56 protein-coding genes and 1 CRISPR repeat array (1 of these 57 only partly in view) are annotated in these 57,671 nt (G+C 34.5%); of the genes, 15 read left to right on the forward strand and 41 right to left on the reverse strand.

Annotated elements, in window-relative coordinates:
• The 3 genes from thrS to PUH65_RS10780 form a co-directional block, all read left to right on the forward strand.
• Window positions 1–96, forward strand: partial view of a threonine--tRNA ligase gene (thrS, locus tag PUH65_RS10770; RefSeq protein ID WP_305520008.1) — the end only. 1,824 nt of this gene lie to the left of the window's left edge; only the last 96 of its 1,920 coding nucleotides appear in the window; its start codon lies beyond the left edge, outside the window; it ends in the stop codon at window positions 94–96.
• A 90-nt stretch (window positions 97–186) separates the two neighbouring features.
• Complete coding sequence (gene infC, locus PUH65_RS10775; protein WP_305520009.1) at window positions 187–693, forward strand: translation initiation factor IF-3; 507 nt, start codon at window positions 187–189, stop codon at window positions 691–693.
• 304 nt (window positions 694–997) lie between these two features.
• Window positions 998–1,522 (forward strand): hypothetical protein, encoded by a 525-nt coding sequence (locus tag PUH65_RS10780; RefSeq protein ID WP_305520010.1) that lies wholly within the window; start codon window positions 998–1,000, stop codon window positions 1,520–1,522.
• A gap of 211 nt (window positions 1,523–1,733) precedes the next feature.
• Here PUH65_RS10780 and PUH65_RS10785 read toward each other — a convergent pair whose 3' ends face one another.
• The gene (locus PUH65_RS10785) at window positions 1,734–2,915 is read right to left on the reverse strand and encodes an MFS transporter (RefSeq protein WP_305520011.1); all 1,182 of its coding nucleotides are present in this window, start codon (window positions 2,913–2,915) and stop codon (window positions 1,734–1,736) included.
• Between the two features lie 424 nt (window positions 2,916–3,339).
• On the opposite strand from PUH65_RS10785, the gene PUH65_RS10790 reads away from it, so the two are divergent.
• Window positions 3,340–4,518, forward strand: coding sequence for an MFS transporter (locus PUH65_RS10790; protein ID WP_305520012.1), 1,179 nt, complete (start codon window positions 3,340–3,342; stop codon window positions 4,516–4,518).
• Window positions 4,519–4,673: 155 nt separating this feature from the next.
• On the opposite strand, the gene PUH65_RS10795 is transcribed toward PUH65_RS10790, so the two are convergent.
• On the reverse strand, window positions 4,674–5,921 hold the full coding sequence (locus tag PUH65_RS10795; RefSeq protein ID WP_305520013.1) for an amidohydrolase family protein: 1,248 nt from the start codon (window positions 5,919–5,921) through the stop codon (window positions 4,674–4,676).
• A gap of 283 nt (window positions 5,922–6,204) precedes the next feature.
• The gene (locus PUH65_RS10800) at window positions 6,205–6,675 is read right to left on the reverse strand and encodes a GNAT family N-acetyltransferase (protein WP_370692039.1); all 471 of its coding nucleotides are present in this window, start codon (window positions 6,673–6,675) and stop codon (window positions 6,205–6,207) included.
• A gap of 446 nt (window positions 6,676–7,121) precedes the next feature.
• Between PUH65_RS10800 and rpmI the strand changes: the two genes are divergently transcribed.
• The 3 genes from rpmI (at window position 7,122) to PUH65_RS10815 (ending at window position 9,059) form a co-directional block, all read left to right on the forward strand.
• Window positions 7,122–7,319, forward strand: coding sequence for a 50S ribosomal protein L35 (rpmI, locus tag PUH65_RS10805; protein ID WP_034716458.1), 198 nt, complete (start codon window positions 7,122–7,124; stop codon window positions 7,317–7,319).
• 119 nt (window positions 7,320–7,438) lie between these two features.
• Window positions 7,439–7,783, forward strand: a complete 345-nt coding sequence (gene rplT / locus PUH65_RS10810; RefSeq protein WP_305520014.1) for a 50S ribosomal protein L20 — start codon at window positions 7,439–7,441, stop codon at window positions 7,781–7,783.
• 79 nt (window positions 7,784–7,862) lie between these two features.
• Window positions 7,863–9,059 (forward strand): M20/M25/M40 family metallo-hydrolase, encoded by a 1,197-nt coding sequence (locus PUH65_RS10815; RefSeq protein WP_305520015.1) that lies wholly within the window; start codon window positions 7,863–7,865, stop codon window positions 9,057–9,059.
• A 60-nt stretch (window positions 9,060–9,119) separates the two neighbouring features.
• On the opposite strand, the gene hisIE is transcribed toward PUH65_RS10815, so the two are convergent.
• The 13 genes from hisIE to PUH65_RS10880 all read right to left on the reverse strand — a co-directional run bounded on the left by hisIE (window position 9,120) and on the right by PUH65_RS10880 (window position 21,050).
• Complete coding sequence (hisIE, locus tag PUH65_RS10820) at window positions 9,120–9,710, reverse strand: bifunctional phosphoribosyl-AMP cyclohydrolase/phosphoribosyl-ATP diphosphatase HisIE (RefSeq protein ID WP_305520124.1); 591 nt, start codon at window positions 9,708–9,710, stop codon at window positions 9,120–9,122.
• A complete protein-coding gene (gene hisF / locus PUH65_RS10825; protein WP_305520016.1) occupies window positions 9,710–10,462 on the reverse strand; it encodes an imidazole glycerol phosphate synthase subunit HisF in 753 nt (250 codons plus the stop codon). Before hisF ends, hisIE begins: the two co-directional genes overlap by 1 nt.
• Before the next feature lies 1 nt (window position 10,463).
• Window positions 10,464–11,177 (reverse strand): 1-(5-phosphoribosyl)-5-[(5-phosphoribosylamino)methylideneamino]imidazole-4-carboxamide isomerase, encoded by a 714-nt coding sequence (gene hisA / locus PUH65_RS10830; protein WP_305520017.1) that lies wholly within the window; start codon window positions 11,175–11,177, stop codon window positions 10,464–10,466.
• Window positions 11,178–11,179: 2 nt separating this feature from the next.
• Window positions 11,180–11,758, reverse strand: coding sequence for an imidazole glycerol phosphate synthase subunit HisH (gene hisH / locus PUH65_RS10835; RefSeq protein WP_305520018.1), 579 nt, complete (start codon window positions 11,756–11,758; stop codon window positions 11,180–11,182).
• Window positions 11,755–12,849 (reverse strand): bifunctional histidinol-phosphatase/imidazoleglycerol-phosphate dehydratase HisB, encoded by a 1,095-nt coding sequence (gene hisB / locus PUH65_RS10840; RefSeq protein ID WP_305520019.1) that lies wholly within the window; start codon window positions 12,847–12,849, stop codon window positions 11,755–11,757. The genes hisH and hisB overlap by 4 nt, the downstream gene beginning before the upstream one ends.
• Window positions 12,846–13,877 carry a histidinol-phosphate transaminase gene (hisC, locus tag PUH65_RS10845; RefSeq protein WP_305520020.1) on the reverse strand — a complete coding sequence of 344 codons (1,032 nt, stop codon included), beginning with the start codon at window positions 13,875–13,877 and terminating at the stop codon, window positions 12,846–12,848. Before hisC ends, hisB begins: the two co-directional genes overlap by 4 nt.
• Window positions 13,867–15,162 carry a histidinol dehydrogenase gene (hisD, locus tag PUH65_RS10850; RefSeq protein ID WP_305520021.1) on the reverse strand — a complete coding sequence of 432 codons (1,296 nt, stop codon included), beginning with the start codon at window positions 15,160–15,162 and terminating at the stop codon, window positions 13,867–13,869. Before hisD ends, hisC begins: the two co-directional genes overlap by 11 nt.
• 11 nt (window positions 15,163–15,173) lie before the next feature.
• Window positions 15,174–16,031, reverse strand: a complete 858-nt coding sequence (gene hisG / locus PUH65_RS10855; protein WP_305520022.1) for an ATP phosphoribosyltransferase — start codon at window positions 16,029–16,031, stop codon at window positions 15,174–15,176.
• Between the two features lie 222 nt (window positions 16,032–16,253).
• Window positions 16,254–17,357, reverse strand: coding sequence for a glycosyltransferase family 1 protein (locus PUH65_RS10860; RefSeq protein WP_305520023.1), 1,104 nt, complete (start codon window positions 17,355–17,357; stop codon window positions 16,254–16,256).
• Window position 17,358: 1 nt separating this feature from the next.
• Window positions 17,359–18,288 carry a glycosyltransferase family 2 protein gene (locus PUH65_RS10865; RefSeq protein ID WP_305520024.1) on the reverse strand — a complete coding sequence of 310 codons (930 nt, stop codon included), beginning with the start codon at window positions 18,286–18,288 and terminating at the stop codon, window positions 17,359–17,361.
• 14 nt (window positions 18,289–18,302) lie between these two features.
• A complete protein-coding gene (locus tag PUH65_RS10870) occupies window positions 18,303–19,478 on the reverse strand; it encodes a glycosyltransferase family 87 protein (protein ID WP_305520125.1) in 1,176 nt (391 codons plus the stop codon).
• A 13-nt stretch (window positions 19,479–19,491) separates the two neighbouring features.
• The gene (locus PUH65_RS10875; protein WP_305520025.1) at window positions 19,492–20,301 is read right to left on the reverse strand and encodes a 2,3,4,5-tetrahydropyridine-2,6-dicarboxylate N-succinyltransferase; all 810 of its coding nucleotides are present in this window, start codon (window positions 20,299–20,301) and stop codon (window positions 19,492–19,494) included.
• Window positions 20,302–20,510: 209 nt separating this feature from the next.
• Window positions 20,511–21,050 carry a C40 family peptidase gene (locus PUH65_RS10880; RefSeq protein ID WP_305520026.1) on the reverse strand — a complete coding sequence of 180 codons (540 nt, stop codon included), beginning with the start codon at window positions 21,048–21,050 and terminating at the stop codon, window positions 20,511–20,513.
• A gap of 167 nt (window positions 21,051–21,217) precedes the next feature.
• Here PUH65_RS10880 and prmC point away from each other — a divergent pair, with 167 nt between their 5' ends.
• A complete protein-coding gene (gene prmC, locus PUH65_RS10885; RefSeq protein WP_305520027.1) occupies window positions 21,218–22,069 on the forward strand; it encodes a peptide chain release factor N(5)-glutamine methyltransferase in 852 nt (283 codons plus the stop codon).
• 348 nt (window positions 22,070–22,417) lie between these two features.
• On the opposite strand, the gene PUH65_RS10890 is transcribed toward prmC, so the two are convergent.
• The 15 genes from PUH65_RS10890 to PUH65_RS10960 all read right to left on the reverse strand — a co-directional run bounded on the left by PUH65_RS10890 (window position 22,418) and on the right by PUH65_RS10960 (window position 35,679).
• A complete protein-coding gene (locus tag PUH65_RS10890) occupies window positions 22,418–23,188 on the reverse strand; it encodes a tetratricopeptide repeat protein (protein WP_305520028.1) in 771 nt (256 codons plus the stop codon).
• Between the two features lie 124 nt (window positions 23,189–23,312).
• The gene (locus tag PUH65_RS10895) at window positions 23,313–24,227 is read right to left on the reverse strand and encodes a S9 family peptidase (protein ID WP_305520029.1); all 915 of its coding nucleotides are present in this window, start codon (window positions 24,225–24,227) and stop codon (window positions 23,313–23,315) included.
• 74 nt (window positions 24,228–24,301) lie between these two features.
• A complete protein-coding gene (locus tag PUH65_RS10900) occupies window positions 24,302–25,180 on the reverse strand; it encodes a hypothetical protein (RefSeq protein ID WP_305520030.1) in 879 nt (292 codons plus the stop codon).
• Between the two features lie 46 nt (window positions 25,181–25,226).
• Entirely contained in the window at window positions 25,227–26,054 is an 828-nt protein-coding gene (locus PUH65_RS10905; protein WP_305520031.1) for a GLPGLI family protein, read from the reverse strand.
• A 423-nt stretch (window positions 26,055–26,477) separates the two neighbouring features.
• A complete protein-coding gene (locus PUH65_RS10910) occupies window positions 26,478–27,134 on the reverse strand; it encodes a rhomboid family intramembrane serine protease (protein WP_305520032.1) in 657 nt (218 codons plus the stop codon).
• A gap of 42 nt (window positions 27,135–27,176) precedes the next feature.
• Entirely contained in the window at window positions 27,177–27,494 is a 318-nt protein-coding gene (locus PUH65_RS10915) for an ATP-dependent Clp protease adaptor ClpS (protein ID WP_305520033.1), read from the reverse strand.
• A gap of 33 nt (window positions 27,495–27,527) precedes the next feature.
• The gene (locus PUH65_RS10920) at window positions 27,528–28,886 is read right to left on the reverse strand and encodes a hemolysin family protein (protein WP_305520034.1); all 1,359 of its coding nucleotides are present in this window, start codon (window positions 28,884–28,886) and stop codon (window positions 27,528–27,530) included.
• Window positions 28,887–29,020: 134 nt separating this feature from the next.
• Window positions 29,021–29,899: a T9SS type A sorting domain-containing protein gene (locus PUH65_RS10925; protein WP_305520035.1), complete on the reverse strand. Its 879-nt coding sequence runs from the start codon at window positions 29,897–29,899 to the stop codon at window positions 29,021–29,023.
• Window positions 29,900–30,390: 491 nt separating this feature from the next.
• A complete protein-coding gene (gene atpG, locus PUH65_RS10930) occupies window positions 30,391–31,248 on the reverse strand; it encodes an ATP synthase F1 subunit gamma (RefSeq protein ID WP_305520036.1) in 858 nt (285 codons plus the stop codon).
• A 70-nt stretch (window positions 31,249–31,318) separates the two neighbouring features.
• Window positions 31,319–32,896 (reverse strand): F0F1 ATP synthase subunit alpha, encoded by a 1,578-nt coding sequence (gene atpA / locus PUH65_RS10935; RefSeq protein WP_305520037.1) that lies wholly within the window; start codon window positions 32,894–32,896, stop codon window positions 31,319–31,321.
• Between the two features lie 18 nt (window positions 32,897–32,914).
• Window positions 32,915–33,454 (reverse strand): ATP synthase F1 subunit delta, encoded by a 540-nt coding sequence (gene atpH, locus PUH65_RS10940; protein WP_305520038.1) that lies wholly within the window; start codon window positions 33,452–33,454, stop codon window positions 32,915–32,917.
• Between the two features lies 1 nt (window position 33,455).
• Window positions 33,456–33,944: a F0F1 ATP synthase subunit B gene (atpF, locus tag PUH65_RS10945; RefSeq protein ID WP_305520039.1), complete on the reverse strand. Its 489-nt coding sequence runs from the start codon at window positions 33,942–33,944 to the stop codon at window positions 33,456–33,458.
• 93 nt (window positions 33,945–34,037) lie between these two features.
• Window positions 34,038–34,259, reverse strand: a complete 222-nt coding sequence (locus PUH65_RS10950; protein ID WP_034716508.1) for an ATP synthase F0 subunit C — start codon at window positions 34,257–34,259, stop codon at window positions 34,038–34,040.
• Between the two features lie 38 nt (window positions 34,260–34,297).
• On the reverse strand, window positions 34,298–35,413 hold the full coding sequence (gene atpB, locus PUH65_RS10955) for a F0F1 ATP synthase subunit A (protein ID WP_305520040.1): 1,116 nt from the start codon (window positions 35,411–35,413) through the stop codon (window positions 34,298–34,300).
• 80 nt (window positions 35,414–35,493) lie between these two features.
• Window positions 35,494–35,679 (reverse strand): hypothetical protein, encoded by a 186-nt coding sequence (locus PUH65_RS10960; protein ID WP_305520041.1) that lies wholly within the window; start codon window positions 35,677–35,679, stop codon window positions 35,494–35,496.
• Window positions 35,680–36,024: 345 nt separating this feature from the next.
• On the opposite strand from PUH65_RS10960, the gene cas1 reads away from it, so the two are divergent.
• Complete coding sequence (gene cas1 / locus PUH65_RS10965; protein ID WP_305520042.1) at window positions 36,025–36,918, forward strand: type II CRISPR-associated endonuclease Cas1; 894 nt, start codon at window positions 36,025–36,027, stop codon at window positions 36,916–36,918.
• Window positions 36,909–37,238 carry a CRISPR-associated endonuclease Cas2 gene (gene cas2 / locus PUH65_RS10970; RefSeq protein ID WP_193813237.1) on the forward strand — a complete coding sequence of 110 codons (330 nt, stop codon included), beginning with the start codon at window positions 36,909–36,911 and terminating at the stop codon, window positions 37,236–37,238. The genes cas1 and cas2 overlap by 10 nt, the downstream gene beginning before the upstream one ends.
• A 106-nt stretch (window positions 37,239–37,344) precedes the next feature.
• A CRISPR array of direct repeats spans window positions 37,345–37,643; the repeat unit is 36 nt; unit sequence AATATCGTCTTTTCTAATCTTTAATCAAACCACAAC.
• 87 nt (window positions 37,644–37,730) lie between these two features.
• Here cas2 and PUH65_RS10975 read toward each other — a convergent pair.
• Genes PUH65_RS10975 through cas9 form a run of 3 tightly spaced genes read right to left on the reverse strand, consistent with a single transcriptional unit; the run spans window position 37,731 to window position 41,663 of the window.
• Window positions 37,731–38,003, reverse strand: a complete 273-nt coding sequence (locus tag PUH65_RS10975) for a type II toxin-antitoxin system RelE/ParE family toxin (protein ID WP_305520043.1) — start codon at window positions 38,001–38,003, stop codon at window positions 37,731–37,733.
• Window positions 37,996–38,241 (reverse strand): CopG family transcriptional regulator, encoded by a 246-nt coding sequence (locus PUH65_RS10980; protein ID WP_305520044.1) that lies wholly within the window; start codon window positions 38,239–38,241, stop codon window positions 37,996–37,998. Before PUH65_RS10980 ends, PUH65_RS10975 begins: the two co-directional genes overlap by 8 nt.
• 50 nt (window positions 38,242–38,291) lie before the next feature.
• Entirely contained in the window at window positions 38,292–41,663 is a 3,372-nt protein-coding gene (gene cas9 / locus PUH65_RS10985) for a type II CRISPR RNA-guided endonuclease Cas9 (RefSeq protein WP_305520045.1), read from the reverse strand.
• 1,063 nt (window positions 41,664–42,726) lie between these two features.
• On the opposite strand from cas9, the gene ffh reads away from it, so the two are divergent.
• The gene (ffh, locus tag PUH65_RS10990) at window positions 42,727–44,097 is read left to right on the forward strand and encodes a signal recognition particle protein (protein ID WP_305520046.1); all 1,371 of its coding nucleotides are present in this window, start codon (window positions 42,727–42,729) and stop codon (window positions 44,095–44,097) included.
• Between the two features lie 196 nt (window positions 44,098–44,293).
• Here the strand turns inward: ffh and PUH65_RS10995 are convergent, their stop codons facing one another.
• The 3 genes from PUH65_RS10995 to PUH65_RS11005 form a co-directional block, all read right to left on the reverse strand.
• Window positions 44,294–44,860 (reverse strand): hypothetical protein, encoded by a 567-nt coding sequence (locus PUH65_RS10995; RefSeq protein ID WP_305520047.1) that lies wholly within the window; start codon window positions 44,858–44,860, stop codon window positions 44,294–44,296.
• A gap of 518 nt (window positions 44,861–45,378) precedes the next feature.
• Complete coding sequence (locus tag PUH65_RS11000) at window positions 45,379–45,987, reverse strand: porin family protein (RefSeq protein ID WP_305520048.1); 609 nt, start codon at window positions 45,985–45,987, stop codon at window positions 45,379–45,381.
• A gap of 173 nt (window positions 45,988–46,160) precedes the next feature.
• Window positions 46,161–47,120 (reverse strand): PhoH family protein, encoded by a 960-nt coding sequence (locus PUH65_RS11005; RefSeq protein WP_305520049.1) that lies wholly within the window; start codon window positions 47,118–47,120, stop codon window positions 46,161–46,163.
• A 129-nt stretch (window positions 47,121–47,249) separates the two neighbouring features.
• Here PUH65_RS11005 and PUH65_RS11010 point away from each other — a divergent pair, with 129 nt between their 5' ends.
• Window positions 47,250–48,077: an S-adenosyl-l-methionine hydroxide adenosyltransferase family protein gene (locus PUH65_RS11010; RefSeq protein ID WP_305520050.1), complete on the forward strand. Its 828-nt coding sequence runs from the start codon at window positions 47,250–47,252 to the stop codon at window positions 48,075–48,077.
• 55 nt (window positions 48,078–48,132) lie between these two features.
• Here PUH65_RS11010 and PUH65_RS11015 read toward each other — a convergent pair whose 3' ends face one another.
• A complete protein-coding gene (locus PUH65_RS11015) occupies window positions 48,133–50,301 on the reverse strand; it encodes a M12 family metallo-peptidase (protein ID WP_305520051.1) in 2,169 nt (722 codons plus the stop codon).
• A 152-nt stretch (window positions 50,302–50,453) separates the two neighbouring features.
• On the opposite strand from PUH65_RS11015, the gene PUH65_RS11020 reads away from it, so the two are divergent.
• From PUH65_RS11020 to gldG, 3 genes are all read left to right on the forward strand, one after another.
• Entirely contained in the window at window positions 50,454–50,999 is a 546-nt protein-coding gene (locus PUH65_RS11020) for a CopD family protein (RefSeq protein WP_305520052.1), read from the forward strand.
• A gap of 74 nt (window positions 51,000–51,073) precedes the next feature.
• Window positions 51,074–51,802 carry an ABC transporter permease subunit gene (locus PUH65_RS11025; RefSeq protein ID WP_305520053.1) on the forward strand — a complete coding sequence of 243 codons (729 nt, stop codon included), beginning with the start codon at window positions 51,074–51,076 and terminating at the stop codon, window positions 51,800–51,802.
• Between the two features lie 24 nt (window positions 51,803–51,826).
• The gene (gldG, locus tag PUH65_RS11030; RefSeq protein ID WP_305520054.1) at window positions 51,827–53,482 is read left to right on the forward strand and encodes a gliding motility-associated ABC transporter substrate-binding protein GldG; all 1,656 of its coding nucleotides are present in this window, start codon (window positions 51,827–51,829) and stop codon (window positions 53,480–53,482) included.
• Between the two features lie 86 nt (window positions 53,483–53,568).
• On the opposite strand, the gene aspA is transcribed toward gldG, so the two are convergent.
• The 3 genes from aspA to PUH65_RS11045 form a co-directional block, all read right to left on the reverse strand.
• The gene (gene aspA / locus PUH65_RS11035; protein ID WP_305520055.1) at window positions 53,569–54,975 is read right to left on the reverse strand and encodes an aspartate ammonia-lyase; all 1,407 of its coding nucleotides are present in this window, start codon (window positions 54,973–54,975) and stop codon (window positions 53,569–53,571) included.
• 109 nt (window positions 54,976–55,084) lie between these two features.
• Complete coding sequence (locus PUH65_RS11040; protein WP_305520056.1) at window positions 55,085–56,245, reverse strand: porin; 1,161 nt, start codon at window positions 56,243–56,245, stop codon at window positions 55,085–55,087.
• A 20-nt stretch (window positions 56,246–56,265) separates the two neighbouring features.
• Window positions 56,266–57,597, reverse strand: coding sequence for an anaerobic C4-dicarboxylate transporter family protein (locus PUH65_RS11045; RefSeq protein ID WP_305520057.1), 1,332 nt, complete (start codon window positions 57,595–57,597; stop codon window positions 56,266–56,268).
• Between the last annotated feature and the right edge of the window lie 74 nt (window positions 57,598–57,671).

Here is a 57,671-nt window from a genome sequence, read left to right on the forward strand (position 1 = left end):
GGAACGGTTTCTGTCCGTAGAAGAGGCGAAGGTGACTTAGGCGCAATGAGCGTTGACGACTTCATCACTTACTTCAAAAAAGAAGCAACTATTTAGAAAATTAGATTTAAACAATTAAAATTAAATACCATAGCACAAAAATTTCATTACAGAGGTAGAGGTCCACAGAGACGTGTTCAAGAAGATTTGCACCAGATTAATCAAAAAATTCGGGCAAGAGAAGTACGTTTAGTAGGTGATAATGTGGAACCCGGCGTTTATTCGCTAGAAAAAGCTCTTGAAATAGCAAAAGATCAGGAATTAGATTTGGTGGTTATTTCAGATAAAGCAGAACCGTTTATTTCCAGAATTCTGGATTATAAAAAGTTTCTCTATGAGCAAAAGAAAAAGCAGAAAGAACTAAAAGCCAAGCAAGTAAAAGTAACGGTAAAAGAAATTCGATTCGGACCTCAGACAGATGAGCACGATTACGAATTCAAAAAGAAACATGCCGAAAAATTCTTAGAAGAAGGTTCAAAATTGAAAACCTACGTTTTCTTTAAGGGACGTTCGATTATCTTTAAAGATCAGGGAGAAATCCTTCTTCTTAAATTAGCACAGGAATTAGAGCACGTCGGAAAAGTTGATCAGTTACCTAAATTAGAAGGTAAGAGAATGATTATGATGATGAGCCCGAAAAAACCGGCCAAATAATTTGAATATTTGTTGAGGTGACGATTTAAAAATCACTTTGCCTTAATTTATAAAAATACTAAAGAGACTTTTTAGAAGTCTCTTTTTTTTTGCATTAAACTCTCCGCTATTTTAAAGAGGTGATTTTGTTTTTGACACAATCTCACTTCTATAATTTTTTTGAATGAAACTTCAATAGAATTTATGTTTTTTGCTGTTGTGTTAAAAAACTTATAAAGTTGAAGTTAACCATTCTTTTGTCATCACTTTTGATATTAAAATTAATTATTATTAAATCACAATTATTAATATTAAAAATTAAAATATGTCATACACCATCGTGGGAATGTTCCCAAAGAACGAAGATTTAAGTAAAGTATCAGAACAGTTAAACAATGCAGGTTTTCCAAAAGAAGATTATACTGTTTCGCGCTATTCTACTGCTGGAATTAATGAAAAAACGTCAGGTGATTCCAAATTGGAGGCACACGAAAAAACTTCAGGATTCTGGAACTGGCTTTTCGGAGATGATGAAGAAGAAAAAAACAAATACAGTTACGCCAGTAGCAAGAGTCATATTGTAACGGTTTACACTGATGATATGGAACGTGCAGAAAAAGCGAGAAAAATCATGAATGATAAAGGAGCGATTAATGTAAACGAATTCACCAAAGAAAGATATCCGGAACCTACTGCGAAACATAATGATTTAACTGAAGCGCAATACGCCAGAATTATCAGTAAAGCAAAAAACAATCTTTATTTTACCGATGGAACTCGGTTTTATGACACTGCAAGTGATGGAATGGAATCAGATATGGATTCGGAAGGACCAAGAAATACCTATTAAAAAAAATAATTATATCCAAATTCCATCATATTCAAATCTTTTTTTCAAAGTACGAAACTGGATGATGTACCTCAAAAATAGGCCAAATAAATTTTACGATCTTATGATGTGCGGATTTGGAGATTCATCGTTTTGGATTAAAAAATAAAAAAAGAGATTCTTTTGAAGTCTCTTTTTTTATTGATAATCATTCGGGAATTTTACACCAAAATCATAGCGCTAATGTATCGGTCTGAAAATGACCTTTTTCATGCAGATACCAATACCTCAAACTGAAAAGCAACCCAATAAATGTCATTCCCACTCCGACCAGTGCGGGATAATTGAAGGAATATCCATTTTCCAACGGAATTCCGCCTAAAAAAGCACCGAGCGCATTTGCACCGTTGAAGCCCGCCTGCATAAAAGCAGCTGCCATCATTTCACTATTCGGCGCGGCTTTCATCATCATAATATTAATCGGTGCCGCGACCGCCATCGACAGTCCGCCACATATAAACGTGAGGATCAAAGAAACAGTTTGATTTTCCGAGAGGAAAAATACGCCGACGAGCGAAATCATCATTAAAAACAATAAAAGAGAACACGTTTTCTCAGCTCCCAAACGATCCGATAAAAATCCACCAGCCAGGTTTCCGACGACCATACCCGCACCCGCAAGTACCATTACATAAGCCATGTAGGCGCTGTCTATTTTTGACACCTCTGTCATCAAAGGCGTAATATAACTAAACCACGTAAATAATCCGCCAAACCCGATCGCCGTAATCAGTAGTACCAACCAAGACTGTCTGTGTTTCAGAAATTTTAATTCTTCCAAAAAATGAGTTTCTCCTTTTCTTTCGATGTTCGGCAGCCAAAATTTTAGAGAAACTAACGTTACTATTCCAATAAATCCTACAATTACAAAATACCAGCGCCAGTTAAAAGTATGACCAATATACGTAACTAAGGGAACCATCGCGAGATTTGCGACGGTGAGTCCTGTAAACATCAGTGAAATATTAAAGGCTTCTTTTCCTTTCTTTGCCATTCTTGCTGCGACCACTGTTCCCACTCCGAAGAAAGCACCATGCGGCAAACCGGAAAGAAACCTGATTATCAACATGGTAGAATAATCCGGTGCGAGTGCCGAAAGTCCATTGAACAAAGTAAATATCACCATTAAAGCGATTAACACTTTTTTAGGTGGAAATTTTACGGCATATCCTATAATTAAAGGTGCGCCAATAACCACACCCAAAGCATATGCTGAAATTAAATGACCAGCCTGGGGAATGGTAATCGCTAAAGTTTTCGCGATGTCGGGCAATAAACCCATCACCGCAAACTCCGTGGTTCCGATACCTAAACCTCCAAGTGCCAGTGGGATAATTCTTTTATCTAAGTTCATTTTTCTATTATTGAAGGTGCAAAAATGAGAAAAATATTTCACGATCACCTCTATTTCTGTTATTTAAAAATGATTTATACCATCGACCGCATCTTTAAGGAATTCAAATACATGAGTCGCTAAAAAAGTTAGAACACTATTAAATTAAAAAGTAAAGCGAAATCTTATCAGATTTGATAAAGAAATTTATAGTGATATGACGGATTCCTCCAGTAATATAAATGAGGTTTTATTCCTGAGTACTTGCAATATTTCAAGAGTTGATTTATAATCAGCACACTCTCCCACTCTTTTAGTAAGCATCGAAAAGTACCAATGTGAATCGGTAGATTTCCCTTTTTACTTAAAATTTTATGCAACAGCATAAAACTGCTAATTCCGAATATTCCAAAAAAACCTTATATTAATCAGAAAAATAAAAACGATGGACAAACTAAATTTACCACCGAAATCTGAGAATTTCCCGTGGCTGATCATGTTACTGATGTCGTCGGTGACTTTTGTAGGAATACTTTCGGAGTTAATGCCTTCTGGCGTTCTGCCTCAAATGATGGATGATTTAAAAATAACGGAAGGGCAAACCGGCAACCTCGTCGGATATTACGCAATTGCCTCCGCAATTTTTGCCATTCCCCTTATTTCTATGACGATGAAGTTCAACCGTAAAATGCTTTTGCTGATTTTACTCAGCGGTTTTTCGATCTCGAATATTGTGGCGGGATTGCTGCATGATTATTCCCTGATTATTATTTTAAGAGTAATCGGTGGAATATGTGCCGGCGTAATGTGGCCTATGATTGCTGCGTACGGGATGCGACTCGTAAAAGAGAACCATCACGGGAAAGCCATCGCTGTAATTATGGCGGGAAATACTTTAGGAATCAGCGTCGGTATGCCAGTCATGACTTTCATCGGAAATGAATACGGCTGGCGAACAGAATTCATTGGACTCGGTGTAGTCATTTTAGGAATCGCACTGATCAGTTTCTTCACTTTACCCTCAACTCCTGGAGAAAAACTGACTAAAGGTTCCTCGCCTTTTGCACTTCTCAAAATTCCTGAAGTTCTAATCGTACTGTTGCTAACTTTGTTGGCCGTAATCGCTCATTACGGCGTGTATGTTTACATTACAGGCCTTGTAGATGAAATTCAACTTGCGGGAGGAATAGAAAGTGCTTTGCTTCTTTTCGGCACCGGCTCTCTGATTTCAGTACTGCTCGCCATCAAATATACCGACCAACATTTAAGACTGCTGACGGTCGCGATGTTCGGTTTGCTGATTATTTCGATGGGATTGTTTTTGATGTTCGGAAGTATTACGGGAATCGGTCATGTCGCTTTCTTTTTATGGGGACTTTCCTTTGGCCCGTTGGTCACTTTATTACAGGCTGCCGTAAGCAGACAGGTAGAAAGTGCAAAAGATGTCGCGACTTCCGTGCAGTCGTCGGTATTTAATTTATCGATTATGATCGCCACTTCACTGGGAGGAATCTTACTTGCCCAGTTTTCACCGATGAGTTTAATTTATTTAGCCATAGGTTTATCGGTACCAGGCTTGGTCATCTCTTTCTTGTCTAAAAAAAGTCTGGGTTCTGCCTTGTAATTTTATTCGACTCAAAATAAAAAAGACTGCTATCTATTTGATAACAGTCTTTTTTGGTTTAAGTTTTTGTCGATGTAAGAATCGCTAGATTTAGATTTCCTTTGAAGAAATAATGTTATTCTTGTGCTTTCCTGAACTGCAACAAGTATTCTTTATTAAAGATCTAAAGCAATGTTGAATTCCTGTTCTTTTTTGCGAAAAAGGAAGTCGCCGTTTCGGACGGAAGCAAGCACCTCTACTCTTTTTCGAATGGCTTCATATACCGAAGTTTCATTAAGAACAATAAAGTTCGCAGGTTTACCAACATCTAAACCATAATGATTCTGAATGTTTAAACACGTTGCACCGTTATAAGTAATCAAATCAAAATTACTTGCTATTTCACTCGGCGACATGATCTGCGCTAAATGAATTCCATTGTCTAGGATATTCATCATATTTCCGTTTCCCATCGGATACCAAGGATCGTTGATGGAATCCTGGGCGAAAGCCACATTAATTCCTTCTTCAATAAATTCCTTTACTCGCGTTAGACCGCGGCGTTTCGGATAGGTATCCTGACGTCCCTGAAGATAGGCATTCTCGGTTGGACAGGAAATAAAGTTCATCTTACTTTTCTTGAAAAGATCCATCATTCGGAAGGCATAGGAATTATCTGCTGAACCAAAGGAACAGGTATGACTCGCGGTTGTTCTGGTTCCATAATCTTCCATCAGCACCAACGCATTGAGCAGTTCTACGAAACGTGAGTTGGGATCATCGGTTTCATCACAGTGAACGTCGATCTGTTTGTCATATTTTAAAGCCAAGTCTACAATGTCATGAATGGATTTTTCGCCAAATTCCCGGGCCGGCTCATAATGCGGAATTCCACCCACGACATCAGCGCCCATTTTTAGGGCTTCTTCTACTAAATCCCGTCCGCCTTTGTAGGTATACATTCCCTGCTGAGGAAAAGCAACGATCTGAATATCGACGGTATCTTTCAGATCCTGTTTCATTTCGAGCATCGCTTTAAGCGCAGTGAAATTTGGATCGGTAACATCAATATGTGTTCGGATGTGCTGAACTCCCTGAGAAACCTCGTCCTTAATTCCTTTCATTGCGAGTTTTTTCACACTTTCTACGGTCAGCGTTTCTTTAAATTTTGGCCAAAGTTCAATCGCTTCGAAGAGCGTTCCTGAACCCGCGCCTTCCTGACCCAGTTCAGATAAGGTATATACATAATCCAAATGCAGATGTGGATCTACATAAGGCGGCAAAACCAGTTTACCTTTCAAATCGATTTCCTCTTCACAAGATGGAAGGTGAGTTCCGATGTGCGTAATTTTTCCATTTTCTACGATAATCTCTGTAGCATCGGGATTGCGATAAATTTTCGCATTAAAAAATTTCTTTTTCATAATAAATTATTTTAATGTTTCAGATGAATCTCTTTTTTGATCTGTCTATTAAATTACCTGGAAGTTTTAAAAAAAAATCGACCAAGTCAAAAGTTTGATATTCAGATTATAAACATCAATAATATAGTGAAAAGAAATATTAATTCCAAATTTATCTATTTGTGAAAGTAGGTTTTGCGTGGCGGAAAAGAATAAAGCACAAAGACATCTAAAAAAGATTTTTGAAATGTATTTCTAAATATAAGAGGATTTATAGTTGTGGCAGTTTTTAATTCAATTGAAATTAAAGAAGATGCTTTTCCATTTTAATATTGGCTCTGTCATAAAGTCCTTCGTCCATTTTTGTTTCGTTAAAACCATATTTGCGGTAAAGATCAATAGCAGACTGCAATTGGGTGTTGGAATATAAAATTAAAGTTTTAATTTGTTTTTTTTTCGCGACCTGCAGACAGTGTTCGAGCAAAAGTGTTCCGATTTTATGGCCTTGTGCTTTTTCGGAGACGGCCATTTTTCCCAGTTCAAATAGGTTTTCGTCTTTCTTTAATAATGAAGCGGTTCCCACGATTTCGCCATTGAGTTTTGCATAAAAAATAAAACCACCTTTATCTATGATTTCTTCTTTTGGATGTGAAAGCGACTGAAGATCGGTTGGTTCCACTTTAAAATATTTTTCGAGCCATTCGTAATTGAGGATTTTGATGGCTTCTTTCAAGTCGTCTGAATAATCTATTATTTCAATTTTATTTGATGTCATAATTTTTGGATTCTGAATTTAATTAGTTTCTACGAATTACTACTTGCAAACGTTCCAACAAAAATAATTTAAAAATGTTGAAAGTTTAAATTCTAAAAATGAGGACTATGGTAGAATAATCTGATTTAATAATAAATCTTGATAGTTGACGTTGCTTCTGCGTGAGGGATAGAAACGGTTACCCCACAGCAAGCGCTGGGAAAAGCATTGGCGCGACGAGTAGGAGTGGATAGCCCGACCTGAAGGAGGGAATGGTCTCGTCTTCAGTCGAGATGATAAACGACTGAAGGGCACGCCTAAATATTTAGTAATATTCGAATACAATATCTTTTTGTAATTGACCGAAATTTTGTACTTTTGCAGTCTGAAAAACATGGAGTGTTCTGAACAAGATGCTTTGAGTTTGGAAGAAAGACATTGATAACAAATATAAAAGCAGCAAGAAAATGCCAAAATTAAAAACGAAATCAGGTGCTAAGAAGCGTTTTAAGCTTACCGGAACCGGAAAGATTAAAAGAAAAGGTGCCTATAAAAGCCACATCTTGACCAAAAAAGAAACGAAGCAAAAGAGAAATCTTACGCAGACTTCTTATGTTGCAGAAGTGGACAAAAAGAGTGTTTTACGTCAATTAGCTTTAAAGTAGTTTTTTATAAATCATTCGGTTTATAAGAATTCAACAAATTCAGAAATTTTAACCCTGAAACGGTGCAGAAAAGTGTAATGAAATAATTTACCGCCCTTTTCAAAAAAACAAATTTAATTATGCCAAGATCAGTAAATGCAGTAGCTTCTAGAGCTCGCAGAAAAAAAGTTATTAAATTGGCCAAAGGTTATTTCGGTAGAAGAAAGAACGTTTGGACAGTTGCAAAAAATGCCGTACAAAAAGCAATGCAATATGCTTACCGCGGTAGAAAAGAGAAGAAAAGAAACTTCAGATCTCTTTGGATCACGCGTATTAACGCTGGTGCAAGAGAACACGGTATGTCTTACTCCCAGTTTATGGGCGCTCTTAAAACAAACAACATTGAATTGAACAGAAAAGTTTTAGCTGATTTAGCAATGAATCATCCTGAAGCGTTCAAAGCAGTTGTAGATTCAGTAAAATAAATGTAAAATTTTTTGTTATCAATTATAAATCCTAAACGTTTGTTTAGGATTTTTTTATATATTTGATAAAAAAAATTACATGAAAAAGATTCTACTTTCTTCTTTCTTCCTTTTTTCTACATTTGGCTTCTCCCAAAGTTTTATACAAGCATATAAGGATAGAGCCACTCAAGTTAAGCAAACAAATATTAATACTATTTTAAATGATTTTGCAGCACTTGGTATAAAAACAACTGGTTCTACATCAAATAATAATGCGTTGGCCTGGCTAAAAGGTAAATATGCTGAATTTGGCTATGAAAGCACTCAAATCACAGAAAATAAATTCACTTACAGTGGCAAACAAAGCACTAATCTTATCGTTACAACAACAGGTACAGTTTACCCTACTAAATTTGTAATCATTTGTGGGCATTACGATACTATTAATGGTCCAGGTGTTAATGATAATGGTTCTGGAACAGCAGTGATTTTAGAGGCTGCCAGAATATTAAAAAATATCTCAAATGAATATTCCATCAAATTTATCCATTTTTCTGGAGAGGAGCAAGGTTTACTAGGAAGCAAAGCGTACGTTGATAATGTTGTTAAAGCAACCAATCCCAAAATGGACATTGTTCTTGTACTTAATCTAGATGAAGTTGGTGGTGTAGCAGGAAAGGTCAATAATCAAATTGTCGCTGAAAAAGACGGAACTCCTACATATCCTGCTGGTGGAATGTACTCTGGTTATCCATCTACCAACAATGCTGCTTCTGCTGTAAAAACAACGGAGTTAAAAAATTCGATCTTGAACTATTCCAACATTACTCCTGTAGATGGTTATATTGAACGTTCGGATTATATGCCTTTTGAAAAAGAAGGCTATGTTGTAACCGGATTATATGAAGCTAATCAAAGTAACAAGCCGCACACTGCAAGTGATACTTATGTGAATATGGATCCCGTTTATGTTTATAATGTTGCACAAGGCGTTGTGGGAGCCATACAACATTTTTCTACAGCAGATATGTCCCTCACACTAGGTACAAACGATACCAAGAAAAATTTGAAAGACCTAGTAAGTATATTCCCTAACCCAGCAAATGATTTTGTAAATATTGGATTGGAAGGAAAAGGATATGCTACAACTATTTTAGATCTTTCTGGTAAAGTAGTTCTGCAATCAAAAGATCAACAAAATTTAGACACTTCAAAATTGAAAAATGGGGTGTATATGGTACAGGTTACCACGACTGGTGACAGCACCACTAAAAAATTAATCATTAAGAAATAAATTCATTTTTTAAACCTCTTGAAAAACCTGACTCAAAGTCAGGTTTTTTCCATTTAAACTTTATTTCCGGCTTCTTTCCATCAACACTTCTTCGATTTCCGGTAAAGTAAATGCTTTTGCTTTCAATAAAATTAAAAAGTGATAGAGTAAATCTGCCGCCTCATTTTTAAACAAATCGGCATCATCATCTTTTGCTTCGATGACCAATTCTACGGCTTCCTCTCCTACTTTCTGCGCCATTTTATTAATGCCTCTTTGGTACAAATCATAGGTATAAGAATTTTCAACTTTCTGATCAATTCTTTCGGAAATGGTTTCTTCTAATTCATATAAAAAACCCTTCGAATTTTTATCTTCAAAGCAACTGAAAGTTCCGGTATGACAAACATTTCCAGCAGGCTTTACCTGAATTAATAAAGCGTCGGAATCACAATCTTCTTTGATATTTTTTACATAAAGGTAATTCTCAGAGGTTTCTCCTTTTAGCCAAATTCTATTTTTGGTTCGGCTAAAAAAATGAACCCGTCCATCTTTTTGAGTTAATTCTAACGCTTCCTCGTTCATGTATCCCAACATTAAAACCTGTTGTGTACGGTCATCCTGAATAATTACGGGAATTAAACCATTTCCTTTTTCAAAATCTAATTTCATCATCTTATGGATATTTTGTTTTGTTTTAAATTTTCTTTTAAGTCAACTATTTTTATTTCATTAAAGTGAAAAATACTCGCTGCTAAAGCGCCGGTTACTTTTGTTTCGGTAAAGACTTCGGTGAAATCCTCCATCTTTCCGGCACCACCAGAAGCGATAATTGGAAGGTGACAAACTTGTGAAACGTTCTGCAGCATTCGGATATCGAAACCATTTTTCGTACCGTCAAAATCCATTGAAGTCAGCAATAGTTCTCCGGCTCCTAAATCAGCAACTGTTTTCACCCACTCCAAAGTTTTTAGTTGAGTTTGAATTTTCCCGCCGTTAATGAAAACATAATCTTCACCATTTATATTTTTGGTATCGATGGCAACTACGACGCATTGATTTCCGAATTGTTGCGCTATTTCCCGAACCAATTCTGGTCGTCGAACTGCAGCAGAATTGATGGAAACTTTATCGGCACCGGCTTTTAATAAGGCTTCAACATCTTGAGCGGAAGAAATTCCACCGCCAATTGTAAAAGGAATATTGATTTCTAAACTGAGTTTTTCAACCAGTTCAATTAGAGTCTTTCTTCCTTCTAAAGTCGCCGTAACATCCAAGAAAACCAATTCATCTGCGCTGTCATTGACATATTTTTTGGCGAGTTCAACTGGATCTCCGGCAATTCTTAAATCTTCAAACTGAATTCCTTTAACCGTTTTTCCATCTTTAATGTCCAAACACGGAATGATTCTTTTTTTCAACATTTTATAAAAATTTTTGAAGTTCTTTTAAAGTAATTTTCCCTTCGTACAATGCTTTTCCGATAATCGCTCCAGAACAACCGAGTTCTTTTAAATCATCCAAATCTTTCATCGAGGAAATTCCTCCACTTGCAATTAAAGAGATTTCACATTGACTTAAAATTTCTTTGTACAACTCGAAAGAAGGTCCTTGCAACATTCCATCTTTTGAAATATCGGTGCACATCACATCCTTAATTCCTTTATTTTGATACGATTGAATAAAGGCAATTACATCAAGATCAGAATCTTCTAACCAACCTGAGGTTTTTACTTTTCGGTCTAAACAATCTGCGCCTAAAATTAATTTCTCTGCCCCAAATTCTTTGATCCATTCTTCACACATTTCTGGATTTTCTACTGCAATACTTCCAATCGTAATCTGATTTGCTCCAGCATTAAAAGCACTTTCCAAACTTTCCCGTGTTTTAATTCCACCGCCGAAATCAATAATCAAATTTGTTTCAGAAGCGAGGATTTCTAAAGTTTTTAAATTTTTAATAGTCTTCGCTTTTGCACCATCCAAATCGACCAAATGTAAATATTGAATTCCATTTGTTTCATATTCTTTCGCAATATCGAGTGGGTTTTCGTGGTAGATTTTTTTCGAATTGTAATCTCCTTTTGAAAGTCGAACACATTTCCCGTCGATAATATCTATGGCTGGAATTATTTTCATTATTAAAGTTTTAAGAAGTTTTGAAGAACTAAAGAACCAACATCGCCAGATTTCTCCGGGTGAAACTGTGTTCCATAAAAATTATCTTTCTGTAAAGTCGCACTGAAAGGTAAAATATAATCACATTCAGAAGTCGTGTTTTCGCCAATCTCACAATAATAACTATGAACAAAATAGAAGGTATCGGTTTCTGAAATTCCTTCTAAAAGAGGACCATTCATCTTCTGTAAATTATTCCAGCCCGTGTGAGGAGCAATATCTGTCGAGGGAAATTTCTTCACTTTTAAATTAAAGATTCCCAAACATTTGGCATTTCCTTCTTCCGAAAAATCGCACAGTAATTGCTGACCCAAACAGATTCCTAAAAAGGGTTGTTTCAAAGTCGGAATTAATTCATCCAATTTTTTCAGTCTCAAATAATTCATCGCAGTTGACGCTTCTCCAACTCCCGGAAAAATAACTTTTTCAGCATTTCCAATTTCTTCCGGATTTGAAGTAATCAAAGTTTCATAACCCAACTTTTTTACGGCATTTTCAACGGACTTTACATTTCCGGCAACGTAATCGATAATCGCAATCATAATATTCCTTTGGTGCTTGGGATGGAGAAATTATTGTCGTCTCGCTTCACTGCATTCCGTAAAACTTTTGCAAATGCTTTAAAAATAGATTCAATTTTGTGGTGTTCATTTTCTCCTTCACATTGAATATTGAGATTGCATTTTCCAGTATCTGTGAATGATTTAAAGAAATGATAAAACAATTCAGTCGGAACATCACCAATTTTTTCACGTGTAAAATCGACATTCCAAACCAGCCAATTTCTTCCACCAAAATCCAATGCAACTTGTGCCAAACAATCGTCCATCGGCAAAGCAAAAGCATATCTTTCGATTCCTTTTTTCGATCCTAAACCTTGCTCAAAACAAGTTCCTAAAACCAAAGACGTATCTTCAATCGTGTGGTGTTCATCAACCTGCAAGTCACCATTTACCAAAACTTCTAAGTCAAAATTCCCGTGTTTTGAAATCTGCTCGAGCATGTGATCAAAGAAAGCCAAACCAGTCTTAATATTCGATTTTCCGCTTCCGTCGAGATTTAATTCAATTGAAATTTCGGTTTCTTTGGTTTTTCGATTGACTTTCGCTTTTCGTGGAATTTGTTTTAAATATTTATAAATCTCGTCCCAGTTCTTCGTTGTTAAAGTCGCATCTTCGAAAGTCTTTTCCGCTATAAAAATTGATTGTGTTCCTAAATTCTTTGCCAACTCAACATCAGTTTTTCGATCACCGATGACGAAGGAATTTTTCAGATCGTAATTGCCGTAAATGTATTTTTGAAGCAATCTGGTTCTTGGTTTTCGATTGGGAGAATTTTCAGATTCAAAACTGTGATCAATTAAAATATCTGAAAAAACAATATTTTCATTGGCCAAAGTTTTCAGCATTTTCTCCTGTGGAATTCGGAAATTTTCATCCGGAAAAGAATCGGTTCCCAAACCATCTTGATTCGTAACCATGACCAATTCGTAATCCAACTCCTTCACAATCTTGGCTAAATTCTGAATCACTTTTGGATAAAATTCTAATTTCTCCAAAGAATCTACTTGTAAATCTGTCGGCGGTTCTATAATTAAAGTTCCGTCGCGGTCGATGAATAATACTTTTTTCATGATTGGTTTATTTCTGATAATACTTTTAATAATTGTGAATTTTCTTCAGCAGTTCCAACACTAATTCGAAGGCAGTTTTTTAAATTGGGATGTCTTAAACTTGTCAAAATATTTTTGTCTAATAATTTCTGATAGATCAATTGTGCATCTTCAAATTCAACGAGAAAGAAATTAGCATCGGAAGGATATATTTTTACGACCTCATTAATTTGATCTAAACCTTCTTTTAATTTTCTCTTTTCTTCCAGAATGAAAGAGATGTTATTTTCGATTTCTTCCACTTTATTCAATTTCTCCAAAGCCAATTTTTGACTTTCTGAACTGATATTGTAAGGAGGTTTAAGTTGTATGAACAAACTGGCAATTTCAGGTGAAGATAATCCAATTCCAATGCGTAAACCAGCCATTCCAAACGCCTTTGATAAAGTTTTCAGAACAATTAAGTTTGGATATTTATTTAATAAACTAACTGTAGAATCTTCAGGAGAAAACTCAATATATGCTTCATCGACAACTACAATTCCATTAAAATTTTGAATATAAAATTCTAAATCAGCAATCGAATTTCCCGTTGGATTATTCGGTGAACAGAGAAATAAAACTTTGGCCTGACTTTTTGAAACTGTATTTAAAAACCAATCTTTCTCTAATTCAAAATCAGAATTCAGTTCCAGTTTTTCAACCTGAAGATTATTCATCTTTGCATAAATTTGGTACATCACAAAACTCGGATTCATAATCAGAATGGAATCTTTCGCTGGTTCGCAGAAAATTCGCATCGTCAAATCAATCAATTCATCGCTACCATTTCCTAAGAATAAATTCTCCGTTTTTGCTAGATTAATTTCAGCCAGTTTCTTTTTTAACTGAATTGGATCACCATCGGGATAACGGTTAAATTCACCGAACGGATTTTCATTCGCATCCAAGTAAACCGCTTGTTTATCAATATAAGAATCGCGCAAAGTCTGGTAAGAATTCACTCCCACTAAATGTGGCCGAATCATTTCATTTAAATTAAATTCCATTTTGTAAAGATTTTAAGCGCAGTGAAACTGCATTTTTGTGAGCGGTCAAACCTTCCGCTTCTGCCATAATTTCGATTGTTTTTCCAATATTTTGAAGTCCGATTTTCGAAATTTCCTGAATGGTGATTTTCTTAACAAAACTATCGAGCGAAACGCCGCTATAGTTTTTAGCAAAACCGTTGGTTGGCAAAGTGTGATTGGTTCCGCTCGCGTAATCGCCGGCTGATTCCGGCGTGTAATTTCCAAGGAAAATAGATCCTGCGTTTGTAATTTTAGAAATATAACTTCTCGGATTTTCGACCGATAAAATTAAATGTTCAGGTGCATAGAAATTACACATTTCAAGGGCTTCATCCACAGATTTCAATAAAATACAAAGGCTGTTTTCTAATGCTAATTTTGCAATATCGTTTCGTGGAAGTACAATTAATTGTTTTTCAATTTCATTTAAAGTTTCATTAAAAGTGATTTCATCCGTCGAAATAAAAACGACTTGCGAATCGGTTCCGTGTTCCGCTTGAGACAATAAATCTGCGGCGCAAAATTCAGGATTTGCCGTTTTATCTGCAATCACTAAAACTTCGCTTGGTCCTGCTGGTAAATCGATGGCAACATTATATTCCATCGCCAATTGTTTTGCTTGCGTCACAAATTGATTTCCGGGACCGAAGATTTTATCAACTTTAGAAATCGTTTCTGTACCGAAAGTTAATGCAGCAATCGCTTGTGCGCCACCAACTTTGAAAATTTTTGTAATTCCACACAATTGCGCTGTATATAAAATTGCAGAATTAATCGAACCGTCTTTTTGCGGCGGCGTACAAAGAATAACTTCTTTACAACCCGAAATCTGAGCAGGAATTCCCAACATTAAAACCGTTGAAAAAAGTGGCGCTGTTCCGCCTGGAATATACAATCCTACTTTTTCAATCGCTCTTGATTCTCGCCAACAAACAACTCCTTTTGCAGTTTCAATTTCTTGAGAAAGTTCTTTTTGAGCAACGTGAAATTTATAGATATTTTCTTTAGCATGATTGATTGCGGTTTTTAATTCTTTTGAAACTTCATTAATTGCAAATTCAATTTCTTTTTCAGAAACCAATAAGTTTTCAATACTAACCTGATCAAATTTTTCCGAGAATTCTTTTAAGGCAGAATCTCCTTCATTTTTCACTTTCAAGAAAATTTCCTGAACTGTATTTTTTAAATCTTTCTTTTCCAGCGTTGGTCTTTGTAGCAAAGTTTCCCACGTATTTTGCGCTGGATATTTAATTATATTTTTCATGATCAATTAAATTACAAAACCATTTTTTCAATTGGAATCACCAAAATTCCTTCGGCTCCAAACTTTTTCAATTCATCGATAATTTTCCAGAATTCATTCTCGCGAACAACAGAGTGAATACTACTCCATCCAGATTGTGCTAAAGGCAAAACCGTTGGAGATTTCATTCCTGGCAAAACCTCGATAATTTTTTCAATAGAATCGTTTGGAGCATTGAGCAGAATGTATTTATTTTCTCTTGAATTAATGACTGCTTGAATCCGGAAAAGAAAAGATTCAAGAATGATGGAAATATCTTCCGGAATATTTCGGCTGGAAATTAAAACGGCTTCACTCTTTAAAACTTGCTCCACTTCTTTCAATCCGTTGTGTAACAAAGTACTTCCACTACTAACCAAATCAGCAATGGTATCTGCTAAACCAATGCTTGGAGCGATCTCGACACTTCCGGAAATTTCAACAATTTCTGCATTGATATTATTTTTATCAAAATAATTTTTAAGGATTGATGGATAAGATGTTGCAATTTTTTTCTGATTGAAAAAACTTAAGTCGGTATATTCCTGGTCTTTCGGAATTGCGAGTGATAATCGACAGTTTGCAAATCCTAACTTTCGAATTAAATCGACATTTTTGTTTTGTTCCAAAACTTCGTTCTCTCCGATAATTCCAATATCTACAATACCTTGTTCTACATATTTTGGAATATCATCATCGCGAAGAAAGAGAATTTCTAAGGGAAAATTGGTGGCTGAATTTTTTAATTTACTTTTAAAATCCGGAATTTTAATTCCACATTCCTGCAAAAGTTCTAAGGATTTTTCGCTTAAGCGTCCGGTTTTTTGAAGGGCAATTTTTAATTTGTTCATGTCAATTTTGAGATTGGGTCTGAACAAATGCTTTAATTTTGGATACAAAAAAAACCGTCTTTGCTCAGACGGTTTTTTATTATTTTATTCATTTAATGCCATAAATTAATCAACTCGTCTTTAGATGAGATGATGATGATGGAATAAAGCGATTGTATTTTTCATGTTGTTTTAACTGTGCAAATATATCTAATAAAAAATTGAACCTGCAAGAATTAATTTCTATTTAACTATAACTTCTTGATAAACAGCGTATAAATTTTTAGCGATTTCTTCATCATTAAATTTCTGAACAAATTTTAAACTTTTTTCTGCTCTGCGATTTCTTTCAGATTCATTATTCCAGAGAAATAAAATCTTGGCTTTTAGGTCTTCGAAACTGTGAGGATTGATGTAAACAGAATTCTCGCCACCTGCTTCTGGCAGACAACTGACATTACTTGTAATCACTGGTGTTCCTGAAAAAAGAGATTCGATAACAGGAATTCCGAAACCTTCAAAAAAACTTGGATAAACGAAAACATCTGCTAATTTATAAACTGCCGCCAATTCTTCCATCGATACATTTTCTAAGAACTGAACTTGATTTTCTAATTTATTCTTAACTAAATATTTTTTGACTTTGTTAAAATATTTTGTTTTTTTTCCAATGACGACTAAAGGGATTTCTGCTCCATGAATGGCTTTGACAATATTCAATAAATTTTTTCTTTCTTCAATCGTTCCAACATTCAGGATAAATCTTTCAGGAAGATTGTATTTTACTTTAATTGAATTTATAAATTCTTCGCTTTGATTTTCCTTAAAAACATGATGGCAACCTTGATAAACGACACGAATTTTTTCTTCCGGAACTTTTAAAAACTGAATAATATCCTGCTTGGTCTGTTCAGAAATTGCGATTATTAAATCGGCTTGTTCTGTGGCTTTTTTGAATTTCCAGAAATGAATTTTACGGTCAAAAAAAGAATAATATTGTGGAAATCTCAGGAAGATTAAATCGTGAATAGTGACTACTTTCTTAATCGGATTATCGGTCCATTTTAAAGGTAATTCACCAGAAAGTCCGTGGAAGATATCGGCGTTAATCTGTTGTGCATCTTTGCCCATTTTAAATTGTCGCGACATTGTTCCTTTTGAAGTTTCAACGAAAGAAACGTTGGGCAAATTCAAAACATCTTTCCCTTTTTCGGATTGCTCTTTATTTAAAAGCACATATTTATTTTCCGGAAAATAAGTCGCTAAAATCCGAACCAAATCGCGGGAATAGTTTCCTAAACCCGAACTGTTATTGAAAAACCGTTTTCCATCAAAAGCAATTCGCATCTTAAAAATTTTTAGAACGGATAATATAATTCGGTCTTTCTTTCACCTGTTTGAAAATTTTGCCCAGATACATGCCTATAATTCCCAAAATAATCAACTGCAAACCACCGAAGAAAACTACGGTCATAATTAAAGAAGCCCAACCGGAAATTTCAGTTTGTGTGACAAAAGAATGAATGACATAAATTACATATCCTAAAACAGCAAATACCGAAAAGATAAATCCAAGATACGCCGCTAAATAAAGAGGTTTCACACTGAAAGCCGTAATCCCAGTAAAGGCAAAACGAACCATTTTATTGAGGTTATAACTGCTTTCACCCGAGGCTCTTTGTGCGGCGATATAAGGAACGCCGATCTGACGAAAACCTACCCAAGTAGATAAACCGCGCAAGAAAATATCGGTTTCGTTCATTTCGCGAACCACGTCAACTACTGAGGAGTCCATCAATCGAAAATCTGAACCACCACCCTGTACGAGATTTACATCGGAAATAGTGGATAGCAAATGATAAAACAGAATTGACGTTCTTCTTTTGAAAGCCGAGATTTGTTTAGGATAAGTTCGTATCGTATAAATAATATCGAACCCTTCTTCCCACTTTTTAATCAGGTCGGGAATCAGTTCTGGCGGATGTTGTAAATCAGCATCCATGGAGATTACAGCGTTTCCGTTAGAGCAATCCATACCGGCTTTTACGGCAGGTTGATGTCCGAAATTGCGGGAGAATTCGATGAATTTTACTTCTTCAAACTGACTTGATAATTCTTCTAATTTGGCTTGAGTTTGATCGCGACTCCCATCATTTACAAAGATAATTTCGAAAATGTAATTGTCGAGTTTAGCGAAAACTTCTTTGATTCGCTGATGAATCAAGGCGACATTGTCTTCTTCGTTATGAGCGGGAATGACGATGGAAATTTTCTTCACTTTTGAAAAATTAATTAATCGAGTTGGTAATCTTTGGCGAAATCTTTGGTCAGCAATTCATAAATAACGCGGAACCAAACGATGCAACAAGGTAATGCTTTTAGGGAATATTTCATAATATAATTATCCTTGATGAATTTCGGAAATAAATCGGAAAAGGAGAAACAGGTTAAAATGATTACGAAAATTAACATTCCGATAATTAAAGGCGATTTTTCTTTTTGCATCAAGAACCAAATCATGACTCCAGCCACGGCGATAATGAAAGTTGGAGATTCTGAACCCGAACTAAAAAGCACGATGAATAAAAGTGTTGACGCCAATATCATCAATTGAAACGGCAGATTTTTATATTGCTTCACTCTTAAATAAGGCAAGCCAAAAAGGGCCATTCCGGGAAGTAAAAATGTAAGATTAGAAATATCAGCATTTCCGGAAACCCGTCGTACAATTCCCATCAGTGAATAATCCTGGCGATTTCCTAAAACCTGATTGGAAGCATTTTTTTCTGACAACGACTGAAACCAATCGGCATACGATTGAATCCCAAAATGAGCACTTGAAAGTACCATTGGCAATATCAAAAATAAAATACCAAATCCTGCTAATGATAAGATAAACCTCCATTTATTCTTAATAAAAAAGAAAGCGGAAAGTCCAGCAATTCCGTATAACTTGACGAAAAATCCTATTAAAATTGAAATGGCTGACTGGGTTTCTTTTCTTTCATAAATGTAGACTGCGGATAACATTAATAAACCTGTCAGCGCTATATTGAACTGTAAACTCACTGCAGCCGTAATAAATTCCTGCAAACATAACCAGGCGAAAAACGCTTTTTTAGCGTTAGAAAAAGGAAGTTTATGAATGGCAAAAAGGAACACCAAAGTATTGGCAACATTCCACAAAACCATGCCCAACCAATCTGGCATGATCGCAAAAGGTGCTATTAAAACACTAAAGAAAACTCCATAATGATTGGAATCAAAATGAACATCTGGATATAAAAGATAAATATTTTTCTCGGCTAAAGTATTGGTAAAAACATTTTTAAAAATCATGTAATTATTATACTTTTCCGGTCCACCACGATATTTTGTAATGGCTGATAAGATGGTCACAAGAAGATAAATCCCAAAAATATATTTGAGATTTGATATGAATTTTAAAAATTTATCTTTCAAATTAATGTAGAATTTAAAATTAAACCGCTACATTATTTTCTCTTAAAGCATCATTCAAAGAGGTTTTCTTATCCGTAGATTCTTTTCTTTGTCCGATGATTAAAGCACAAGGAACCTGAAATTCTCCGGCGGGAAACTGTTTGGTATAACTTCCGGGGATTACTACCGAACGAGCCGGAACCCTTCCTTTAATTTCAACTGGTGTTTCACCCGTTACATCGATGATTTTTGTAGATGCGGTTAGAACAACATTTGCTCCTAAAACGGCTTCTCTTTCTACGTGAACGCCTTCTACCACGATACATCTTGAACCAACGAAAACGTTATCTTCAATGATTACCGGTGCTGCTTGCAAAGGTTCTAAAACCCCTCCAATTCCTACTCCACCACTTAGGTGAACATCTTTTCCGATTTGTGCACAACTTCCTACTGTTGCCCACGTATCGACCATGGTTCCAGAATCTACATACGCTCCGATATTTACATAAGATGGCATTAAAATTACGCCAGGCGCAATGTACGCACCTTCTCTTGCAACTGCGTGCGGAACAACGCGAACACCTTTTTCGGCGTACCCTCTTTTCAAAGGCATTTTGTCGTGAAACTCAAATGGACCCACTTCGATCGTTTCCATTTTCTGAATTGGGAAATACATCACGACTGCTTTTTTCACCCATTCATTGACTTTCCAGCCATTATCTGTTGGTTCAGCAACTCTAAGTTCTCCTAAATCCAGTTGACGGATTACTTCGCGGATTGCTGTTTTGCTGTCTTCATTCTGTAACAATTCTCTGTTGTCCCAAATATTTTCTATGGTTTGTTGTAACATATTTTATCGTTTATTTTTTTATTTGTGTGCTCTTTTGTTGTTAATAAAAATATTTTTTTTAACGCAAAGGCCGCAAAGTTTTTATTATATAATGTTTTTCGTTCGTTTTTTAAGGGCGAAAAGGCGTTACACTTAGCAAAGTTCACAATGAAATTCCCTTTCTATTAAATAATAGATAATTCCTTTCTGTAATAAAACTGGATACAAATTTACAAAACTCTTCGGGCGAAAAGATAAGCATTGTTCCAATACTTTTCATTAAGTGATGAAATAATTACACCTTTGGAAGTGGAGGAATGAATGAATTTAACTTCACCATTATTACCGATATCATGCACGATTCCAACGTGATTTACTCTCCTACCCCCTGAGGTTGCGAAGAAAACCAAATCTCCGGGTTTTGCCTCTTTAATCGAAATTTCTTTTCCCTGATTGGATTGATCTTCAGAACGGCGTGGGAGTTTGGTGTCATTCTCATCGAAAACTTTACAAACCAGGCCAGAACAATCAAATCCAGAAGAAGTATTTCCGGCATATTTGTATGGTGCTCCCAAATATTTCTGAGCATCTTTCAATAATTCATTCACCGTGTTTGAGTTTTTCCCTGAATAATAAGATTCCAAATTTTTTAAACCTGCTGATTTTACAACAGTCTTGGTGGGAATTGTTCTTTTAACTACCACATTTTTTGAAGAACCACAGGAGATCAAAACTACAGTTGAAAAGACAATCAAAAGATATTTTTTCATTTTTATTTTTCAATTTTTTCAAAATTAATGAAAATATTTAAATTTGCGTTTAAATTATTTGAAATTTCCTTTTTTAAAAGCCTTTCCAGAAGCATTTTTAAGTTATTTCGATTCTACTTTAAAAAAAAGGATTTATATTTAAAATCCCGAAACATCTAAAATTAAAAATGACGTATCAAGATTATAAAACTTATTTTAAAAAAGAGATTTCCGAAAAGTACACAGATTCTGAAAGTTCAATCCTGTTCGATATTTTCGTGCAACATCTTATGGACTGGAATCAATTTGCACTTCGAAAAGCAATGACTGAAAAAGTTGAAAATAAACAATCAAAGGAACTTCAAAATATCATTGATGAGTTAAAAACGGGAAAACCCTATCAACAGATTTTAGGTGAAACAGAATTTTACGGTTTAAAGTTTTTCGTTGATGAGCATGTTTTAATTCCTAGACCAGAAACGGAGGAACTTTTGGAACTGGCAATTGAGAAAATTAAGGCTGGAAGTCGGAAGTCGGAAGCATTTAAAATTCTGGATATTGGAACTGGGTCTGGGATTATTCCGATTGTGTTAAAAAAACATTTTCCGGAAACAGAAGTTTCGGCGATTGATTATTCGGAAAACGCTTTGAAAATGGCACAAAGAAATGCGGAGTTTCATCAGGTTGAAATTAATTTTATTCATCAGGATTATTTGAAGGCAAATTTGATTGAGGTTTATGATGTTATTATTTCTAATCCGCCTTATATTGGAATGGAGGAAGAAGATGAGATTGCAGACTCGGTAAAAGAATTTGAGCCTAAAATGGCGTTGTTCTCGCCGACGTCAAATGCGTTGATTTTCTACGAAAAGATTGCAGAAGATTGCAAAAATCATTTGGCTAAAAATGGTTTTGTTTTTCTGGAAATTAATCAGAAGTTGGGTAACGAAACTTTGGAACTTTTTACGGATGTTTTATCAGAAGTGGAATTGATGAAGGATTTATCGGGGAATGAGAGGATTGTTTGGGGACGTTTTTGAGTGATTGGTTGATTGAGTTATGGAGTTGTTGAAAATTATCAAACTTTCAAGGTTTAGGAGTTTTGGGAGAGATTACTTTGTCGGTGTTTCTACTTCTCGCAAAGTTGCGAAAGCCTGTTCTCATTGATATTTATAATATTCTTAGAGCCTGTTTAAAATTATCAAAAAATAATTTTAAACACATTAGTCACATAAGTTTTAGGAAAAAAATACTTTTAAAAGCTCTCATAAGTTTCGAAAATCAAAGATTTTCAACTTTGTCTTCTAAATATTTTCAAAGCGAAAACTAATTCTTATGTGTCTAATTTGTTTTATTAAAATTTAAACGGACTCTTAAAGTTGGATGAACTAATTTTTTAATTTAATATAATTGTTCGCATACCCAAACAAAAAATTATTAACTTGATAAGGAAATTGCTCATACAATGAATTTCCTTCATTGAAAGAAAACCCATTTTTAAAATCTTTTTGGGCTTCTAAAAGTAAAATTTCACCTTCTTCTTTTTTATTAAGATTTATTAAAGAAAGTGCTTTGTAATATTTGGCATCCGAAAATTTCTCATACTGTTCTAGTGATTTATTGAGATTGTTTATTGCATTCTGATAATTTCCTTTTTCATATTCTATAATTCCTAAATAAAATAGTTCATAAGGATTTACGAAATTATTTTTCTGTCCAAATGCAATTGATTTTTCAATAAACTTTTGGGCTTTGTCAAATTCATTTAACTGCAAATAGCACAATCCTATCCAAAAACTGTAAGGATGATCCATTATTATTCCGTAGTCACCATTGATTTTCGTTAAATAATTAAACTCTTCCAAAGATTCGGAATAGTTCTTTTGGAAAATACATTTAATAAAAGCTCTGTATTCTCGGTAATGATTTGTAGAATCAAGTTCGATGGCTTTATCTAAATATTTCATCCCAAGTTCATATTTTTTTTGCTTAAATAAGGGCATTGCTTTTTGTTGCCAAAAAAAAGGTTCTTTCGGAAGAATGGCAATTAAAGAATCTAAATAAAGTTGATGTTCTACAGAAAAAAGAGAAACCTTGGCATCTTTAGTGACAAGCTCTAAAAAGATTTTCTTTTGCGTTGCATCTAATTCTTTAATCATACTTGAATTTTGAGAAAAAAGTAAGAAAGGAAAGAATAGAGTTAATAGTTTAAGGGTGATTCTCATTAATTTTTGTTTGTAAAAATGTTATAATCATTATATATTTTAAACGGCTTTACAACACTTATAAATAATTTCTAAAGTAACTAATTATTTCGGTTATCAGATTATTCGTATTATTGTTAATTCCATGATTCGCATCTTCGTAAATTAATAATTTTGTTGAAAATTTATTAGATTTCAATTTATCAAATAATGCAAAAGCATTTTCCACATTAACTCTTTCATCATTGGCTCCATGAATAATGAAATTTTTCAAGTTCTTATTTTTCAGTAACGGAATGGAAAGCAACGATGAGCGTTTATCTAATTCTTTATTCGGTTTTTTTTCAAAATCGGGAATGAGTTCTTTATAAAGCTGAACCATTTCTGGTCTGTCTTTTTGGTTTAAATCTGCAATTCCGCCGACTGTAATATTCGCCATTATTCTATCCGTTTCTTTCAAGACTAAGAAATTGGTCATAGCACCTCTGCTAACTCCTAACATGCCAATTTTATTAGCATCAGCATTACTTTGATGATCAATAATTTCTAATAATTTTAGAACATCTCCAATGTCTTTTCCTCCAAATTCATCTTTCCCTTCACTTCTACCACTTCCGCGTAATTGGGAACCAATAATAATAAAGCCTCTTGCTGCTATTTTAGATAGAAAATCAGTTAGTGTTGATAACGTCACCGTACCAAACTCTCTGTTACCACCTCGATTAAAAATAATTACCGGATAAGTGCCTTCTGCTTTTGGCTCGATTAAGAAACCTCTTATTTTAAGATTATCAATGGAAGAATAATTATATCCATAAATATTTACCGAATCCAGGTATTTATATTCTTCTTTAAAAACCGGTTGTTCGTTTTTATTTTTCGCAGTATATCCTTCATGTTTTTCTGTAAATGCCTGTTCAAGATTAACTAACGAATTTTGCGCGCTAAATATTCCGGATATCAATAATAGATAGAGGTAAAATACTTTTCTCATTAGGACTGATAAATTTTTAATAAAGTAAGAGTTAAAGGGACTTTATAAATTGATTTTAAAATAGGTGTTACTAATTATCCAACGATACCAAATCTTTTATTCTTAAAATCAAGAACTATGATTTTGTCATAAAAGAAATCATTTCCGATAATTCCATCAATGTCTTGTTGTTTAAATCCAAAATAATCTTCGTCTGTGAACCATAGTTGTTTTACCATAAAATTATTATTTCCTAACTGAATGTTTTTATTTATGTCAACAGCTCTTAAAATTAATGGATTGTTAAAATTCTTTAAATTGAAATTTTCAACAATCTCTTTATTTTCAATAACTTGCTTCATATTTTCTTTATAAGTAATCATTGGAAATATACTCGCCCCACTATCATATAAAAAATAATAAGTTTTATCATCAATTCTTATAGGTACATGCAATTTGTTATTAATATATTTTGCGTCGACAAATTGTATTTGTTTCAGAAGTTTTCTTTTTAGTTTATCTGATACTTCAATCTCTTTTTTAGAAAAATTTATGGTTACATATTTGTCTTTGAATATATCAGAGCCGACCACTCCACAAACTTCACCCTGTTCAAAATTTAATAAACCTTGAAGATCATAGTTTTTTATCTCAAAATTATCAATTTTTAAATTTTGATTTTTGACGACAAACATACTATGTCCTGCCGCAAAATCATTAGGTCTAATTTCCTTAGATTTTATTAACTCTGTTTTTTCAAAACATTTATCATAAATTAAAGTTGTATTTGCACCTAAATCAAATTGAGATCTGTATGTCTGATTTTCAATTGTGAAAGGAACACTCATTGCAATTTTGTCAATCAATTTTCCATTAATTGAATCTTTTTCCCAATTAAATGCAATAGTTTGTGATTGAGCATTTGTCGAAAAAGTGCACAGTAAAATTATTAGAAAAGTAAATTTTGAATTCATAAATTATTTTTTTTAATATTATAATTAAATTGGACGATTCTAATAATTATCGTAACAAATCAATTTCTAGGATATTATTATCTTTTTTTAACTTGTCTTTTTCTCGCTTAGAAATTTCTAACCAAATTTCAGTCCCTGTTTTCATATTGCCATTGCGATCGGGTTGGTCGGGAATACTCCCCATTAAATCTGCTGCCGGATTTCCCCGGTATTCTTTAAACTTCTTTTTAAACATATTATAGTCTAACGATGGTAAATCTTTTAAACTGACGGAGGAAGGATAGACAAAGTTTGCTGCGGAGTTTTTCACGCCTATTAACTCAAATACATGTTGATCGTTTTCGTCTGCAACTTTTACAATAAGTCCAGGCAAGCCTCTAAATTTATAAGGTCCATCGGGAAAAGGAATAGCTTTGGTGAAATAGGCAATCCATTTTCTACCTCCAAAAGTGGTTGTTGCCTTTTGAACTTTATACCCCAGTATTTCGGCAAATTCTGATTCTAATTTCCAGTTAATCTCACGGTCATCTTTTAGTAAATATGATGTTATTCCTAAAGTAAGTTTATGATCAAGTATTTTCTCATTTGGATATTTTAAAATTCTGTACGTTGAAATATATTCACTTTGAGTATATCGGGGATCATTGTTTCCCTTATTTCTTCTATCTAAAAGTGTGGAATCTATTTTCATTTTTTCTAAACTATAAAACTCCGATTGATCTTTGTTAATGTTTAAAATCATTAATTGCGAAACCTTATTTTTTGTTGCAGTAGAATCTGGTATAAATTGGTATTGATAAGTGAAAGTTTGACTCTGAAAAACTAAATAATTGCTTAGTAAAAAGAGTAAAGATAAAAGAGATTTTTTCATCATATTTATTAAATGATTTCATTGCAAGATAATGTAAAAATTTATTTCAAAAAGGTTGAACTTAAAGTTGATTTTTCTATTGTTTTTGATGGAAAATAGCGTAGGCAAAATGAACGCAGAAAAGTTAAGTTATTGCGTTATTGAAAATTATGAAACCTTCAAAATTTTTAAAATCTTGAAGGTTTGAGTTTGGATGGAAAAGTTATTTTGTAAATCTGGGTGAGACAAACTGCCCGAACTTATAGCCCCGATTGACTCTGTATTATTTATTTTTTTTAAAGGAATCGTCGAATCTCATTCTTCGATTTGGAATGGAAATCCTTTTTTCTGTACTTTCGTCTTTAGACCAGAGTGCAGAAAAAAGATTGTAATGGAAAGCGGGACCGAAATTTCGAAGAAGCGAAAATTTTGTTGCTCCAAAAAACCTTAGCCAATCCTCTTTTTCACGAAAACCATATACGCCATATAAATCAACGGCAGCGCCATGATTCCTAAGTATAATCCGTTATCGATGGCTCTTTCGGGCTGAATAGCAACGGCGTAAACTAAACCGAAAAAAGCACCACCTAAATGGGCGGCATGTCCAACATTATCGTGCTGTCTTGGATTGAGCATCATGTAAACTGAATAGGCGAAATAGGCGAACCCGAAAAGGTAACCCGGAATTGCAATCGGAATAAAGAAGAAGTAAATTCCCAGATCTGGAATCATCGCAATGGATGCAAACAAAATCCCGGAAACTCCACCACTCGCGCCAATCGCTGAATACCAAGATTGATTCTTATAAAGATAGAGTGAGAAAATATTTCCTAAAAGGATAGAGCCAAAGTAAACGAGTAGAAATCCGAACGCGCCAAAAACTTCGATAACGATGGGTCCGAAGAAATACAGCGTCAACATATTGAACATTAAGTGCATTAAGTCGGCGTGTAAAAAACCGGCAGAAATTAAACGCACATATTCTTTGTTACGCAAAATTGCACCGACATTGAACTTATATTTTTCGAAAAGTGCGTGATTGCTAAAAGCGATATAACTGATGATTGCGGTTGCGGCAATGATGATCAATAAAACTGGACTCATATTATTTTACAAAATAAAAGTTTCGGAGACCGAAACTTTGGTTTAAACTAGTTCTGAAGTTAAACTTCGGGAAAGTAACTTTTCGTGCATGGGTTTTAGTTTTTCTAAACTCCCGGTTTTTACGGTGCATTTGCCTTTGTAATGGACCAAAAATGTACATTGTTCGGCCTGCTCCAAAGTGTGCTCACAAATCTCGACTAACGCATCGATGACGTAATCAAAGGTATTAACATCATCGTTCCATAAAATTATTTTATAGACTTCGTCTTCTTTTTCTAAGACCGCAACATCTTCTTCGTATTCGCGCTGCGGATTTTCGTAATCCTTAATATTGGTTGGAATATTATACTGTAAACCCATTTTCTTTAATTTTAAAAATGATTATTCTTTAAATTAAATTTCTCCAATCTCGTTGGTCAAATCACTGTCAATACTTTGCTCTTCGTAGGTTAGTTCTATAAGATCAACGCTTTTATTCTGCATTTTCAGAATTTTTACGTGGTAATCATTAATGTTGAATTCTTGATTTTCCTCAGGGATATCCTGTAATTCATGTAAGATATATCCGGCTAAAGTATTGTATTCACCATCTTCTGAAAGTGGAAACATCTTCGGTAAACTTTCATTGATTTCATCTAAAGGTTGTGTCGCCTTTACCCAGAAAACGTTCTCGCCGACTTTGTCAACAATTCTTTCTTCCTCGTCTTCTTCATCCTGAATCTCCCCTACCAATTCTTCCAAAATATCTTCCAGGGTTACGATTCCTTCCGTTCCACCAAATTCATCGATCACTACAGCTAAGTGCTGTTTTTTCTGTTGGAATACTTTCAGCAAATCTGAAATCTTTTTACTTCCTACCACAAAAAACGGATCACGCATTAGTTCTTTCAAATCTGCATGATTAATCTGGCCTTTTCGCTTTACGTATTCCCGGATGATTTCTTTTGCATAGAATATACCAACAATATTATCAATTGAATTTTCATAAACCGGAAGTCTGGAATACCCACCTTCCATAATAATGTTAATGATTTCTTCTATTGGTTGCTCAATATCGATTGAAGAGATATTCTGTCTTGGAATCATGATTTGTTTCGCAGAGTGATCTGTAAAATCGAATGCATTTTTAATAATCTCATAATTCTCTTCTTCAATCGCGCCTGAATCTGCAGACTGCTTCACCAATAATTGCAATTCTTCGGTCGAGTGAATTTCCTGATCTGACGCAGGGTGAATTTTGATCAAACGTAAAAAAGCATTAGACATGTGGTTCATCGACCATATGAATGGTTTAAATACGGTATAGAAAACACGAAGTGGCATTGCGATAGCCATAACGGTAGGTTCTGCTTTTCTTATTGCAATTGATTTCGGAATTAATTCCCCAAAAACAATATGCATAACCGTAATAATAAGGAAACTTAAGATTAATGAAATTGTTGTAATAGTAGCTTCTGCAACTGCTAATTCGAAATAATGAAAGAGGTTTTCGATTACGTGATGCATTGCACTTTCACCAACCCAACCTAAAGCAAGAGATGCTAACGTAATCCCCAGTTGCGTGGCAGAAAGATATTCATCAAGATGCTTAATGATGTGTTCTGCTTGTTTCGCCATAGAATCCCCGTCTGCAGCTTTCAACTGAATTTGGGAGTAACGAACTTTAACGATTGAGAATTCTGCGGCTACGAAAAAACCATTCAGTAATACTAAGAACACAGCTAATAATAGCTTAATTATGTCAGAATCCATTTAGAAATTTAAAAAATATTGCTACAAAGATACGCAAAATTAATAATTAAAATTAAAGTATTTTCAACATAAGATATTTATAGAAAAAGAAAAACATCTGAAAATCAGATGCTTTGGATGTAAAATAATGGGGATTACTTTTTAATAAATTTAATACTTTGTTTTTTCTCTCCGTCTTTGGTAGGAACTAGTAGATACATTCCTGGAGAAAGATTTCGAACATCAACTTGAAAATCTTTAGAGTTTCTCAAGATATTTTCATTCTTAACCATTTTTCCAGAGGCATCATAAATACCAAGCGACAAAGATTTAAAATCATCTTTCATGTTTAAAAGCAATTGATCTTGCACCGGATTTTGTTTTAAAGAAAGTTCATTTCCAAAAACTCCGGCCTCATTACTTTTCATTGTTGCACCATTCCCTATGATCATTTGCCAAGAAGCGATTGAACTTGGTTCTCCCGTTCCATAGTCATATAAAATCAATCTCCATTCTCCATCCAATTTTTTACCTGGTAAAAAAGCTGCTAAAGTTCCCGGATTATGCGTTGGATAGGGTGCATTCCCATAAGTTGGTGCGTAATTTCCAGCTGGTATTGTTGCAGTTGAAAGTATAGAAAAATCGATCAACGTAGTATGGGTAGAATTAAAACTCAAAATATTTGTACCGGAGAATTTGGAAGAATCTCCACAAGATGTTACTAAATTAGCACCTAATCTACGGATCAATGTAATTGCTTGTCCTTCAGGATTTATGAGATCTACAGTAACATCTCCTAGCCATTGTGAATTTAAACCTAAATTAATTGTAATTTTGGATGCATCTGAAATTGTACCAACGATAGGAATATTTATAACTGTCATTTGAACGCCAGGTTGGACATTATACCCGCATCCACCAATTCTGGTTTCTGCTACAGCATCTGCAGTAGGAGTATTATTTTGATAAGTCTGCGCTTGGGTAAAACTGCACATTACAGTAAAACAAATTACAAGAATGTTGAGCTTTTTCATAATAATTAATTTTTATTTAGAAACAAACATATTCAATTTAATACCTAAAGTTCAAGTATAAACACCTATTTCACAAGGGTTTAAATACGCCAAAATCACAATATTAGTTTGCTGATTATAAAAAAAAGCATCTGAAAATCAAATACTTTAATATAAAATGAATGAAGATTACTTTTTAATAAATTTAATAGATTTTTTTCTTTCACCACCTTTTATTGGAACTAAACGGTACATTCCCAGGAGAAAGATATCTTACATTAATTGAAAACCCTTACTTTTTCTAATAATACTTTTAGTTTTTAAAACAATGAAACTTGCCACTAAAAATTAAAATTTATTAATAAATATTATGGTAATGAAATCACCTATATGGTTAGTAATAAAGCACTTAATCTGAAAACGAACAACTTTACTACCCCTTCTTATAAATAAGACAAAAGAAAAAGACCGTGAAAAATCACAGTCTTTATATTCTTTAAAACAACTTTTTATTAAGAATTCTTCAATGCTTCGGCACCACCCACAATCTCCAAAATTTCATTGGTAATTGCAGCTTGACGTGCTTTGTTATAGAAGATTTTCAAATCATTTCTTAATGCTTCAGCGTTGTCGGTTGCTTTGTGCATCGCAGTCATTCTGGCTCCATGTTCAGATGCTACTGAATCTAAAATTGCTTTGTAAACCTGAGTTTTAATCGACTTCGGCATTAACACATCTAAAATTTCCTTGGCGTTAGGCTCAAAAAGGTAATCTGTATTTGGTGCTTCTGCTTTTTCAGGTAGAGCGATTGGTAAAATCTGTTCTTTCTTTACTTCTTGCGTTGCAGCATTAATGAACTTATTATAGATTACGTACACTTTATCAAAACTACCTTCGCGGTAATCTCTCATCACGTTTTCTACGAAATTAGAAACGACTTCGAAACTGATTCCATCAAAAATAGCACTTTGGTTATCGTACACTTTTTTGCTTCTGCGAACCGCATCATAAACTTTTTTACCAACGGTAAGAATTTCTATTTCGTGCTGCGAATCTGCAATCGAGTTATTCAATTCTTTAATTACAGAAGAGTTAAATGCTCCAGCAAGACCTTTATTAGAAGTAACCACGATGTAAAGAACTTTCTTCACTTCTCTTTCTTCGGTGTAGGTAGAAACCCCTTCTAAATCTACTGTAGAACTTACATTTTCAATAATTTCCTGCAACTTCTCTGAGTAAGGTCTCAACATCACAATAGCATCGGTTGCTTTCTTTAGTTTCGCTGCCGAAACCATTTTCATCGCACTCGTAATTTGCATTGTGGAAGAGATTGAAGTAATTCTCCCGCGTATTTCCTTTAAATTTGCCATTCTTTGAAGTCAATGTTTAAAATTCAGTATTCAAAATTAGAAATCTTGAATACTGAAAATTGAATATTTTTTAGTTGTATTTCGACGCTAATTCGATAGCGGCTTGTTTTAGAATATCTGTAATTCCTTTGTCAATTTTTCCAGATTTAATGGCTGCCATTGTTTCAGGATGTTTTGATCTTAAGAACGCTACATATTCTATTTGGAATTCTTTCACTTTATTAATAGGAATGTTTCTTAACAAGTTTTCTGTTCCTACATAAATCATCGCAACTTGGCTATCCACAGGAAGTGGAGAGTTTACAGGTTGTTTCAAGATTTCCACGTTTCTTTCTCCTTTAGAAATAACTGCTTGAGTTGAAGCATCTAAATCAGAACCAAATTTAGCAAACGCTTCAAGTTCTTTATATTGTGCTTGATCTAATTTTAAAGTTCCAGAAACTTTCTTCATTGATTTAATCTGAGCATTACCTCCCACACGAGATACAGAAATACCTACGTTAATTGCCGGACGAACTCCTGAGTTAAATAAATCTGTTTCCAAGAAAATCTGACCGTCAGTAATCGAAATTACGTTCGTCGGGATATAAGCAGAAACGTCACCCGCTTGAGTTTCGATAATTGGAAGTGCAGTTAAGGAACCACCACCTTTTATCAAAGGTCTCAATGAATCCGGTAAATCGTTCATCTGCGCAGCAATTGTATCATCTTTGATCACTTTCGCTGCTCTCTCCAATAATCTGGAGTGAAGGTAGAAAACGTCTCCTGGATAAGCTTCACGGCCCGGTGGTCTTCTTAACAATAGAGAAAGTTCACGGTAAGCAACTGCTTGTTTTGATAAATCATCATACACGATTAATGCTGGTCTACCGGTATCACGGAAAAATTCTCCGATTGCTGCTCCAGCCATTGGTGCATATACCTGCATTGGCGCTGGATCAGCAGCGTTTGCCGCTACAATTACTGTATATGCTAAAGCTCCTTTATCTTCTAATGTTTTTACGATCTGTGCAACCGTTGAACCTTTTTGTCCAATCGCTACATAGATACAGAATACAGGCTCACCTGCATCATAAAATTCTCTTTGATTAATGATTGTATCAATTGCAACCACAGTTTTACCTGTTTGACGGTCACCAATGATCAACTCTCTTTGTCCTCTACCAACTGGAATCATTGAATCAATCGCAACAATACCTGTTTGTAATGGCTCAGTTACCGGCTGTCTGAAAATTACTCCTGGCGCTTTTCTTTCCAAAGGCATTTCGTAAGTTTCACCTGTAATTGGTCCTTTACCATCAATAGGGTTTCCTAAAGTATCAACTACTCTACCCAACATTCCTTCCCCAACTTTAATTGATGAAATTCTTTGAGTTCTGTTCACCGTATCACCTTCTTTGACCAATTTAGATTCACCCAAAAGAGCTACCCCTACATTGTCTTCCGCAAGGTTAAGAACGATTCCTTCAACACCGCTTTGGAATTTTACCAATTCACCGTACTGAACATTTTCCAAACCGTATACTAAAGCAATACCATCACCGATGGTTAATACCGTTCCTACTTCTTCTACATTCGACTGCGTCTCGAAGTTGGCTAGTTGTTGTTTAAGAATTGCAGATACTTCTGCTGGATTTATTTCTGCCATTTTATGGTTGTTTTTGTCTTAATTTAATTGAAATTCTTTGTTCAATCGGCTTAATTTAGATTTTACCGATGCGTCTATTTGTTGATCTCCTACACGTAAAATATATCCGCCCAAAATATCTGGATTGATAATAGAAGTAACATCAAACTGGTTATCATGATTAACAAGTGTCGTAGACTTCAAAATATTTTTAATATTCTCTTCTGAAAGTGGTGTTGCAGAAGTCAAAGTAATTCTCTGCACTCCGTTCATGTCCTCCACTTTATTAACGAATTCTTGACCGATATTGCTCAATTGTCCTTCTCTACCATGTCTGATCACTAATTGAATTAGATTTCTAGTCACAGGAGAAAAACTTTTGAAAATCTCATCAGCAACGCTCATTTTTTTCTTCAACTCAATGATTGGAGAATTAAAAAAACTTTGCAAGTCTTTTGATTTATCTATGGTGTTCACCAAGTCCTTCATTTCACCAAAAACAGAAGTTGTATTTCCTGTCTCCTGGGTAAAATTAAGTAAACCTTGTGCATATCTTTTTGCAACTTTACTTGTACGCATACTAGTTTAAGTTAGAAGAATTAAGAATATTAGCAACCAAAGCATCTTGTGCATCGTTGTTGTCTAATTTTTGTTTCAAAATAGATTCTGCAATGTTTACAGACAAAGCACCGATTTGGCTTTTGATATCCGCAACCGCCGCAGATCTTTCTGCCTGGATGGTTTGTCTCGCCGCTGCAATCATTTTATCACCTTCAGCCTGAGCAAGTCCTTTTGCTTCTCCTACAATTCTGTCTTTAATATCTCTGGCTTCTTTCAAAATCTGATCACGTTGGATTTTTGCCTCACGGATGATGATTTCATTTTCAGCTTTCAAGTTTTCAACTTCTTGTTTCGCCAATTTAGCCTGGTTCAAAGAATCTACAATGGTAACTTCTCTTTCATTAATTGCAGCCATAATTGGCTTCCAAGCGAATTTTGCCAATAAAAACAAAAGGATTAAAAAGGTTAAAGTCATCCAAAACAATAAGCCAATTCCCGGTTCTATCATAATTGTAATTTTTTGTAATTTTTTTTCTATATGGAATTTAAAAAATTCTTAGCAGAGCCAACCGCGCTGCTAAGAATTGATTTCTGAGGTTTCTTATTTAACGAACGCTCCAAAGATGATCGCGATCAAACCAGCACCCTCGATAAGACCAGCAGCAATAAGCATTGCTCCTTGAATTTTACCTGCTTGCTCTGGTTGTCTTGCAATAGCATCCATTGCATGTCCACCGATTTTACCAATACCTAGACCAACGCCTAATACTGCTAATCCGATTCCAACGTAAATAAGTCCTGTTCCTTGTGAAATGATTTCCATAATAAAAAAATATATAGGTTAAAAATATTCTAAGTTAATTAATGTGCTCCTTCGTGTTCGTGTTCCGCTACTGCGATTCCAATAAACAAAGCAGAAAGCACAGTAAAAATATATGCCTGTAAAGCTGCTACTAACAATTCCAATACTCCGATAAATAATCCAAGTGGAACTGAAGCAAAACCTAAAAGCGGTGTTTTAAAGATAAAGATCAATGACATAATCGCCAATACCATAATGTGTCCTGCAGTAATGTTTGCAAAGAGACGCATCATTAAGGCAAAAGGCTTTGTGAAAATTCCAATAATTTCAATCGGAACCATGATCGGGTATAATAATAAAGGTACTGGTGGCATGAAGATGTGTTTCCAATAATCCTTGTTTGCACTGAAGATGGTAATCAATAAAGTAATAATTGCTAAAACCGCTGTTGTTGCAATATTCCCAGTCAAGTTATAACCGAACGGCGCGAACGGAATCAAACCAAACATATTATTAAACCAAATAAAGAAAAACACAGTCAATAGATAAGGCATGTATTTTTTATACTTTTTCGCTCCAATATTTGGAATCGCTACCTCATCTCTAATGAAGAGAATAACCGGCTCCATAAATCTACCAAATCCACTAGGAACTAATGATTTTGCATAACCTCTCGCCATTCCAATAAAAACAAGAAGCATAAAGAAGATCGAAATAAAAATCGCTGCTACGTTTTTGGTTATTGAAAAATCATAAAAAGAATTTTCTGGTGTATGTTTCCCGCTCATTACCGAGAATAACTTCGCTTGTTCTAAACCTTGGGTTGATTTTACAATCCCATTTTCTAACGTATAACCGTCGTGTTCATGACCGTGAGCAATTGCACTCGACATAAACATATGAAGTCCGTTTTTATCTTTAATAATAACTGGTAATGGGATAGAAACATGATGTTCCTCAGGAGTTCCCTCGTTTAAAGTTAAGATATGCCACTCATTCGCATCGCTAATGTGGCTCATAATCATCTCCTTCGCGTTGAATTTTTGATTATCATCTACAATTTTTTGTTCTAAAGTTTCCGTAGATGTAGCTTCAACTTCTTGTTGTGCATAAGTGAAAACACTTGATAGCGTAAGAAATAAAACGAAAAATAAAGAAGAAATTCTCTTGTTCATAGGTCAAATTTATCGGTTTGCAAATATATTGAAATTATTAAAACTTACCAATACAAAAAATTGATTTTTATCAGTTATTTTCAGGAACGGTTCAATAATCGGATTACTTTGAAATATAAGGCGAAAGAAGTCACCAAAAAGATTCCGATTAAGAATAAGAAATTGGTTTGATTCGTCTCTAACTTAATCAACCAATATCCCACCCAAATAATATCTTTAAAAATATTGATGACAAGAAATAACATGGCAGGATTTTCTGTTTTCATTAAATATTTTTTAAAAATGTAAAAGAGAATTACATTTAAAAATGTCGCACAAACCAATAATAAAATTATATTTATAATATCCATGGCGCAAAAATAAGCAAGTTTATTATAATTGAACGAAATTCCTTATTTTCTAATTCTACACAATTCCCAAAAAGAAAAAGGTTTTTAGAAGCAATCAGCAATCAGCAACTTCACACATATTCTTATTTTCTTCTCTTTTAATGAAAGAAAATACTAAACCTCTTATATTTTATACAAAAACACATTAATTATTGATAATATTGTAATATTCACTATTTTAGTTATTTAAATTCTCATTTATCATAAACTAAAATACTGAATATGCTAAAGCGAACCATTTTATTAGAGAACAAAACTTCGGTAAGTACGAAAAATCTACAAATCGTCATCCAAACAGAAATGCGGGAAAGCACGATCCCGGCTGAAGATATTGGTTACTTGGTCATCGATCATCCACAAGTTTTTGTGAGTATTCCTGCAATGAATTTATTGATTGAAAATAATGCAGCAATTGTTGTTTGTGGAAACAATCATTTACCGAACGGAATGTTCCTAAACCTCAACAGCCATCACATACAGCAGGAGGTTTTTCGAAACCAGATGGAAGCAAGTTTGCCATTGAAAAAGCAACTATGGCAACAAACCGCTATGGAAAAAATTAGAAATCAGGGACTATTATTAGAACGAATAACTGGCGAAAAGAATAGTTTTGATTTTATAATGTCCAAGGTTTTGAGTGGTGACACTTCTAATATGGAAGGAGTTGCTGCCAATATGTACTGGAAAACATTCTTTGAACATTGCGATATTAAAGTTAAAAGAGAACGATTTGGAAATTTTCCTAATAATTTCTTGAATTACGGTTATGCAATTTTGCGAGCAGCAACAGCAAGATCTCTATCCGGAAGCGGACTTTTGAATACTTTAGGAATTCATCACAGAAATAAATACAATGCTTATGCTTTGGCAGATGATATGATGGAACCTTACCGACCGCTGGTTGATGAAAAAGTTTTTGAATTAATTGCAAAGAGTGATGAGCAAGAACTTACGACCTCAACGAAGGCTGAGTTTCTAAAAATCCTGACGCAAACCGTGTACTTCAACGAAGAGAAAAGTCCATTGATGATTGGTCTGCAAAGAAGCGCAAGTTCTTTGCAGCAATGTTTTACTGGAGAAAAGAAGAAAATTAATTATCCAAAATTATGGATCTAAATGGTTACCGAATTATGTGGATTTTTGTTTTTTTTGACTTACCGACAGAAACTAAAAAAGACCGACATAATGCGTCGAAATTTAGAACCAATTTATTGAAAGACGGTTTTAATATGATGCAATATTCTGTGTATATGCGGCATTGCGCCAGTAGCGAAAGTGCAGATGTACACGAAAAGCGGGTTCAACTATTATTACCACCTTTTGGTAAAGTGAGTGTTTTGCGAATTACGGATAAACAATTTGGAAATATTATGAATTTTTGGGGAAAAGCAGAAGTTCCTAAACCGCCAGGTCCAGTACAATTGGAATTATTTTAGAATAAAAAAAATGCTTCAATCTTGCTTTATCAGTGCAAAAAAGAAGCATTTTTTTTAACGATATTTACTTTTAATTCTTTGATTACTAGAAGGTAGCGAGCCAACTAATATCGTCTTTTCTAATCTTTAATCAAACCACAACGATCATTCCTTTGGCGTAATCGTATGCATTAATATCGTCTTTTCTAATCTTTAATCAAACCACAACGACTTGCGAACCTATCAGCAAAGTATCTGAAATATCGTCTTTTCTAATCTTTAATCAAACCACAACCGGTGTTAAGCGTGAGTTTAATCTCTGCGAAATATCGTCTTTTCTAATCTTTAATCAAACCACAACTACTGCTTCCGGTAATGGGAAACCTTTGAAATATCGTCTTTTCTAATCTTTAATCAAACCACAACGGAAAATCCGTTGCAGAAAATCGGGACGATTTTCCGTTGTGGTTTGGTTGCTTATGACCTTGAAACAACGATGTCAAGGAATGCGTATTAATAATTCTGTCTACCAATGATCGTAATAATCTCTATTTCATCACGATCAATTTTATAAAAAATACTATCTACACCGCAGACGCAGAATCGATACAGAGGATTCTGCTTTGCAATAGGAAACATCAACGGGTTTGATGCAATTTTATCAAAACAATCATGCAACATATTAAAATATTTGTCGGCTTGCGTTTGTCCGAACTTAAACCGCCCATATTCGTAAATTCGCCACAAATCTTCTTTCGCCTCCTGGCTTAAAAAATAGTTATTCATTTGAAAATCTACCTTTAAATTCCGCTAATAACTCTTCTCTTGTTTGCTTTTTTGCGACGCCACTTTTTTCTCCACGCTCCAGTTTCATAAGCACATAATCATCATAAGCTTCTCGTTCTCTCGCTTGTTTTATCAAATAATTTACCGCTTCACTTTTACTGTTAAACTCTTCAGCATCAATCTGGTTTTTTAACCATTCATCATTTTGTTTTGCTAATGTAATACTTTGTCTTGCCATGATTAATATTTTAATGTGGTGTAAATTTACACCAAAAAAAATACAAAATACTATATTTTTTGAATTTTTCCTGAGACTGAAATTGTTACTTTTATAACATTATTTGAAACAATCCCTTTGATTCCCATTCTTTTTTCTTCAATTTTATTGTTAACTGATGATGTTATTGCATATCTAAAGGAATAATCATTTTGTGAAGTTTTCTGTACACGATACAAATGCTCTTTCAAATGATAATAATCTGGATTTTCCCAATTTATTTCATCATCATTTAATCCTAACAAAAACATATCATTGATTTGCAATGTTGTAATTATTTCTTTGCCATCAAATGGTAATTTATAAACTGGTTCTCCTGTTCTTTTTCTTTCTACAACTGTCCAAAACGTAATAACATCTTCTTTTAGATTTCCTTTTTCATCCTTATAAATTAAAACGTGGTGATTATTTCTAGGGTTTACCCATTGGTTAAGATTATCTTTCAATTTTTCTGCACCACTAAAATTTTCTCGCATTCTCACTTTTAAAATTGGAACTGGCTTTCCATTTTGGTTAGGCAAGAAAATTTGTGGTACTTTCATTCCGTTTTCATCTGCAATAAAAAATGTATTTGCAGGAATTTTATCTTTTACTAAGCCACCTAATTCTTGAATTCTTTTTAAAATTAATTTTCTAGTTGTTTCATCAACCACTTTTTCTAATTGTTTTAATGTCGTTAAAGAGTCAATTGGTTTCCGTACATGAAACGCTTCTTCACCATTGAAATTTCTTTTTCCAAAAACAGTTTCTTTATGCAATTGCCCTCTCGCTGCTACACCAACATTTTTATATTTTTTACCATTTTTTTCTGTAATATGCGTTCTAGTTGTAATATCATTAGATAGTTTCTTATGAGAAACCAGAATATTTTCTACTGCAATATCGGCGTCACTCACAAAAGATTCCCAAGGCAATGGAAAAATTTTCATTTCATAACTTCTGTTATACCTGTTCCACTTTGATAATTCCTGAACATAAGATAATTTTGTACAAGCCATTACCAAAGCGTCTATGGCATGATGACGATGATCTTCTCTTGTTTTTACATTATCATCATTCAACAAACTGTTTAAACCCCATTTATGACGAAGGTTAGATGTTGCTTGTCCAGGAGAAACAATCACTTTTGTGCAAATTTTTGACAAATAGTTTTTCGCCTCTTTACTGATATATCGCGTATCATTTAACTGGCGAGAAGAAAAATCATCATCAAATTTTTGTTTTACAAATTGTTTGAATTTATGGTAAGCATTCGGATATTCTTTGGTGTCATAAAATAATCTTAAGGCTCTTTCTTTTATTGATGCCCAATTTTGTTCGTCACTTCCATAAAATTCGAAAGGTGTTTTGTCTCCTTTTTTCCTATTTTCATCTGCAAAACAAAGCGTTTTATTTCCAAAACTATCGTTCAAAGAACGACTCCACGGATGAATGTGTTCTATTTGCACCTCACCAGAAAATAATTGTGAAACAGAAATTGGTTTCCCTGTATACGGACAGGTTTTTTTACATTCTTCCCAAAGTTTATAGAGTAAAATATTATCATGTGTAATTCGAGTACCCAATTCATTCAACCTATTTTTTACTCGATCATTTTCCCGCTCTAACCTTTGATTATCTTTTCTGATTTTATGACGTTGAGATTTTGAAATTTTTAAATCCCTAGCCATTTCTACTTTTATCTCGTCAATTTTACCATGTTCACTTATAAGTTCGTTCACTAATTTTCGCAATTCAAATAAAGCAGTGATTACAACTGGATTTCTAATGGCTTGAATTTCTTTATCTGCCTCTTTTCCTAAAGGTAATTTTTCTAATAATTCTTGTACATCAATTGAGGCTGAATGATGATACAACTTTCTCAATTGCTTTTCTGAAACAGTATAATCCTTTCGCAAAATATCTTTAACAATTTCAATAAAACCACCTTTGTTTTTGGAACGAACTATTTCATTAATATTATCAAAGAAGAAATATCTTTTCTCCTCAGACAGATTTTGCCATTCATTGCCAAAAACATTTTTTATTCCTCCTAAAACTACAGCAACATCATAAGTGTAACCCATTTTTAGAAACGGTAAAATATTCAAAATTGCTTTTCTACTTAAACTAGCATAGCCATCTTTTACATTAAATTTTGAAATACTTTCTGCTTGTTCTTCTGTGAAATTCCAATTCTTTAATGCGTATTCTTTCAAATTAGATTTGCTGTCAAAAAAATATAAAACGTGCCAAATATCTTCTTGCTCTTTTTCGGAAAAATCAAACCATTTTTTACCAAAATATTTTTTGTTTGATAAGTTTGAAATTGTATATGCACCAACTATTTGGTCATCATCTTTATAATTGAATTTAAACTCAGTACTTTCTTTTCCTATAGATTTTCTTAATTTTTTAAAATCTAATTTTTCCTTTTTAATTGGTAAACACATTAATTCATAAGCAAATTTCTCCTTCTCTTCTTGCGAAATTTTCTTCCCGTTATACTCCACCGTATTTACCCATTCCCAAACTCTACGTTTTTCATTGGGAATCGCACTGATTGGGCATTTAGTTTTGGTAGGTTCAAAAGAACAATTTCCAACTAAATGTTTTTGCGAGCGAAGTGGTCTTTGATGAAATAAAATTCCATCTTCTTTGTAATTATCTAATTTTCGACCGCCAAACAGCGTTTTTAAATCATCATTAAATTGAGAATAATATTGCTTTTGGTTTTCCCAAATCAATTCAAATTCATCAACATACATTTTACGAGTTGTATATCTGTTTCTAATTCTTTCTAATCCATCTTGAAACGGCTCATTTTCTTTTGGATAAACCTCAGAAAGATAAGTACCCAAAGTTTTACCTTCAATATGTTCTTGGGTTTTTGTAATCCCTATTTTTCCTTCTTTTGCGTTTCCTTTAAAAATTATCCCATCATCAGTTCCGCCTTTTCTACTATTGCTTAAAAACCCACGTCTTTGAATTAAATGATAAAATATTCTACCAATTTCTCCCAAAGAAAGTTTCTCATTCAATGCTTTTTTACGCAGTTCATAGGGATTTAATGAAAACCAAACTGCTAATTTTTCCTCTGGAAATTTTTTTGCTTTTTTCCATTCTCTAAAATCCTTTGAATTTAAAGGACACATCTCATTTTCAGAAAGTGCTTTTAATAAAATTTGCTTTCTTAATCTTCTTCTAAAAAACTGTCTTCTTACTCCTCTTGCTCCAGTTCTACTTGCATTTTTTGACATTTCTCTCCCTTCTCCTTCAGCTAAATTATCAACACCCATCGGGAATATTCTACTTCCAATTCCAACTATTTTATTCTCTACATCATCCACTATCGCCCAGCCAATCGAGTTTGTTCCTAAATCTAAACCTAAAATTTTTGCCATGATTACTGTATTTTCAAATATCTTTTAAAAATAGGAAAAATACGGATTGAAAGTTCATATTTGATTAAAATAATATTTTATATATTTGTGATAAGATAATTTTATTCTAATCTTTAATCTTATCACAATAAGGCTATATGCCGTAGATGAAAATCTTTAGTCCTGCTTCGGTGGGACTTTTTTTATTTGTAAATTTCATTTTTGCGAGAAGAATTGAAATTTTTGAATCATTCTATTTAATTCATTGCCAATAGGTCACTTTTGACTAGTCCTGAAAAATTAATACAGATTATAGGGTAAAAATAATTAATTAACCAAAGCAAAAACGTTTTTGCTTTGGTTTTTGATTTTGTAAGTTTTCATTTTCAATAATTCCTAGTCGTGCATTTGATTTGGAGTTAGGTAATGATTAGAAAAAGGAGGGCGTATTTCATTGTGAATTTCAATTGATTCATCTACGATTCTTCTTCTCAATTTAGTTTCCACGTTATTGACTTGTCCTAAAATAGATATACACAAAAACAAGTGTAAAGTTCATTTAGGATTATCATTTATAAGTGTATAGTTATATCAGGATTTATTTATTAATCTGTATAGTTATTTTAGGACGGGTCACAGGACGGGTCAAGGACGGGTCACCCCAATTTATACTTCATAGATGCTTCACGGATACTTCATGGATAAAGCATGGATAGTTCATGAGGAGTTCATTAAAACGGAACTATCAAAAACAAACATTCCACAAAAGAAAGAACTGAAAAATCCCTTACAAAAGTATAAATTAGCGCTTGACTTTTATAAATTCATTGCGTTGTAAAATTGAATAAAAATAAAAACACTCTTCATCTCTCCCGAAGTTTTGTTATCGATCCCAGCAGATATTCTCCGATTTGCAACCACCATTGAAGGCAAAAAACGACCGTAAAGTACAGAAATATCTGCCAAAATAATTAAATTTTCAACAGCAGATAGAGTCAAAAAGTTCCCAAAAATAAATTTTGCTATTCTGATTTAAAAAAGTCCCTATTATTTTGCTTATTTTTGCAATTCTTAAAGATAAATTATGTTCAATAGCTTACAGGATAAATTAGATAAAGCGCTTCAGAATATTTCGGGGCGTGGTAAAATTTCAGAAATCAACGTTGCCGAAACGGTAAAGGAAATTCGCCGAGCGTTGGTTGATGCCGACGTTAACTATAAAGTAGCGAAAGACCTCACCAAGCGAGTTCAGGACAAAGCACTCGGTCAAAATGTATTGACCAGTTTGACGCCGGGACAGTTAATGACCAAAATCGTACATGACGAATTGGTAGAATTAATGGGTTCTACACACGAAGGAATTAATCTTTCGGGTAAACCTAGTGTTATCTTAATTGCTGGATTACAAGGTTCCGGTAAAACAACCTTTTCTGGAAAACTAGCGAATTACTTAAAAGAAAAAAGAAATAAAAAACCACTTTTGGTAGCGTGTGACGTTTACAGACCGGCTGCAATTGAGCAGTTGAAAGTATTAGGATCACAAACAGGAATTCCTGTATATACAGAAGAAGGTGCAGTAAACCCTTCGTCGATCGCAGAAAACGCTGTTAAGTTTGCCAAAGAAAACGGTCACGACGTAGTAATCGTAGATACCGCAGGACGTTTGGCTGTTGATGAAGCGATGATGAATGAGATTAAATCCATTCATTATTTCATTAAACCGCAAGAAACGCTTTTCGTAGTCGATTCGATGACGGGACAAGATGCAGTGAATACAGCGAAAGCCTTTAACGACGCCTTAAATTTTGACGGCGTTGTTCTTACGAAATTAGATGGTGATACCCGAGGTGGTGCTGCACTGACCATTCGTTCGGTAGTTGAAAAACCGATTAAGTTTATTTCGACCGGAGAAAAGATGGAAGCCTTAGATGTTTTCTATCCGGAAAGAATGGCGGATCGTATCCTAGGAATGGGTGATGTTGTTTCCTTAGTAGAAAGAGCGCAGGAACAATTTGACGAAGAAGAAGCGAAAAAACTTCATAAAAAAATTGCCAAGAATGAATTTGGTTTTGATGATTTCTTAAAACAAATCAATCAGATCAAAAAAATGGGGAATATGAAAGATTTAATGGGTATGATTCCTGGAGTTGGTAAAGCCATTAAAGATGTAGATATTCAAGATGACGCTTTCAAACATATCGAAGCGATTATTCATTCGATGACTCCTGAAGAAAGAAGAAGACCCTCTATCATCAATACACAAAGAAAAAATCGGATCGCAAGAGGCGCCGGAAGAAAAATTGAAGATGTAAATGCTTTGATGAAACAATTCGACCAAATGGGAAAAATGATGAAGATGATGCAGGGACCGCAAGGAAAACAAATGATGGAAATGATGAGCAAAGGAATGCCAAAAGGAGCAGGAATGCCTGGTGGTAACCTTTTCGGCAGATAAGAGATACACCATACTCTATAAACCAATATCCTGATTTGCTTCAGGATATTTTTTTTGCATATATCTACGCATTTATTAAAACTAGATTTATTTTTAATCGAAAAGAGTGTGTAATGTTATCCAATCTTATAGTATATTGGCATAAAAAAAACTGTTTCACTTTTATGAAACAGTTCACTTTTTAAAAAAACAAATTTTATTGTTGATCTTTCAAAGCGGCTTGAGCTTTCGAGTTAGGCAGATAAATCTGGAAGCCAACTCCTAAATAAAGGTTACCCTGGCCGGAAGTATTACCACCGCCTACCAAACCCTGGTATTTTAAAAGTCCTTCTAAACCTACACTTGGGGTGATGAAATAAGCATATCCTGCCCCAATTCCCAAATCAACTCCGTTGGTAGAGTTACCTGTGCTGGAATTGTTTCCTCCAAACCCGGCGCTACCCTCTGCGAAAAAAACACCGTTGTTAAGTAAGTTGTCGATTTCGTTGGCACCAAAATAATATCTGGTGAAAGGAGCAGCACTCCAGTCGGTTTGAGTATCACTTGATCCTTCTGGACTTATTACACTAAGACCAACCTGAGCACCAACGGCCCATCTGTCCTGAATAAAGTAACCTAATTTTGGAGTTAAATTCATACTAAACCCATTGGTAAATTTAACATTTGCAACTTGTGAACCAACCATCCAGTTATTTTTTTGCAGTTGTGCGTTGGCTGTAACTCCCATAACAGCCACGGCTGCTGCGACTAATAATTTTTTCATAATAATTTTATTTAATGTTTGTTAATTGTTTTAAAAAATGGGTGATGATGTTAAGTTTTTAACAAAAACTAAGCCCAAACCTTAATTGAAGGGTTTTTTTTTCACATTTCATTAAAAACTTCTATTAACTGAGGTTACCAAATAGTATTAAAAATTACGTTACAATTGGATAAAGCATGGATTGTAGCGCGCTGCTATATGGAAAAAAGAAAATGAGGGAAAGGAAAAAAATTTCAGTATACCATTAGTATATTGAAGCGGAACCTCAAGCATATAGACAACGAATGGTTAAAGTACCGCCGTGGGATTATTTTTACGAGCCTAAAAATGAAGGAAAAACATAGAGGAGAAATTGAGCGGCTCTATCCTTCAAAAAAAAAGTGCTGTGATATTTTTAAAATTGACAGGTAGAAATAAATTTTCAACGCAATAATAAGGCAGAACAAGCCCATCACTAAAAACAAAAAAGGCCGGTAAAAAACCGACCTTCTCATTTGATATGAAAAAATGATAATGTCTTAGAATTTATAAACCAATCCTAAAGCGATGTTGTTTAAGTCTAAACCAACACTAAAGCTATCTGTAGCTGTAGCACCATCAACATCTGGTTTTACAGAAGAGTAATTAAGAACTCCCCAAGTTGCTTCTACAGCAAAGTTTGGTGAAAGAAAATAGTTAATCCCTGGCGCGAAAGCGAAGTTAAATCCGTCTGCTTTACTTTCAGTTGAAACATTTCCTGCTTTAAGTGTGTTTTTTGTGTTAGCATAGTTTGCTGCCAATTCACCAAATACAGAGAATCTAGATGCAGGCATCCAGTAATATCTACCGAATGCACCAACTGCGAAAGTATTATCTTTATCAGATGTTTCAACAGTTGCTACTGTATTTTTATCATTAGAGCTTGTAAAACCTACTCTTGCTCCAATCGCCATGTTAGAGTTTACAAAATAACCAACGCTTGGCGCGATAGTAAAGGTATTATTTTTAATATCTCCTGTGGTTTGGTTACTGAATCCTACTGATCCAGTAATGAAAGTATCACCCATGTTAAATCCAACTGTCTCAACTTCCTGAGCATTCATTCCTGCGAAAAGTGCAACTGCACCTAAAACTGCGAATTTTTTCATTGTTCTATTTTTAATATTTAGAGCGCAAAAGTAATTAAACAAACGTTTAGGAGCCAAGAAAACAGCTTGCGTATCCTTAAAAAATGATTTTTTTCATATTTGCCTTTTTTAGAAAAAAAAAAGTTTTTTCTAAATTAATTTATGCTTATTACCACGCCTCTTGTAACGCTCATTTATTCTTCCCGCTGTCTTTTTTCTTCATTACCGTAAGCGTGAATAATTTTCCGAACTACAGGATGTCTTACTACATCTTCTTCGGTGAGATAGACAAATCCAATTTCATCTACATCAGCAAGAATTCTCATCGATTCTTTTAAACCTGATTTCTGACGCATAGGCAAATCAACCTGACTTGGATCTCCGGTAATAATGAATTTTGCGTTCATCCCCATTCGCGTCAGAAACATTTTCATTTGCGCATGCGTTGTATTTTGTGCTTCATCCAGAATTACAAACGCTTCATCTAAAGTACGACCTCTCATAAACGCCAGTGGTGCTACTTCGATCACTTTCTTTTCCATAAATCCCTCCAGTTTTTCGTGCGGAATCATATCCCGAAGTGCATCATACAAAGGCTGCAAATAAGGGTCGAGTTTTTCTTTAAGATCGCCGGGTAGAAAGCCCAAACTCTCCCCTGCTTCAACAGCAGGTCTGGTTAAAATAATTCTTTTCACTTCCCGATCCCGCAAGGCTCGAACTGCTAATGCAACACTCGTATAAGTTTTACCCGTTCCTGCAGGTCCGATTGCAAAAATCATATCTTTCTTTTCAGAAACCTTGACCAGTTTTTTTAAATTGGTGGTTTTGGCTTTAATGATTTTTCCATTAACGCCTTTCACAATGATATCCTGATCAAAAACCAACTGCTTTTCGGTTTCGTCTTTTAGGTTCATTAAACTTTCAAAGTCTTTTAAATTGATCGAATTATTTTTAGCGATAAAACTCACCACATCATCTAACTTTATTTTCAAAAGATCCAACACTTCCTCAGGCCCCAAAGCAAGAATGAAATGATCTCTTCCCGTAATTTTCAGCGTAGGAAATTTCGATTTTAATAAATTAAAATATTGATTATTAACCCCATAAAAAGATTTGGCATCAATTCCTGTAATTTCGTATTTTAGTTCAAACATGTATCAGCGGTTTTGTGATTGTTATTTTTATTAAAAGTATCATTTTTATTTCAAACAGGTAGCGAAGTTTTCCACAATGATGTTTAAAATATTTTATTTAACCTAAATTTGTAATCCTTAAAAAAAGAGATGGCAGTTATTACTTTTACTTCAGATTACGGATTGATAGATCACAGAGTTGCCGCTGTGAAAGGCGCAATTTTAAATTTAAAGGAAGAGGCTACTATCGTTGACATTACTCATCAAATACAAGCTTACAATCTTTTGCAAACCGCTTATATTGTAAGAAATGCTTATTCTTATTTTCCGAAAGGAACGGTTCATATTATCTCTGTTGACAGTTTCTATACCAAAGAACGAAAATGTATTTTATATAAAGCCGATGATCATTATTTCATCGCTGCTGATAATGGTGTGCTGAGTTTGATTTTTTATGACATTAATCCAGAGGCTGTTTATGAAATCACTTTTAACAACCGTTTTGATGATGAAGTAAGATTTACATCGACTGATATTTTTGCACCAGTAGCCGTACATCTTCAAAATGGTGGCTTGCCTGAAGTAATCGGCAGGAAATTCAACACTCCAAAACAACTTTCTTTCCCGCGTGCAGTCTTTAATGAAAGCGAAAAAATGCTGATTGGTGAAATTATGTATATCGATAATTTTGGGAATGTGGTTTCAAATATCTCTAGGAAAAACTTTGAAAAAAGCAGTGTTGGTTTTGAAAGTTTTATCGTGAAATTTAGAAATTTAGCATTGTCGAGAATTCATAATCAATATACTGATCTGGTCAATGACTGGCAGAATGAACAGGAATTTCATGGCAAAGCTGCTGCAGTTTTTAATGATGCTGGTTTGCTAGAACTTACCATTTATAAAGGAAATGAAGAAAGCGGAGCCAGAAGCCTTTTCGGCTTACAAGTAGGCGAAAGTATTTACGTTCAATTTCAATAAAAAAAAGCCGACAGTTAAATGTCGGCTTTCCTATTTAGAATTTATTAATACTGTTTTATTTATTAATGATTTTCTTAACCACTGTTTCTTTTGAAGTAACAATGCTCACCATATAAGTTCCTGCAGGTGCATTAGAAAGATCAACTTTCTCCTGAGAAGACACAGATTTGCTTCCTGTTTTTACTACTTTACCTGAAGCATCAAAAACCTGATAAGACAATACCTGGTCTTTCGCTTTAATAGTAAAGACCCCTTTATTTGCACTTTCAGAAATAGAAATTCCATTGTTAAGTGAATTTTCATTCGTTGCCAATGTTATACAATCGAAAGTTGCAATCCAGCCTGGAGCAGTATTATTATTATCATTAGGGGTAAATCTAAAAGTAATGGCACCAGTAGCATGAGTTGATGTAAAGGGACCTGGAAGATTATCACCACTAATATTTGTTGCACCAGCGAATCGAGGTGAAGCGATGTTAGGTCCATCATAAATAATTACATTATCACCACCTTGCTCGGTCGCAAACTGGGTGAAAGTCATTTTTAATTTATCCGTAGAATTTGCTGGATAAAAAGTTTTTATGAAAGATTGGTTGTCTAAATAGTTGGCATTCTCGCCACCAGAATCCGTAAATTTCAAACCTGAGCACCAATCACCATCGGTTAAAAGAATTTTCTCATACGCAAAAGCTTGCGGGCCTGAACATTCTGCTCCCACTCCTAATAAATAATACGTTCCCTCCTCTAAATTATTAAAATTTAGAATTTTAGCGTTCGATACTCCTTCAGAAATTATGGTTCCGTCTGGATTAGAAAGTCTGTATTTCCAACTTGTTCCACTATTATCTGAAATGGTTGCTTTTAAAGAGTTTTTAGTAACCTCATTGATTGTAAGTCCAGAAACCGTAACGGTACAAGAAGCAACACAGTCTGTTCCTAAACATCCTGAAGCCTCAATTCTACTTCTGATTAAGGCACCTGGCTGTTCCCCAAATCCGTTAGCAAAGTTAATTCCTACACTACCTACTAAGTGACAGTAACTCATTATTGTTCCTCCATCACTTGGCAAATCTCCACTTGGACAAGTTCCATTTCCTGGATTTCCAGATGCTGGTCCGCAACCATCAATTCTGGTATTATCACCATTCCATACACAATCGTGAGTATGTGGTGAACCAAGATTGTGACCAATCTCGTGCGTCATTGCTTCGATGTTCCATGAATAAGTTGGAACATTTGAAAAGAAAGAATTTACACCTGAATAAGAATATTTGTAAGCGCCACACAAAGAATTAACATAAGCGATACTTGTTGTCGCCGGATTTCTTAGTAATTGTGCTACATCTCCGTTAAAAGTAGTTCTACCCAGTCTGAATTTCCCTAAAATTTCACTAGGTGTTCCAGTATAAGGATCTACCGTAGTCCAAACAAAAACTTCGCTCAACGCAACAGTAATACCATCATTCTCATACAAAGTAGAAATATTATTGTGCATCGCTGTTACCCAGTTCGTCGTGGTAATAACATTTGAACCATTTTGAGTGTAAGGTCCGTAACCTGCTTCATAGTAAATCCTCACACAAGTTGACGTTTTTTTAGACGTCATTGTAGATGGATTATATGAAACTGACAGATTTTGATTTTCAACAAGTTCATCTGATCCGCAAACAAAAGGATTATCTCCTTTTAATTTTACATCATTATAAGAAAGGTAATCCTCAGAATTTTTTGCTTTCCCGATGACAATGTTTCCTACCTCTTTAATTGAAGTTACCCCCACCACATCATCACCAAAGAAACTAATGGCAACTAATGATTTCTCATCTCCTTTTACAATTCCCTGGTAGTAAACCCCTGGTTTATAATCGGTGTATCCTTTGTCCGTATTAATTTTGAAATCCTGAGTGAAGATATTATGCTTCACTAATTCTACAGAAATTTCCTTTCCTTCAAATGGGAAAGTCATTTCTAAAGCCTCTGGTTTCTCAGAAACTATTCTGCTAATTTCAGACTTATTCAGTTTCATTACGGTAATGTCTTCAGCCGCCGTTTTGTATACTGTTTGTTTTTGAACAGATCGATCTACCGTAAATAAATCATATCTCACAAAAGATTTTTTTGCAGCTTTAGAATCTCTTACTTTTTGGGCGATAGGCTTCAAATCTTGTGCAAACCCAAATCCTAAGAATACGAAACTGAAAAACAATTGGAAAATTTTTCTCATAATTTTTACTATTTAATTTAATTATTTACAAAAAAAACAAAAATAATCCGAATTATATCTATTTGCATGAAATTTAACATTTGAAAAGTCTGCATTTTTCAATTTTCTAAATTGTGAGATAATTCCGTTATCTTTGCACTTAAATTTTTCAGATGCTTTATACCATTATCAAAGCCGTTCACATCATTTTCATGGTCAGTTATTTTGCGGGTATTTTTTACCTCGTAAGACTCTTCGTCTATTATAAAGACACCGATGAATTCGAGGAGCAAAAAAAACTTATTCTTCGTGAACAATATGTCTTCATGGCGCGAAGGCTATGGAATATCATTACTGTTCCTGCCGGAGTAATTATGTTGGTTTCAGGTCTAATAATGATTTTCCTTAATTTTGGTTTAATGAAAACGCCTTGGTTTCATTTGAAATTGACCTTCTTGGTTGGACTTGCCGTTTACCATTACTGGTGTTGGAAAAAAGTTTTGCAAATTAAAAATCTTCATGGTAACATTCTACCAATTCCAAATATCAAACTTCGCCAGGCCAATGAAATAGCGACTTTCATTTTATTTCTCGTAGTTTTTACAGTCATTTTAAAATCAATGGTGATTATATTTTGGTGGCAATTAATCGTCGGATTTATCGTTCTGGTACTTTTGATTATGACGACCGTGAAATTAGTCAATAAGAAGAAATCTTGATTATGAATAGTCAATGGTGAATGGTGAATTTTTGCACCTATAACCCAAAACCTATCCCCTACAACCTAAATTATATGTTTGCAATATTTAAAAAAGAACTTTGGACTTATTTCGGAAACTGGAGCGCCTGGTTAATTATCGGTGCATTTAGTTTAATAGGAACGCTTTTCTTATTTTTCTTTGAAAATGATTCAAATATTTTCGACATTGGATCGGCAACTTTGCAGAGTTATTTCGTACTCGTTCCATGGCTTTTGATGTTTATCATTCCAGCAATTTCAATGAAGACTTTAGCAGAAGAACAACAGTCGGGAACATTGAACTGGTTATTCTCACAACCGATTAAAATATCGGAAATCATCCTTGGTAAATTCTTATCTGTTTGGTTGGTCGGGATTTTATGTTTGCTGCCTTCGCTCGTTTATTTATACACCGTTTATGTTTTAGGCTTTCCAGAAGGAAATATCGATTTAGGCGCAACTTTCGGAAGTTATTTCGGTTTAGTAATTCTAATTGCCGCTTTTTCCGCAATTGGAATTTTGGCTTCATCGCTTTCTCAAAAACAAATTATGGCGTATTTGCTAGGCGTCTTCATTTCTTTCTTTTTGTATTTCGGAATCGAACAATTGGCGAGTTATAAATTGTTGGGTGGCGCAGATTATGTTCTTTCCAATATTGGCTTTTATCAGCATTTCCTGGCCTTTACAAGAGGATTAATCGATACGCGAGATATTTTCTATTTCCTTTTAGTGATAGGAATTTGTTTATTCCTGGCCAAAATCTTTGTAGAAAAGAAAAAGTAATTCAATTTTTTATCGCTTTTAAAAATGAACAAAAAAAACCTCATCTATAGTATTCTTATCCTCGTTTTATTACTGGGAACTTTCGGGATTTTCTCAAAACGTTTCGATTTAACACAAGAGAAAAGATATACGCTTTCTGCTTCTACCGTTAAAGTTTTGGAATCGGTTAAAAAACCATTGACTTTCAATGTTTATCTTGAAGGTGATTTTCCTGCAAGTTTCCGTCAGTTGCAAAACGAAACGAAATTTATGTTGGAAGAATTCAGAAAAGTGAATCCAAAAATCGACTATAAATTCATCGATCCGATTAAGACGAAAATGTCAAAAGATACTTTGGCTGCCATGGGAATGCAACCTTCGATTTTGCCGGATATGAAAGAGGGTAAGATTTCTGAAATCGTGATGTTTCCGTATGCTGCCATTAAATACGGTTCTCATGGAACTGCAATTCCTTTAATCGTTAATTTATCTGGAATTGATGCTTCTGAACAGTTGAGTAAGTCGATTGAAAATTTGGAATATAATTTTGTTTCCAGCATTAAATCGATAACGGCAGAACGCAAAAAAAATATCGGAATCCTCATCAATCAGGATGAACTTCGTCCAGATGAATTCCGTGGATTTATGGAAATGGCTTTGGAAAATTATAATGCCGGACCGATTATTCCAAAAAACCAAACTGAACTGACTTACGAAGATGTTCCACAACTTCAGCACATGGATGCTTTGGTTATCGCGAAACCGAGAAAGGCTTTTACTGAAAATGAAAAAGTAATTATGGATCAATACATTATGAATGGTGGAAAAACCTTGTGGATGATCGATGCCGTGAATGCAGAAATGGACACTCTTTTTCATGCTAAAAAAATCATGGCTTATCCGATGGATGTTAATTTAACCGATTTCTTTTTTAATTATGGAATTCGATTAAATGCCGGATTGGTCAAGGATATGAAAAAATCCGCACTCATTAGAATCGTGTCGGGTGAAGTTGCCGGTAATCCACAATACAGCAGTTTTCTGTGGCCTTATTTCCCTTTAGGGATTGCTGAAAATAAAAATCCGATTACGAAAAATATCAATCCTGTTAAATTTGAATTTCCGACTTCCATTGATACTTTAGGAAGAAAAAACATTAAGACCAAAGTTTTGTTTGAATCCAGCGAAAGAACGAATATCAAACAAGTTCCTAATTACGTTGCTCTGGCAGAAATCGTTCGAACTGATTCCTTGAGTGAACTCGACAAACCAACTCAACCAAAGATTTATGCGGTGAGTTTAGAAGGAAAGTTTAATTCTGCTTACGCGACCAGAAGTGAAAGAAATATTTATCCTAATTTCAAAGCACAAAGTCCAGACAATAAAATGATTATTATCGCTGATGGTGATGTTGCTCGAAATCAAATTTATAAAGGAAACCCTCTCCCACTCGGCGAAGATCTATTAACCAAACAATCTTACGGCAACGAACAATTCTTGAGAAACGCTCTCGATTTTCTTTTAGACGATTCTAATTTAATGGAACTACGAAACCGAAATATCGAAGCAAGATTACTCGACCGACAAAGAATCGACGAAGAAAAAACTGATTGGCAATGGTTGAATTTACTGCTTCCTTTAGGAATTATCGGCCTGTTAGGAGGATTTTTCTATTGGTGGCGAAAGAGAAAATTTGAATAAATCAAAAACCTTCAAGGATACAATCTTGAAGGTTTTTTTTAAGAGTTATGGGAAATATTCCCACTTCTCTTTAAACAACAAACAGTTTACTTAACTACGTCATGAGCACTCAACATATTTTTAGGATCCAGGATTTCGTCCAGTTTTTCTTTTGACAGAATGTTTTGCTCCAATACCAAATCATAAACAGTTTTTCCAGTTTCCATGGCTTGCTTAGCGATTTTGGTACTGGCTTTATAACCGATATATGGATTAAGCGCGGTGACAATTCCGATACTGCTCATCACTGAATTTTTACAAACATCGCGGTTTGCAGTAATTCCATCGATACATTTTGTTCGCAAAGTATCCATGGCTCTTTGTAAGTAAATCATTGACTCAACAATCGAGGCACAAAGTACAGGTTCCATCACATTCAGTTGTAATTGTCCGGCTTCTGCAGCAAAAGTTACCGTCAAATCATTTCCAATTACTTTAAAACAAACTTGATTAACCACTTCTGGAATAACAGGATTTACTTTACCCGGCATAATAGAAGAACCTGGCTGCATGGCAGGAAGATTAATTTCATTAAGTCCGGCTCTTGGGCCTGAAGATAATAATCTTAAATCATTACAGATCTTAGAAAGTTTCACGGCCAAACGTTTAAGTACTGAAGAGTAAATTAAATAAGAACCTGTATCCGGCGTCGCTTCTACAAGGTTGGGAGCAGATACAAATGCTTCTCCAGTCAGTTTAGCCAATTTCTCTGCACAAAGTATAGCATATCCTTGCGGAGCATTAATTCCTGTTCCGATTGCTGTACCGCCCATATTAATTTCTAAAAATAAATTAGAAATGTTATTTAAAAGAGTAATCTCTTCATCTAAATTTGCTGCAAATGCTCCAAACTCCTGACCCAAAGTCATTGGAACTGCATCTTGCAATTGGGTACGTCCCATTTTAATAACATCACTAAACTCCTCTCCTTTTTTTCGGAATGAATTGTTCAGTTCAGCCAAATGCTTTACCAAAATTTGATTCATTCTAATCACAGTAAGTCTAACAGTAGTAGGATATACATCATTAGTTGACTGCGAAAGATTTAAATGATCGTTCGGATAACAATGCTGATAATCTCCTTTTTCGTAACCCATTATTTCTAAAGCACGGTTCGCAATAACTTCATTAGCATTCATATTAACCGATGTTCCTGCACCACCCTGAATCATATCTACCGGAAATTGATCGTGGAACTGACCGTCGATAATTTCCTGACAAGCCTGAGAAATCGCGGCCATCATTTTATCATCCAAAAGACCCAGTTCATGATTGGTTTGAGCAGCCGCAAGTTTTACATAAGCAATCGCTTTTACAAACTCTGGGTACTCACCCATTTTGTTACCTGTGATGTAAAAATTGTCTACCGCTCTTTGAGTTTGAACTCCATAATAAGCATCTTTTGGTACTTGTAACTCTCCGAGTAAGTCGGACTCTATTCTGTAATTTTTCATAATAATGATTTTGAAATATTAATATTTATTTATTTTTAATTTTTGTTAATGTTTAAATTTAATTTGCTAATGTTTAAACATCTAATAATTTCTTTTTGCTTTCCGTTTTTTAGAAGGCTTTAATTCTATACATCACTCCTAAACTAACTCGGTCAGTGTTATAATCGTGCAAAGAAGGAATCGCTTTAGTATAAACATATTTTCTACCGATATAGGCTAAGAAAATCCGTAAGTCTTGATCTTTAAAGGGTAGATATTCAACTCCACCCATGTAACCGTAGGCTTTTCGGAAATCATCATCATAATTCTCTACGTTTTTCACAGACGTGGTTTCATACATTCCTTTAGCGAAAATATTCCATTCTGGTTTTGGCTGAAATTCTGCTTTCAAAATCACCGTATTATAGGTAACATCTTGAAATACTTTCTGATTGTTGAGCGCCAACCATTCGGCTCCATCTTTCGTAGCGATTCCCAATCGGTCTATCTTTTCATCAGCATTCATATAATCTAAAGTTAACTGAAACTGCTTCAGATTATATTTGGTCCCCATGGTAATCATCGAAGAATAATTATCTTCAGCTTCTGTCTGAATACCGTACGCCCATCTTGTCTGGAACTTTTTGTTGAGAAAACTACCATTCCAATTGACGATATAAGCAAGCGGATTGTGAGACTGTTCAATTCCCTGCGCTGATAAATCACCGTAAATATCTTCTAAATAGGAGTTTCTGCTATTGGTGATTTGAAACTGAAATTCTTGATTTTTAATGGGCGTATAAATAATTGCTCCTCCCATCATACTGTTGTCCATTGCGCTAATAAAATCAGCATATTCGTGAACATTGATTGCATTCTGATCAAATTCAAATCCGCCCCAAGCCTGACGCTGTTTCCCAGTTATAATGCTAAATTTATCATTGAATTTATAACCTACATACATATAGTCGGTTGCTTTACCAATATTATCTAAAGACTGTGGATTGGTAGATCTGTTCAACCTTTGTCTGAAACGATAAAATATTTTATCAGTAAGATTACCTTTAATTTCTAATCGAAATTGTCTTGCTTTAAAGGCCATATCTGCTTTTCCATCATCTTCTGTTACAACGTCAAAACTGGACTGTATATGGAAAAAAATGTTGAGTTGATCGTTGTGTCTTTCCAAAGATCTAATTTTACTATCAGCTTCTGTATTGGTCGGATTATCCTGTGCATAGACGCCTAGAGAGAATAAAGATGCGAGGGCGACTGTTATATACTTTTTCATGATGTTTACTATTTAATTATTTACATAAAGCTGATGATGAGATATCCTACAGCAATGGCAACGATGGTTGACACAAATCCTGGAATCTGGAAAGAGTGATTGATTACATACTTACCAATTCTGGTGGTACCGGTTCGATCGAAGTTAATTGCGGCGACTACGGTAGGATAATTTGGTAAGAAGAAATAACCGTTCACTGCTGGGAACATTGCCAGTAAAGCTAGTGGAGGAATTCCTAAAGCTAATCCCAGTGGATAAAGCGTACGAACCGTTGCTGCCTGACTGAACAATAGAATTGACATTACAAATAAGGCAAAGGCAAATAAGAACGGATAAGTGGTTACAACACTTTGTATATTTTCTTTAAAGAAGGCCAGGTTACCGTTGAAGAACGTGTCACCCATCCAGGCAATCCCGAAAATTGCGATTACTGCCTGCATTCCTGCGATGAAAATACTGCCGTTTACTGCTTTGGTTACATCAGCTTTAGCGAAAATTAAAATTAATCCAGCCGTTGACATCATAATGATTTGAATGATTTGAGCCATGGTTACTTTCACGATTTCACCATCAATAAGAAATGAAGGACGTAAAGTTGGGATGGATCCAAATAAGACTACAGAAAAAACACCGAGTAAGAAAAGAACTACTGCAATCAGTGGTCGTGTACTGTTTACTTCTGCTGAAATTGCTGTATGATCTTTCGGTGTAATTAAACCTTCTTGTAATCTTTTTAAATAGATAGGATCTTTTTCTAAATCTACTCCTACAAAACTCACTGCTAAAGCTCCTGCTAAAACACCTATGATTGTTGCTGGTACACAGACCATCAAAATGTCAATCATTTCAATTCCTTGTCCACCTAAAAGTGATGTACTTAATAGAGCTGCGGTGGCTGCTGAAATAGGACTTGCTGTAATCGCTTGCTGAGAGGCAATCACCGAAATACTCATCGGGCGCTCTGGACGAACTTTACTGTCTGTTGCAATCTCCGAAATAATCGGTAGTAAAGAGTATGCGATGTGTCCGGTACCTGCTAGAAAGGTAAATACATAACATACAATCGGACCTAGGAAAGTAATTGATTCCGGGTTTTTCCGAAGAATTTTTTCAGCGACCTTGACCAGATAATCTAATCCTCCGGCTGACTGAAGTGCTGAAGCTGCAGTAATCACTGCAACAATCATTAACATGACTTCGATGGGAGCTTCTCCGGGTGGTACGTTAAATACAAATACCAGGATTGCCATCCCGATCATTCCGAAGATTCCTAAACCGATTCCGCCAACTTTGGCTCCTACAAATATGGCGGCTAAAACCACTATAAGTTGTAAGTAAACTGCGTATTCCATGTGCTTGTTTTTTATTTATGTAAAGGTGCGATGGAATAGAATGGATTCAAATTTTTCCGCTGTGCAGTATATTT

Source organism: Kaistella sp. SH40-3 (genome assembly GCF_030686865.1).
Lineage (GTDB): Bacteria > Bacteroidota > Bacteroidia > Flavobacteriales > Weeksellaceae > Kaistella.

Bases quoted from the DNA above. Each gene is read 5' to 3' on its own strand.
- PUH65_RS10780 (WP_305520010.1), top strand. From the start codon at position 998: ATGTCATACACCATCGTGGGAATGTTCCCAAAGAACGAAGATTTAAGT.
- PUH65_RS10785 (WP_305520011.1), bottom strand. From the start codon at position 2,915: ATGAACTTAGATAAAAGAATTATCCCACTGGCACTTGGAGGTTTAGGT.
- PUH65_RS10790 (WP_305520012.1), top strand. From the start codon at position 3,340: ATGGACAAACTAAATTTACCACCGAAATCTGAGAATTTCCCGTGGCTG.
- PUH65_RS10795 (WP_305520013.1), bottom strand. From the start codon at position 5,921: ATGAAAAAGAAATTTTTTAATGCGAAAATTTATCGCAATCCCGATGCT.
- PUH65_RS10800 (WP_370692039.1), bottom strand. From the start codon at position 6,675: ATGACATCAAATAAAATTGAAATAATAGATTATTCAGACGACTTGAAA.
- rpmI (WP_034716458.1), top strand. From the start codon at position 7,122: ATGCCAAAATTAAAAACGAAATCAGGTGCTAAGAAGCGTTTTAAGCTT.
- rplT (WP_305520014.1), top strand. From the start codon at position 7,439: ATGCCAAGATCAGTAAATGCAGTAGCTTCTAGAGCTCGCAGAAAAAAA.
- PUH65_RS10815 (WP_305520015.1), top strand. From the start codon at position 7,863: ATGAAAAAGATTCTACTTTCTTCTTTCTTCCTTTTTTCTACATTTGGC.
- hisIE (WP_305520124.1), bottom strand. From the start codon at position 9,710: ATGAAATTAGATTTTGAAAAAGGAAATGGTTTAATTCCCGTAATTATT.
- hisF (WP_305520016.1), bottom strand. From the start codon at position 10,462: ATGTTGAAAAAAAGAATCATTCCGTGTTTGGACATTAAAGATGGAAAA.
- hisA (WP_305520017.1), bottom strand. From the start codon at position 11,177: ATGAAAATAATTCCAGCCATAGATATTATCGACGGGAAATGTGTTCGA.
- hisH (WP_305520018.1), bottom strand. From the start codon at position 11,758: ATGATTGCGATTATCGATTACGTTGCCGGAAATGTAAAGTCCGTTGAA.
- hisB (WP_305520019.1), bottom strand. From the start codon at position 12,849: ATGAAAAAAGTATTATTCATCGACCGCGACGGAACTTTAATTATAGAA.
- hisC (WP_305520020.1), bottom strand. From the start codon at position 13,877: ATGGAATTTAATTTAAATGAAATGATTCGGCCACATTTAGTGGGAGTG.
- hisD (WP_305520021.1), bottom strand. From the start codon at position 15,162: ATGAAAAATATAATTAAATATCCAGCGCAAAATACGTGGGAAACTTTG.
- hisG (WP_305520022.1), bottom strand. From the start codon at position 16,031: ATGAACAAATTAAAAATTGCCCTTCAAAAAACCGGACGCTTAAGCGAA.
- PUH65_RS10860 (WP_305520023.1), bottom strand. From the start codon at position 17,357: ATGCGAATTGCTTTTGATGGAAAACGGTTTTTCAATAACAGTTCGGGT.
- PUH65_RS10875 (WP_305520025.1), bottom strand. From the start codon at position 20,301: ATGTTACAACAAACCATAGAAAATATTTGGGACAACAGAGAATTGTTA.
- PUH65_RS10880 (WP_305520026.1), bottom strand. From the start codon at position 21,050: ATGAAAAAATATCTTTTGATTGTCTTTTCAACTGTAGTTTTGATCTCC.
- prmC (WP_305520027.1), top strand. From the start codon at position 21,218: ATGACGTATCAAGATTATAAAACTTATTTTAAAAAAGAGATTTCCGAA.
- PUH65_RS10890 (WP_305520028.1), bottom strand. From the start codon at position 23,188: ATGATTAAAGAATTAGATGCAACGCAAAAGAAAATCTTTTTAGAGCTT.
- PUH65_RS10895 (WP_305520029.1), bottom strand. From the start codon at position 24,227: ATGAGAAAAGTATTTTACCTCTATCTATTATTGATATCCGGAATATTT.
- PUH65_RS10900 (WP_305520030.1), bottom strand. From the start codon at position 25,180: ATGAATTCAAAATTTACTTTTCTAATAATTTTACTGTGCACTTTTTCG.
- PUH65_RS10905 (WP_305520031.1), bottom strand. From the start codon at position 26,054: ATGATGAAAAAATCTCTTTTATCTTTACTCTTTTTACTAAGCAATTAT.
- PUH65_RS10910 (WP_305520032.1), bottom strand. From the start codon at position 27,134: ATGAGTCCAGTTTTATTGATCATCATTGCCGCAACCGCAATCATCAGT.
- PUH65_RS10915 (WP_305520033.1), bottom strand. From the start codon at position 27,494: ATGGGTTTACAGTATAATATTCCAACCAATATTAAGGATTACGAAAAT.
- PUH65_RS10920 (WP_305520034.1), bottom strand. From the start codon at position 28,886: ATGGATTCTGACATAATTAAGCTATTATTAGCTGTGTTCTTAGTATTA.
- PUH65_RS10925 (WP_305520035.1), bottom strand. From the start codon at position 29,899: ATGAAAAAGCTCAACATTCTTGTAATTTGTTTTACTGTAATGTGCAGT.
- atpG (WP_305520036.1), bottom strand. From the start codon at position 31,248: ATGGCAAATTTAAAGGAAATACGCGGGAGAATTACTTCAATCTCTTCC.
- atpA (WP_305520037.1), bottom strand. From the start codon at position 32,896: ATGGCAGAAATAAATCCAGCAGAAGTATCTGCAATTCTTAAACAACAA.
- atpH (WP_305520038.1), bottom strand. From the start codon at position 33,454: ATGCGTACAAGTAAAGTTGCAAAAAGATATGCACAAGGTTTACTTAAT.
- atpF (WP_305520039.1), bottom strand. From the start codon at position 33,944: ATGATAGAACCGGGAATTGGCTTATTGTTTTGGATGACTTTAACCTTT.
- PUH65_RS10950 (WP_034716508.1), bottom strand. From the start codon at position 34,259: ATGGAAATCATTTCACAAGGAACAGGACTTATTTACGTTGGAATCGGA.
- atpB (WP_305520040.1), bottom strand. From the start codon at position 35,413: ATGAACAAGAGAATTTCTTCTTTATTTTTCGTTTTATTTCTTACGCTA.
- PUH65_RS10960 (WP_305520041.1), bottom strand. From the start codon at position 35,679: ATGAAAACAGAAAATCCTGCCATGTTATTTCTTGTCATCAATATTTTT.
- cas1 (WP_305520042.1), top strand. From the start codon at position 36,025: ATGCTAAAGCGAACCATTTTATTAGAGAACAAAACTTCGGTAAGTACG.
- cas2 (WP_193813237.1), top strand. From the start codon at position 36,909: ATGGATCTAAATGGTTACCGAATTATGTGGATTTTTGTTTTTTTTGAC.
- PUH65_RS10975 (WP_305520043.1), bottom strand. From the start codon at position 38,003: ATGAATAACTATTTTTTAAGCCAGGAGGCGAAAGAAGATTTGTGGCGA.
- PUH65_RS10980 (WP_305520044.1), bottom strand. From the start codon at position 38,241: ATGGCAAGACAAAGTATTACATTAGCAAAACAAAATGATGAATGGTTA.
- cas9 (WP_305520045.1), bottom strand. From the start codon at position 41,663: ATGGCAAAAATTTTAGGTTTAGATTTAGGAACAAACTCGATTGGCTGG.
- ffh (WP_305520046.1), top strand. From the start codon at position 42,727: ATGTTCAATAGCTTACAGGATAAATTAGATAAAGCGCTTCAGAATATT.
- PUH65_RS10995 (WP_305520047.1), bottom strand. From the start codon at position 44,860: ATGAAAAAATTATTAGTCGCAGCAGCCGTGGCTGTTATGGGAGTTACA.
- PUH65_RS11000 (WP_305520048.1), bottom strand. From the start codon at position 45,987: ATGAAAAAATTCGCAGTTTTAGGTGCAGTTGCACTTTTCGCAGGAATG.
- PUH65_RS11005 (WP_305520049.1), bottom strand. From the start codon at position 47,120: ATGTTTGAACTAAAATACGAAATTACAGGAATTGATGCCAAATCTTTT.
- PUH65_RS11010 (WP_305520050.1), top strand. From the start codon at position 47,250: ATGGCAGTTATTACTTTTACTTCAGATTACGGATTGATAGATCACAGA.
- PUH65_RS11015 (WP_305520051.1), bottom strand. From the start codon at position 50,301: ATGAGAAAAATTTTCCAATTGTTTTTCAGTTTCGTATTCTTAGGATTT.
- PUH65_RS11020 (WP_305520052.1), top strand. From the start codon at position 50,454: ATGCTTTATACCATTATCAAAGCCGTTCACATCATTTTCATGGTCAGT.
- PUH65_RS11025 (WP_305520053.1), top strand. From the start codon at position 51,074: ATGTTTGCAATATTTAAAAAAGAACTTTGGACTTATTTCGGAAACTGG.
- gldG (WP_305520054.1), top strand. From the start codon at position 51,827: ATGAACAAAAAAAACCTCATCTATAGTATTCTTATCCTCGTTTTATTA.
- aspA (WP_305520055.1), bottom strand. From the start codon at position 54,975: ATGAAAAATTACAGAATAGAGTCCGACTTACTCGGAGAGTTACAAGTA.
- PUH65_RS11040 (WP_305520056.1), bottom strand. From the start codon at position 56,245: ATGAAAAAGTATATAACAGTCGCCCTCGCATCTTTATTCTCTCTAGGC.
- PUH65_RS11045 (WP_305520057.1), bottom strand. From the start codon at position 57,597: ATGGAATACGCAGTTTACTTACAACTTATAGTGGTTTTAGCCGCCATA.